Source organism: Actinomadura madurae (genome assembly GCF_900115095.1).
Taxonomy (GTDB): Bacteria; Actinomycetota; Actinomycetes; order Streptosporangiales; family Streptosporangiaceae; genus Spirillospora; species Spirillospora madurae.
This window is the reverse complement of record NZ_FOVH01000003.1, coordinates 1-55492: the sequence shown is the minus strand read 5'-3', so window position 1 is coordinate 55492 and position 55492 is coordinate 1. Positions and strand designations below refer to the sequence as shown.

The 55492-nt window shown below is 71.5% G+C and carries 58 protein-coding genes (1 of these 58 cut by a window edge); 23 read left to right on the top strand and 35 right to left on the bottom strand.

The genetic code is table 11. From position 1 onward, the window contains the following. From BM339_RS09875 to BM339_RS09860, 4 genes are all read right to left on the bottom strand, one after another. Positions 1-508, bottom strand: partial view of a PH domain-containing protein gene (locus BM339_RS09875; protein WP_075020668.1) — the 5' portion only. The gene continues 149 nt to the left of window position 1, outside the view; only the first 508 of its 657 coding nucleotides appear in the window; it begins with the start codon at positions 506-508; its stop codon lies beyond the left edge, outside the window. 7 nt (positions 509-515) lie between these two features. Continuing rightward, the gene (locus BM339_RS09870; protein WP_075020667.1) at positions 516-1607 is read right to left on the bottom strand and encodes an adenosine deaminase; all 1092 of its coding nucleotides are present in this window, start codon (positions 1605-1607) and stop codon (positions 516-518) included. A gap of 130 nt (positions 1608-1737) precedes the next feature. Next, positions 1738-2100 (bottom strand): cupin domain-containing protein, encoded by a 363-nt coding sequence (locus tag BM339_RS09865; protein ID WP_021597744.1) that lies wholly within the window; start codon positions 2098-2100, stop codon positions 1738-1740. Between the two features lie 55 nt (positions 2101-2155). Next, positions 2156-3397 (bottom strand): MFS transporter, encoded by a 1242-nt coding sequence (locus BM339_RS09860; protein ID WP_075020666.1) that lies wholly within the window; start codon positions 3395-3397, stop codon positions 2156-2158. Between the two features lie 123 nt (positions 3398-3520). Here BM339_RS09860 and BM339_RS09855 point away from each other — a divergent pair, with 123 nt between their 5' ends. Further along, positions 3521-4450 carry a LysR family transcriptional regulator gene (locus tag BM339_RS09855; protein ID WP_075020665.1) on the top strand — a complete coding sequence of 310 codons (930 nt, stop codon included), beginning with the start codon at positions 3521-3523 and terminating at the stop codon, positions 4448-4450. Here the strand turns inward: BM339_RS09855 and BM339_RS09850 are convergent. Together BM339_RS09850 and BM339_RS09845 are read right to left on the bottom strand one after the other, a co-directional pair. After that, positions 4440-5270 carry an ABC transporter permease gene (locus BM339_RS09850; RefSeq protein ID WP_075020664.1) on the bottom strand — a complete coding sequence of 277 codons (831 nt, stop codon included), beginning with the start codon at positions 5268-5270 and terminating at the stop codon, positions 4440-4442. The genes BM339_RS09855 and BM339_RS09850 overlap by 11 nt on opposite strands. Next, entirely contained in the window at positions 5267-6235 is a 969-nt protein-coding gene (locus tag BM339_RS09845) for a daunorubicin resistance protein DrrA family ABC transporter ATP-binding protein (RefSeq protein WP_021595234.1), read from the bottom strand. The genes BM339_RS09850 and BM339_RS09845 overlap by 4 nt, the downstream gene beginning before the upstream one ends. 98 nt (positions 6236-6333) lie before the next feature. Here BM339_RS09845 and BM339_RS09840 point away from each other — a divergent pair, with 98 nt between their 5' ends. The 4 genes from BM339_RS09840 to BM339_RS09825 all read left to right on the top strand — a co-directional run bounded on the left by BM339_RS09840 (position 6334) and on the right by BM339_RS09825 (position 8392). After that, positions 6334-7098 carry a TetR/AcrR family transcriptional regulator gene (locus BM339_RS09840; RefSeq protein WP_024936139.1) on the top strand — a complete coding sequence of 255 codons (765 nt, stop codon included), beginning with the start codon at positions 6334-6336 and terminating at the stop codon, positions 7096-7098. A 63-nt stretch (positions 7099-7161) separates the two neighbouring features. Next, positions 7162-7530 carry a DUF1801 domain-containing protein gene (locus BM339_RS09835; RefSeq protein WP_075020663.1) on the top strand — a complete coding sequence of 123 codons (369 nt, stop codon included), beginning with the start codon at positions 7162-7164 and terminating at the stop codon, positions 7528-7530. Positions 7531-7578: 48 nt separating this feature from the next. After that, a complete protein-coding gene (locus BM339_RS09830; RefSeq protein ID WP_021595231.1) occupies positions 7579-7881 on the top strand; it encodes an ArsR/SmtB family transcription factor in 303 nt (100 codons plus the stop codon). After that, complete coding sequence (locus BM339_RS09825) at positions 7871-8392, top strand: YbaK/EbsC family protein (protein WP_218163618.1); 522 nt, start codon at positions 7871-7873, stop codon at positions 8390-8392. The genes BM339_RS09830 and BM339_RS09825 overlap by 11 nt, the downstream gene beginning before the upstream one ends. Positions 8393-8453: 61 nt before the next feature. Here BM339_RS09825 and BM339_RS09820 read toward each other — a convergent pair whose 3' ends face one another. Then, positions 8454-9077 carry a class F sortase gene (locus BM339_RS09820; RefSeq protein ID WP_024936140.1) on the bottom strand — a complete coding sequence of 208 codons (624 nt, stop codon included), beginning with the start codon at positions 9075-9077 and terminating at the stop codon, positions 8454-8456. A 53-nt stretch (positions 9078-9130) separates the two neighbouring features. Continuing rightward, positions 9131-9643 carry a hypothetical protein gene (locus BM339_RS09815; RefSeq protein ID WP_075020662.1) on the bottom strand — a complete coding sequence of 171 codons (513 nt, stop codon included), beginning with the start codon at positions 9641-9643 and terminating at the stop codon, positions 9131-9133. Positions 9644-9920: 277 nt separating this feature from the next. Between BM339_RS09815 and BM339_RS09810 the strand changes: the two genes are divergently transcribed. Then, complete coding sequence (locus BM339_RS09810; RefSeq protein ID WP_075020661.1) at positions 9921-10283, top strand: MmcQ/YjbR family DNA-binding protein; 363 nt, start codon at positions 9921-9923, stop codon at positions 10281-10283. Positions 10284-10300: 17 nt separating this feature from the next. On the opposite strand, the gene BM339_RS09805 is transcribed toward BM339_RS09810, so the two are convergent. Beyond that, positions 10301-10846, bottom strand: a complete 546-nt coding sequence (locus BM339_RS09805; RefSeq protein ID WP_075020660.1) for a hypothetical protein — start codon at positions 10844-10846, stop codon at positions 10301-10303. A gap of 67 nt (positions 10847-10913) precedes the next feature. Between BM339_RS09805 and BM339_RS09800 the strand changes: the two genes are divergently transcribed. Next, complete coding sequence (locus BM339_RS09800) at positions 10914-11750, top strand: hypothetical protein (RefSeq protein ID WP_075020659.1); 837 nt, start codon at positions 10914-10916, stop codon at positions 11748-11750. 15 nt (positions 11751-11765) lie between these two features. Here BM339_RS09800 and BM339_RS09795 read toward each other — a convergent pair whose 3' ends face one another. Continuing rightward, positions 11766-12149 carry a nuclear transport factor 2 family protein gene (locus BM339_RS09795; RefSeq protein ID WP_021595223.1) on the bottom strand — a complete coding sequence of 128 codons (384 nt, stop codon included), beginning with the start codon at positions 12147-12149 and terminating at the stop codon, positions 11766-11768. A gap of 87 nt (positions 12150-12236) precedes the next feature. Between BM339_RS09795 and BM339_RS09790 the strand changes: the two genes are divergently transcribed. Continuing rightward, on the top strand, positions 12237-13022 hold the full coding sequence (locus BM339_RS09790) for a helix-turn-helix domain-containing protein (protein WP_075020658.1): 786 nt from the start codon (positions 12237-12239) through the stop codon (positions 13020-13022). 60 nt (positions 13023-13082) lie between these two features. After that, positions 13083-13268 carry a hypothetical protein gene (locus tag BM339_RS09785; RefSeq protein WP_021595221.1) on the top strand — a complete coding sequence of 62 codons (186 nt, stop codon included), beginning with the start codon at positions 13083-13085 and terminating at the stop codon, positions 13266-13268. A 13-nt stretch (positions 13269-13281) separates the two neighbouring features. On the opposite strand, the gene BM339_RS09780 is transcribed toward BM339_RS09785, so the two are convergent. After that, positions 13282-13701 (bottom strand): TIGR03618 family F420-dependent PPOX class oxidoreductase, encoded by a 420-nt coding sequence (locus BM339_RS09780; protein WP_256255319.1) that lies wholly within the window; start codon positions 13699-13701, stop codon positions 13282-13284. A 111-nt stretch (positions 13702-13812) separates the two neighbouring features. Further along, complete coding sequence (locus BM339_RS09775; RefSeq protein ID WP_075020656.1) at positions 13813-14706, bottom strand: LysR family transcriptional regulator; 894 nt, start codon at positions 14704-14706, stop codon at positions 13813-13815. A 134-nt stretch (positions 14707-14840) separates the two neighbouring features. Between BM339_RS09775 and BM339_RS09770 the strand changes: the two genes are divergently transcribed. Then, positions 14841-16148: an FAD-binding oxidoreductase gene (locus BM339_RS09770; RefSeq protein WP_337959905.1), complete on the top strand. Its 1308-nt coding sequence runs from the start codon at positions 14841-14843 to the stop codon at positions 16146-16148. Positions 16149-16250: 102 nt separating this feature from the next. On the opposite strand, the gene BM339_RS09765 is transcribed toward BM339_RS09770, so the two are convergent. Next, entirely contained in the window at positions 16251-16661 is a 411-nt protein-coding gene (locus tag BM339_RS09765; protein ID WP_143118342.1) for a hypothetical protein, read from the bottom strand. A gap of 255 nt (positions 16662-16916) precedes the next feature. Between BM339_RS09765 and BM339_RS09760 the strand changes: the two genes are divergently transcribed. Beyond that, a complete protein-coding gene (locus BM339_RS09760) occupies positions 16917-19637 on the top strand; it encodes a hypothetical protein (protein WP_075020655.1) in 2721 nt (906 codons plus the stop codon). Between the two features lies 1 nt (position 19638). Here BM339_RS09760 and BM339_RS09755 read toward each other — a convergent pair whose 3' ends face one another. Then, a complete protein-coding gene (locus tag BM339_RS09755) occupies positions 19639-20604 on the bottom strand; it encodes a LysR family transcriptional regulator (protein ID WP_075020654.1) in 966 nt (321 codons plus the stop codon). A gap of 154 nt (positions 20605-20758) precedes the next feature. Between BM339_RS09755 and BM339_RS09750 the strand changes: the two genes are divergently transcribed. After that, positions 20759-21556: an SDR family oxidoreductase gene (locus BM339_RS09750; RefSeq protein ID WP_075020653.1), complete on the top strand. Its 798-nt coding sequence runs from the start codon at positions 20759-20761 to the stop codon at positions 21554-21556. Between the two features lie 54 nt (positions 21557-21610). Here the strand turns inward: BM339_RS09750 and BM339_RS09745 are convergent, their stop codons facing one another. The 4 genes from BM339_RS09745 to BM339_RS09730 are packed head-to-tail and all read right to left on the bottom strand — an operon-like array spanning position 21611 to position 23083. Further along, positions 21611-21835, bottom strand: a complete 225-nt coding sequence (locus tag BM339_RS09745; protein ID WP_075020652.1) for a DUF397 domain-containing protein — start codon at positions 21833-21835, stop codon at positions 21611-21613. After that, a complete protein-coding gene (locus BM339_RS09740; RefSeq protein ID WP_075020651.1) occupies positions 21832-22041 on the bottom strand; it encodes a DUF397 domain-containing protein in 210 nt (69 codons plus the stop codon). Before BM339_RS09740 ends, BM339_RS09745 begins: the two co-directional genes overlap by 4 nt. 2 nt (positions 22042-22043) lie before the next feature. Continuing rightward, on the bottom strand, positions 22044-22256 hold the full coding sequence (locus BM339_RS09735; RefSeq protein WP_218163617.1) for a DUF397 domain-containing protein: 213 nt from the start codon (positions 22254-22256) through the stop codon (positions 22044-22046). Further along, positions 22253-23083, bottom strand: coding sequence for a helix-turn-helix domain-containing protein (locus BM339_RS09730; protein WP_075020650.1), 831 nt, complete (start codon positions 23081-23083; stop codon positions 22253-22255). The genes BM339_RS09735 and BM339_RS09730 overlap by 4 nt, the downstream gene beginning before the upstream one ends. Before the next feature lie 127 nt (positions 23084-23210). Here BM339_RS09730 and BM339_RS09725 point away from each other — a divergent pair, with 127 nt between their 5' ends. The 3 genes from BM339_RS09725 (at position 23211) to BM339_RS09715 (ending at position 24940) form a co-directional block, all read left to right on the top strand. Continuing rightward, on the top strand, positions 23211-23438 hold the full coding sequence (locus BM339_RS09725) for a hypothetical protein (protein WP_075020649.1): 228 nt from the start codon (positions 23211-23213) through the stop codon (positions 23436-23438). 65 nt (positions 23439-23503) lie between these two features. Next, a complete protein-coding gene (locus BM339_RS09720; protein ID WP_021595211.1) occupies positions 23504-23806 on the top strand; it encodes a hypothetical protein in 303 nt (100 codons plus the stop codon). Between the two features lie 387 nt (positions 23807-24193). After that, the gene (locus tag BM339_RS09715) at positions 24194-24940 is read left to right on the top strand and encodes a hypothetical protein (RefSeq protein WP_177287659.1); all 747 of its coding nucleotides are present in this window, start codon (positions 24194-24196) and stop codon (positions 24938-24940) included. Between the two features lie 4 nt (positions 24941-24944). Here BM339_RS09715 and BM339_RS09710 read toward each other — a convergent pair whose 3' ends face one another. From BM339_RS09710 to BM339_RS09700, 3 genes are read right to left on the bottom strand one after another with little or no spacing between them, the layout of a single operon-like run. Next, entirely contained in the window at positions 24945-26219 is a 1275-nt protein-coding gene (locus tag BM339_RS09710; RefSeq protein WP_021595208.1) for a thymidine phosphorylase, read from the bottom strand. A 10-nt stretch (positions 26220-26229) separates the two neighbouring features. Then, entirely contained in the window at positions 26230-26634 is a 405-nt protein-coding gene (locus tag BM339_RS09705; protein WP_021595207.1) for a cytidine deaminase, read from the bottom strand. A gap of 52 nt (positions 26635-26686) precedes the next feature. Beyond that, the gene (locus BM339_RS09700; protein ID WP_075020647.1) at positions 26687-28045 is read right to left on the bottom strand and encodes an ABC transporter permease; all 1359 of its coding nucleotides are present in this window, start codon (positions 28043-28045) and stop codon (positions 26687-26689) included. A 149-nt stretch (positions 28046-28194) separates the two neighbouring features. Between BM339_RS09700 and BM339_RS09695 the strand changes: the two genes are divergently transcribed. After that, on the top strand, positions 28195-29403 hold the full coding sequence (locus BM339_RS09695; protein ID WP_075020646.1) for an RNA-guided endonuclease InsQ/TnpB family protein: 1209 nt from the start codon (positions 28195-28197) through the stop codon (positions 29401-29403). 13 nt (positions 29404-29416) lie between these two features. Here the strand turns inward: BM339_RS09695 and BM339_RS09690 are convergent, their stop codons facing one another. The 5 genes from BM339_RS09690 to BM339_RS09670 form a co-directional block, all read right to left on the bottom strand. Further along, positions 29417-30739 (bottom strand): ABC transporter permease, encoded by a 1323-nt coding sequence (locus tag BM339_RS09690; protein WP_256255283.1) that lies wholly within the window; start codon positions 30737-30739, stop codon positions 29417-29419. Next, complete coding sequence (locus tag BM339_RS09685) at positions 30736-32343, bottom strand: ABC transporter ATP-binding protein (RefSeq protein ID WP_021598476.1); 1608 nt, start codon at positions 32341-32343, stop codon at positions 30736-30738. The genes BM339_RS09690 and BM339_RS09685 overlap by 4 nt, the downstream gene beginning before the upstream one ends. 209 nt (positions 32344-32552) lie before the next feature. Further along, positions 32553-33611: a BMP family lipoprotein gene (locus BM339_RS09680; RefSeq protein ID WP_075020645.1), complete on the bottom strand. Its 1059-nt coding sequence runs from the start codon at positions 33609-33611 to the stop codon at positions 32553-32555. 301 nt (positions 33612-33912) lie between these two features. Beyond that, entirely contained in the window at positions 33913-35154 is a 1242-nt protein-coding gene (locus BM339_RS09675; protein WP_024936145.1) for an amidohydrolase, read from the bottom strand. Positions 35155-35578: 424 nt separating this feature from the next. After that, positions 35579-36745: a glutamate--cysteine ligase gene (locus tag BM339_RS09670; RefSeq protein WP_021598473.1), complete on the bottom strand. Its 1167-nt coding sequence runs from the start codon at positions 36743-36745 to the stop codon at positions 35579-35581. Between the two features lie 484 nt (positions 36746-37229). Here BM339_RS09670 and BM339_RS09665 point away from each other — a divergent pair, with 484 nt between their 5' ends. Beyond that, the gene (locus BM339_RS09665; protein WP_235206527.1) at positions 37230-38459 is read left to right on the top strand and encodes a D-alanyl-D-alanine carboxypeptidase family protein; all 1230 of its coding nucleotides are present in this window, start codon (positions 37230-37232) and stop codon (positions 38457-38459) included. Between the two features lie 126 nt (positions 38460-38585). Next, positions 38586-39014 carry a nuclear transport factor 2 family protein gene (locus tag BM339_RS09660; RefSeq protein ID WP_021598684.1) on the top strand — a complete coding sequence of 143 codons (429 nt, stop codon included), beginning with the start codon at positions 38586-38588 and terminating at the stop codon, positions 39012-39014. Here BM339_RS09660 and BM339_RS09655 read toward each other — a convergent pair. The 4 genes from BM339_RS09655 to BM339_RS09640 all read right to left on the bottom strand — a co-directional run bounded on the left by BM339_RS09655 (position 38984) and on the right by BM339_RS09640 (position 42791). Then, positions 38984-40009 carry a YihY/virulence factor BrkB family protein gene (locus BM339_RS09655; protein ID WP_021598683.1) on the bottom strand — a complete coding sequence of 342 codons (1026 nt, stop codon included), beginning with the start codon at positions 40007-40009 and terminating at the stop codon, positions 38984-38986. The genes BM339_RS09660 and BM339_RS09655 overlap by 31 nt on opposite strands. Positions 40010-40126: 117 nt before the next feature. Beyond that, positions 40127-40759: a 2'-5' RNA ligase family protein gene (locus BM339_RS09650; protein ID WP_083597515.1), complete on the bottom strand. Its 633-nt coding sequence runs from the start codon at positions 40757-40759 to the stop codon at positions 40127-40129. Next, positions 40749-41822: a tryptophan--tRNA ligase gene (gene trpS / locus BM339_RS09645; protein WP_021598681.1), complete on the bottom strand. Its 1074-nt coding sequence runs from the start codon at positions 41820-41822 to the stop codon at positions 40749-40751. Before trpS ends, BM339_RS09650 begins: the two co-directional genes overlap by 11 nt. Positions 41823-41840: 18 nt before the next feature. Then, the gene (locus BM339_RS09640) at positions 41841-42791 is read right to left on the bottom strand and encodes a hemolysin family protein (protein ID WP_021598680.1); all 951 of its coding nucleotides are present in this window, start codon (positions 42789-42791) and stop codon (positions 41841-41843) included. Between the two features lie 80 nt (positions 42792-42871). On the opposite strand from BM339_RS09640, the gene galE reads away from it, so the two are divergent. Both galE and galK read left to right on the top strand, forming a co-directional pair. Beyond that, positions 42872-43825: a UDP-glucose 4-epimerase GalE gene (gene galE, locus BM339_RS09635; RefSeq protein ID WP_021598679.1), complete on the top strand. Its 954-nt coding sequence runs from the start codon at positions 42872-42874 to the stop codon at positions 43823-43825. Continuing rightward, complete coding sequence (gene galK, locus BM339_RS09630; protein WP_075020929.1) at positions 43822-44958, top strand: galactokinase; 1137 nt, start codon at positions 43822-43824, stop codon at positions 44956-44958. Before galE ends, galK begins: the two co-directional genes overlap by 4 nt. Before the next feature lie 13 nt (positions 44959-44971). Here galK and BM339_RS09625 read toward each other — a convergent pair whose 3' ends face one another. Both BM339_RS09625 and BM339_RS09620 read right to left on the bottom strand, forming a co-directional pair. Next, positions 44972-47728: a hypothetical protein gene (locus tag BM339_RS09625; RefSeq protein WP_075020644.1), complete on the bottom strand. Its 2757-nt coding sequence runs from the start codon at positions 47726-47728 to the stop codon at positions 44972-44974. Next, positions 47725-49515: an HSP90 family protein gene (locus tag BM339_RS09620; RefSeq protein ID WP_075020643.1), complete on the bottom strand. Its 1791-nt coding sequence runs from the start codon at positions 49513-49515 to the stop codon at positions 47725-47727. The genes BM339_RS09625 and BM339_RS09620 overlap by 4 nt, the downstream gene beginning before the upstream one ends. A 235-nt stretch (positions 49516-49750) precedes the next feature. Here BM339_RS09620 and BM339_RS09615 point away from each other — a divergent pair, with 235 nt between their 5' ends. Further along, a complete protein-coding gene (locus BM339_RS09615; RefSeq protein WP_021596508.1) occupies positions 49751-50815 on the top strand; it encodes a class I SAM-dependent methyltransferase in 1065 nt (354 codons plus the stop codon). Between the two features lie 30 nt (positions 50816-50845). Here the strand turns inward: BM339_RS09615 and BM339_RS09610 are convergent, their stop codons facing one another. Continuing rightward, positions 50846-51445 carry a TetR/AcrR family transcriptional regulator gene (locus BM339_RS09610; protein WP_021596507.1) on the bottom strand — a complete coding sequence of 200 codons (600 nt, stop codon included), beginning with the start codon at positions 51443-51445 and terminating at the stop codon, positions 50846-50848. A 153-nt stretch (positions 51446-51598) separates the two neighbouring features. On the opposite strand from BM339_RS09610, the gene BM339_RS09605 reads away from it, so the two are divergent. Then, positions 51599-52435, top strand: a complete 837-nt coding sequence (locus tag BM339_RS09605; RefSeq protein WP_075020642.1) for an NAD(P)H-binding protein — start codon at positions 51599-51601, stop codon at positions 52433-52435. 60 nt (positions 52436-52495) lie between these two features. On the opposite strand, the gene BM339_RS09600 is transcribed toward BM339_RS09605, so the two are convergent. Both BM339_RS09600 and BM339_RS09595 read right to left on the bottom strand, forming a co-directional pair. Further along, the gene (locus BM339_RS09600) at positions 52496-53485 is read right to left on the bottom strand and encodes a malate dehydrogenase (protein ID WP_021596505.1); all 990 of its coding nucleotides are present in this window, start codon (positions 53483-53485) and stop codon (positions 52496-52498) included. Positions 53486-53800: 315 nt separating this feature from the next. Next, a complete protein-coding gene (locus tag BM339_RS09595; RefSeq protein ID WP_075020641.1) occupies positions 53801-55018 on the bottom strand; it encodes an NADP-dependent isocitrate dehydrogenase in 1218 nt (405 codons plus the stop codon). 251 nt (positions 55019-55269) lie between these two features. On the opposite strand from BM339_RS09595, the gene BM339_RS09590 reads away from it, so the two are divergent. Beyond that, positions 55270-55492, top strand: a 223-nt coding sequence (locus BM339_RS09590) for a helix-turn-helix domain-containing protein (protein WP_143118341.1), incomplete at its 3' end; no start/stop codon positions are given.

Below are 55492 nucleotides of genomic sequence, written 5' to 3'. Positions count from 1 at the left end.
CGCCGGACCGGGCCTTCGGTCGCCGCCGGTCCTTCAGCTCGTTCAGCTGCTGCGCCGCGTAGGTCGTCGGCGTCCGTCCCCGCAGGTCGAGGTTCCGGCCCTGGTTCTTCCGGGCCTCCTTCTCCGCCCGCGCCTCGGCCTTGGCCTGGGCGCGCGGCGACGTCTGGAGCACCCAGGCGCGCGCCTCCAGCTCCACGCCGTCCGGGCCGGCGAACGTCACGGTCACCGCGTTGCGGCCCTCGATCCTGCGCACCGCGCCCCACGGCACCCGGACGTCGCGCAGCGGGTTGCGGACCGTGACCCCGTCGTCGTCCCCGGCGATCAGCGGGCGCAGCCCGACGGTGTAGGCGATGCCGCAGCCGAACAGCAGCAGGAAGGCGATCACGGCCGTCGTCAGCGAGTAGTCGGGGTCACCGGTGAAGCCGACGAAGATGTCCGCGAAGTTCAGCACGGCGAACACGAACCACGCGTAGGCGGCGACGCGTCCTCCGGTGGAGCGAATGGTCATGGCCCGATCATGCCAGGGGCCGGGCGCCGCTCCATTTGAGCTGCGCGAAACCGGGCTTGATCACCCCGTTGATCAGTTCGAGCCGCTCGTTGAACGGCGCGAACGCCGACTTCATCGCGTTCACCGTGAACCACTGCAGGTCGTCCCATCCGTAGCCGAACGCGTCGGCGAGCTTCGCGAACTCCTCCGACAGCGTCGTGCCGCTCATCAGCCGGTTGTCGGTGTTGACCGTGACGCGGAAGCTCAGCCGCCGCAGCAGCCCGATCGGGTGCTCCGCGATCGACTTCGCCGCGCCCGTCTGGATGTTGGACGTCGGGCACATCTCCAGCGGGATCCGCTTGTCGCGCACGTAGTCGGCGAGCCGGCCGAGCCGCGGCTCGTCCCCGTCCACCTCGATGTCGTCGATGATGCGGACGCCGTGCCCGAGCCGGTCGGCGCCGCACCACTGGATCGCCTGCCAGATCGACGGCAGCCCGAACCCCTCGCCCGCGTGGATGGTGAAGTGCGCGTTCTCCCGCTGCAGGTACTCGAACGCGTCCAGGTGGCGGGTGGGCGGGTACCCGGCCTCGGCGCCCGCGATGTCGAACCCGACGACGCCCGCGTCCCGGTACCGGACGGCCAGCTCCGCGATCTCCATGCTGCGCGCTTGGTGGCGCATCGCCGTGACGAGCGTCCCGACGCGGATGCCGAAGTCCTCGCGGCCCCGCGCGAACCCGTCCAGGACGGCCTCGACGACCTGTTCCAGCGACAGCCCGGCCCGCAGGTGCTGCTCGGGCGCGTACCGGACCTCCGCGTAGACGATGCCGTCCTTCGCGAGGTCCTCGGCGCACTCGTACGCCACCCGCGTGAGCGCCCCGACGGTCTGCATCACGCCGACGGTGTGGGAGAACGTCTCCAGGTACCGCTCCAGCGACCCCGAGTTGGACGCCTCCTCGAACCACGTCCGCAGCTCACCGGCGTCGGTCGCGGGCAGGTCCGCGTACCCGGACTCCCCCGCCAGGTCGATGACGGTGGCGGGCCGCACCCCGCCGTCGAGGTGGTCGTGCAGCAGCACCTTCGGCGCGCGCCGGATGTCCTCAAGAGTCGGCCGACTGTTCATTGTTGAAACCTACCCGCCCGCCTCCCGCCCGGCCTCGTCAACTCTCGCCAGACCGGAGCGCCGGGAGCGAGCGCCGCGGGGGCCGGGGGCACCCCTGTGTCCCCGGCCCCCGCGGTGCGGCCGGTGTCTCTCAGGAGCCGGGCGCCTTCGCGTACTCGCCGATGCCGCCGGCGAAGTCGAGCGCGACGCACGGCTCGTCGCCGACGACCCAGGCGTCGTGGCCGGGCGCTACGACGAACACGTCACCGGGGCCGACCTCGCCCTCGGCGCCGTCGCGGGTGAGGATGCGCATCCGGCCCGAGATGATGTAGCCGTTGTGGTGCACCTCGCAGAGGTCGGTCCCCGCGATGTCCTTGACCGATTCCGTCCAGCGCCATCCGGGCTCGAAGGTGGCCTTCCCGAAGACCAGGCCCGTGAGGTTGACGACCTCCAGGTGCCCCCGCGGGAAGTCGCGCCGCTCGTCCGGCTTCTCGATGCTCTTGATTTCCGGCATGATGGGTCCCCCTTTCACCATCGCTTCTCACGCTCGCACTGGGCTCTGACCTGCGTCAAGGCGTCGGGTCGAGGGCCGGCTCGCGCTCCGGCCGCGCCCGCGCGGCGCGGGGGAGCAGCAGCGGGGTCGCGAGGACGAGGACGCCCGCCCCCGCGATCGCGAGGCGGGGGCCGGTGAGGCCGGCCAGCACGCCCCACAGCGCGGTCAGGCCCGCCATCGTGAGCTTGCCGGTGACCGACCACGCGGACAGCACGCGCGCGACCCGGTCCGGCGGCGTCCGCTCCAGGCGGTGGGTGGCGAGCAGCGGGGTGAACACGCCGATGCAGGTGATCAGGCCGAACTCGACGGCGATGACCAGGGCGATCCCGGCGGCGCCGGGCTGGACGAAGGCGAGCCCGAGCAGCCAGCACGCGCGCAGGGACCCGGCGGCGAGCATGACCCGGCGCCGCCCGAACCGCGCGACGAGCGGGCCCGCCAGGCGCGACCCGATGAGGCCGCCGGCGCACGGGACCGCGAACGCCAGGGCGTACTGCCAGGGCGCGAAGCCGAGGCGGCCGAGCATCAGGACGGCCAGCACCGGCGCGGTCGCCATGATCAGCCCATTGACGAGGATCACGTTGAGGAAGAGCGGGCGCAGCACCGGATCGGTGAGGATGTGCCGCCACCCTTCGAGCAGGTCCCCGGCCCGCAGGTGGGTCCCGCGGGGCCGCGGACGCGGCTCCGTCCCGCCGATCGCGCGGATGCCCGCCGCCGACAGCAGGAAGCTGACCGCGTTGGCCGCCACGGTCGCCACCGGTCCGAACGCCCCGATCGCGGCTCCGCCGAGCGGCGGCCCGAGCATCGTCGCGGTCCACAGCGTCGACTCGAACCGCCCGTTGGCGGCGAGCAGGTCGTCCGGCCGGACGAGCGCCTTCAGGCAGGCGCCGCTCGCCGCCGTGAAGGCGATGTCGGCCGCGCCGACGAGGATCGACACAACCACGAGTTGGCCGAAGGTGAGCGCGCCGAACGCGTACGCGGCCGGGACGGTCAGCAGCGCGGCGCACCGGACGAGGTCCATGGCGATCATCACCGGCCGCTTGCGGCGCACCTCGATCCAGGGTCCGAGCGGCACCGCCAGGGCCGCCCCCACCAGCAGCCCCGCGGCGGCCAGCAGCGACACCCGGGCCGGTCCCGCGTCCAGCACCACGATGGCGATCAGGGGGAATGCGTCGAACGCGAGATACGTCCCGAACGTGCTCGTCGCGTAGGCCGCCCAGAGCCACCCGAACGGCCGTCCCAGCGACCGGCTTGTCCCCATAGGCCCGCGCACCCCTCCCCGCACCGACGTCGGCCCCAGGGATCCAACCGGGCGGCGGGCAGATGATCAAACAACCGCCGGTCGGCCGCCACAACCACGGGTTGTCGCCGCTAGCGTGGCGGGGTGGATCTCAACGCCGTGCGCACCTTCGTCGCCGTCGCGGACGCGGGACGGTTCCAGAGCGCCGCCGACGACCTGTCGATCACCCAGCAGGCCGTGTCCAAGCGCGTCGCCGCGCTGGAGTCGGACCTCGGGGTGCGGCTGTTCACCCGGACGCCGCGCGGCGCGCGGCTCACCATCGACGGGCAGGCGTTCCTGCCGCACGCCCGCGACCTGCTGCGGGCCGAGGAGCGGGCCGCCGCGTCCGTGCGCCCCGGCCGCCGGGCGCTGCGCGTGGACGTGATCGGGCGGCGGCTGGAGCCGGCCGGGCTGCTGCGCGGCTTCCACCGCGCCCACCCCGCGATCGAGCTGGACGTGGTGACGCTGTTCGACCTGGACGCGGCGATCGCCGCCGTCGAGGACGGGACGATCGACGCGTCGTTCCGCGCCGTCGTCCCGTCCGCCCTCCCGGGAGGGATCGAGGCCGCGCGGGTCCGCGACGAGCCGGTCCAGCTCCTCACCGGGCCGGGCCACCGGCTCGCCGCCGCCCGGTCGGTCGGCCCGGACCGGCTCGCGGGGCACCGGATCTGGATGCCCGCGCTCGTCCCCGGCACCGAATGGGCCGCCTTCTACGACGACCTGGCCGCCGCGTTCGGCATCGCCATCGACACGGTCGGGCCGCACTTCGGCACCGAGCCGCTCCTCGACACGATCGCCGACTCCCCGTCGCTGGCGACCTTCGTCGGCGAGGGGACCCGCCTCGTCTGGCCCGTGGACGACGACCTGCGGCGCATCGCCGTCCACGGCCCGACCCCCGTCTACCCGCACTCTCTCGTCTGGCACACCGGCAACCCGCACCCGGCCCTCGTCCGGCTCCGCGACCACCTCACCGGCTCGTACACCCCCTGCCCCGACGGCTGGACGCCGGCCTGGGCCGGCGGCCTCAGCGGCTGAGGCGCTGGTAGCGGCGGACCGCCAGCGGCAGGAAGACCGCCGTGATCACGACCGGCCAGACGATCGCCATCGGCAGGGCGTGCTGCTCGACCCAGGTGCCGCCGACGGCGGCCGGGTTGCCGAACAGCTCGCGGGACGCGGTCACCGTCGCCGACACCGGGTTCCACCGTGCGACCGCGCCGAGCCAGTCCGGCATGAGGGACGGCGCCACGAACGCGCTGGAGATCATCGCGAAGGGGAACGCCACCGCGAACAGGCTCCCGGCGGCCTCCTCGTTCGGCACCAGCAGCCCGAGCAGCACGCCGATCCAGATCAGCGCGAAGCGCAGCAGCAGGAACAGGCCGAACGCGGCGAGGGTGTCCAGCACACCGCCGCCGGAGCGCCAGCCGATCGCCAGCGCGGTCAGGGCCAGCACGAGCAGGTCGAGCGTCGCGCCGATCAGGTCGCCGACGCCGCGTCCCGTCACGACCGCCGAGGGCGCCATCGGCATGGAGCGGAACCGGTCGGTGACGCCGCGCGAGCTGTCGTACACGACGACGTACGCGGTGTTCATGAACCCCATCGCCATCGTCATCCCGAACATGCCCGGCATCAGGAACTCGCGGTAGTCGCCGCCCCCGGGAACCGACATCGCGCTGCCGAAGACGTAGCCGAACAGCAGCACCGAGACGATGGGGAAGCCGAGCTGCCAGGCGATGTTGCTCGGCTGCCGGACGTAGTGGGTCAGGCCCCGCAGGACGATCGTCCAGCAGTCCGCGGCGGCCCAGTAGAGCCGCGCGCCGGCGCCTTCGCCGGCGGCGGTCCCGCCGTGAACGCTCATGCCTCCACCTTCACCTTCGTGTCCTCGGCGGGGTGCCCGGTGAGGCGCAGGAACACCTCGTCCAGGGTCGGGCGCCGGAGCCCGATGTCCTCCACCGCGATGCCGTCGTCCTGGAGCGTGCGGGCCACCTCGGTCAGCGCCGCCACCCGGTCGGTGACGGGCGCGTGCACCCGCGCCGCGCCCTCGTCGACCAGCGGCTCCGCGGACGCGACCCGGGCGACGACGGCCGCGGTCGCGGCCAGGGTGGCGGGATCGCGCACCACGACCTCGATCCGGTCGCCGCCGATCAGCCGCTTCAGCGAGTCGGGCGGGCCGTCGGCGATGACCCGGCCCCGGTCGATGACGGCGATGCGCCCGGCGAGCTGGTCGGCCTCGTCCAGGTACTGCGTCGTCAGCAGCACGGTCGTGCCCTGCTCGACCAGCGACCGGACCGATCCCCACACCTCGTTCCTGCCGCGCGGGTCGAGGCCGGTGGTCGGCTCGTCGAGGAACAGCACGTCCGGTGTCAGGATCATGCTCGCCGCGAGGTCGAGCCGGCGGCGCATCCCGCCGCTGTACTCCTTCACCCCCTTGTCGGCGGCGTCCAGCAGGTCGAACCGCTCCAGCAGCTCCTCCGCGCGCTCGCCCGCGCGCTTCTTGCCGAGGTGGTACAGGCGGCCGAACATGCGCAGGTTCTGCCGGCCGGTGAGGACCTCGTCCAGGGCGGCGTGCTGCCCGGCCAGCCCGATCCGCCGGCGCACCCGCCGGGCCTGCGCGGCGACGTCCAGGCCGGTGACCCGCGCCCGGCCGCCGTCCGGGCGGACGAGCGTGGCCAGGATGCGGACGGCGGTGGTCTTCCCGGCGCCGTTCGGCCCGAGCAGGCCGTAGACCATGCCCCTCGGCACCGCGAGGTCGAAGCCGTCGAGCGCCCGTTTCTCCCCGTACACCTTGCGGACCCCCTCGGCGAGGATCACGTCCTCCGGCATGCCGCCTCCCTAGTTTGCGTATGCCATACGCGAATTAGAGTACACCATACCCAAAGTCCGGGCCGCCGGTCCGGCGGCGTGGTTGTAGCGTCATGTCCATGACGACGGAGCACGACGACGCCCGCGACCTCGGAAGGAGCCTTGAGCTGCTGTGGGGCGACCGGACCCGCCCCCCGCGGGGCCGCCCGGCCACGCTCAGCCTGGACCGGATCGTCGCGGCCGCCGTCGAGGTCGCCGACGAGCTCTCCCGGACCGAGGGGCTCGACGCGCTGTCGATGCGCTCGATCGCGACCCGCCTCGGCGTGGGGACGATGTCGCTCTACCGCTACGTCCCCGGCAAGAGCGAGCTGCTGGACCTCATGCTCGACCACGTCGTCGACTTCCCCGAGGAGGCCGCGCAGCCGGACGGCCGGACCTGGCGCGAGATCCTCACGGCCGACGCCCGGTACCACTGGCGGCTGTGCCTGGACCACCCCTGGTACCCGTTCGTGGACCAGAGCCGGCCGCTCCTCGGCCCGAACGGCCTGCGCGGCCTCGACCGGTTCCTGCGCCTGCTGCGCCCGTTCGGGCTCCCCGACCGGACGCTGATGATGATGATCAGCACCCAGGTCGACTACGTCGAGGGCGTCGCGCGCCGCTACATCAACGAGCGCCGCGCCGAGGCGCGGACCGGCGTCAGCAACGAGCAGTTCTGGCGGGCCCAGGAACCGACCCTGACGGCCGCGCTCACCAGCGGCGACTACCCCACCATGGCCGACCTCTCCGAGGACACCTTCGACTTCTCGTTCGAGGAGCTCTTCGAGTTCGGCCTGACCCGCCTCCACGACGGCTTCGCCCGGCTCCTCGACGAGCACGTCAGGTGACGAAGCCTGCTTCGAACGGCCGGAGCCGTCCGAACTGTCGGCGCCGGGCGCGAGCATGGGCCCATGGGTGACGGAACGGCAGTCCACGAATGGCTGGGCGGCCTGGACGCGCAGGGCCGCGGCCGGGCCGAGGAGCTGTCCGCGCTGGTCCTCTCCGCCGATCCACGGCTGGAGCAGGCGATCAAGTGGGGACGGCTGACCTTCACGACGGCGGACGACTGGCATCACTGGTTGTGCGGCATCGCGGTGACCAAGAAGGGGGTCAAGCTGGTCTTCCACAAGGGGGCGTTGCTGGAGGATCCGCAGCGCGTCCTCATCGGCTCCGGGCGCTACGTCCGGGAGGTATCGGCGGAAGCGGCACTGCGGCAGGCCGAGGACACGGTCGCCTTGGTGCGCAGCGCCATCGCACACCAGACCGACATGCTGGAATGACGCACCGGCGAGTAGAAAGCAAATAAGCTAACTGCCATAATCATCGCCATGCTGGACGTGGAGCTGGTGAAGGCGCTGGCCAACGACAAGCGGCTGCTGATCCTGGAGTGGCTGCGCGACCCGGAGCGGCACTTCCCGCCGCAGCGGGACGGCGACCTCGTCCGGGACGGGGTCTGCTCGCTGTTCATCGCCCAGAAGCTGGGCGTGAGCCAGCCGACCTGCGGCGAGCACCTGCGCGTGCTGTCGCGGGCGGGGCTCGTCCACGGCACGAAGATCAAGCAGTGGGTGTTCTACCGGCGGGACGAGGACCGGATCGCCGAGGCGAAGGAGGCACTGAGCAGTGAGTGGTGAGGGCGGAGCGGGCGTCACCGCCGCCGAGCGCGCGGACCTGTACGAGCGGCTGATCGCGGACCTGGACGCGGCGGGCGCGCGCTACCGGCTGATCGACCACCCGCCCGAGGGGCGGACCGAGGTGGTCAGCGAGATGCGCGGCCACGACGTCGCGCACGCCGCCAAATGCCTGGTCGTCATGGTCAAGATCGGCAAGAAGCAGAGCCGGTACGTGCTGGCCGTGGTGCCCGGTGACGCGCGCCTCGACCTGCAGGCCGTCAAGGCCCTGCTGGACGGCACCTATGTCGCCTTCGCCGGTCGCGACAGGGCCGAGGAACTGGCCGGCAGTGTCAGCGGCACCGTACTGCCGTTCTCCTACAACCCCCGGCTGGAGGTCGTCGCCGATCCGGCGCTGCTCCAGGCGCCCGAGCTGTTCTTCAACGCCGCGCGGCTGGACCGCTCGATCGCCCTGGTCACCGACGACTACCTGCGTCTGGCCTCGCCGCGCATCGCCCCCATCACCGCCCCCTGATGACCGCCGCGCCCGGATTCCTCCCCGGTTTCCGCGTCGCCGGCGCGATCTACGTCGTGGTTCACGGACCGCGGCGGACGGCCGTCTGGGACGCGTAGACGATGATGTTGTCGCGGTAGCTGCCCTTCCCGCGGTCGAACGGGCCGCCGCAGGTGACGAGGCGGAGGCCGGCGTGGTCGAGCGGGCCGTAGACGCGCCGGGTGGGGAACCGGTCCTTGGCGACCCGCTCCACGGACTCGACGGTGAACACGGCCACCTGACCGTCCGCCCGCTTCACCTCGACGCGGTGCCCCGGCCTGACGCGGCCCAGGTCGTAGAAGACCGCGCCCCAGTTCTTGGAGTCGACATGGCCCAGGATCACGGCGGCGCCGCGCTCTCCGGGGGCCGGCCCGCCGGTGTACCAGCCGGCCTCGTCCGGCCGGTCGGCCGACGGGACCTGCACCGAGCCGTCCGGTGCCAGGCCGAGCCTGGTCAGCGGCGCCCGGACGCCGATCGACGGGACGGTCACCTCGACGGGCAGCGAGCGGGGCAGCACCGGCCCGTGGTGATCGACCGGACGAGGCGTCGCCGCCCACGCGGGCGGCTGCGGCGGACCCCCCGGACCGCGCAGCCCCAGCCCCACCACGAGAAGGCCACCGGTCAGCAGAACCAGCGCCACCACCCGCAACCCGACCTTTCCCCGCATACCTCTCTCACCCGCTCGACGAGATTTCCCTTTGGACGGCCACCGGACGCCGGTCAGGACGCGGCCGCACCGCCCCGCCGCCGGACGGCCATCGCCCCGAGCCCGGCCCCCGCCAGCAGCAGGACGCCCCCGCCCGCCAGGAGGGCGGTGTCCGGGCCGCCGGCGCCGCCGCCGAAGCCCGTCCCGACCCCGCCGGTCGGGGTGGCCTTCGTCTTCGGGTGCGCCTTGCCGTCCACGATCTCGATCTGGCCGGTCGACCGGTGGGCGCCGCACCTGACCAGCACCGTGTAGGTGCCGGGGACGGTGTCGTCCTTGACGGTGGCCAGGCCCGCCCGGCCGTCGACCTCCTCGGCCCCGTTCAGCGGCACCGCCCCGCCGACGAACGCCAGCGAGCCCGCCGTGCCGTCGGTCGCGCACTTCTTGCCGACGACGGTGACCTTGCCGCCGGGGTGGGCCTGCCCCGGCTGGACGAGGACGTCCCCCGGGTCGGCCATCGCGGGCGCGGCAAGACCGATCGTCATCGTTCCGAAGACGAGACCGAAGACGGCCGCCTTTCCGAGTCGCATGTTCTCTCCATTACGACACGGCGGCTTACCCGACTTTCAGCCCTGGAACCGTGCCCCCCTATACCTCAATACGATGAAGCCGGCCCCAGTTTGGTTCGAACCCTTTTCCCACACGGAGATCAAAACGCATGATCAGAAATGCACACCAAAAGTTGGCGTGATAGCCATCACATTCCCCCTTCCCCGCACCGACCCGACCTGGAGCGGCGCCGGTGTCGCAGGCGGCTGGTGTACTGGGAGTGGTAGCGGCGGCGCAGGACGGGCAGGTGAGCCGGTGATGGCGGACGACGCGCGGCGCGACCGGGTGATCGCGGAGTGCCTGGCGAAGCCGGGGGCCGCGGAGGACTACCCGTTCGGTGACGAGGTGGCCGTGTTCAAGGTGGCCGGCCGCATGTTCGCGCTGGTGCCGCTGAGCGCGGAGCCGGGGAGCGTCAGCCTCAAGTGCGACCCCGACCTGGCAGCCGACCTGCGCCGGCGCTACAGCGCGGTCGCACCCGGCTACCACCTCAACAAGCGGCACTGGAACACGGTGACCCTCGACGGCTCGGTGCCCGGCGAGGAAGTGCTGGAGATGATCGACCACTCCTACGACCTGGTGGTGGCGCGCCTCACCAAGGCGCAGCGCGAAGCGCTCACCTGAGTCGGGCGGACGCTGCTTCAGCGGTGCCGTTCGGCTACTTCCATGGTCCAGTCGTAGAACGTCACGGGGTCGCCGAGCGCGTCTTGCAGGCCCGGTTCGACGATCGGGGCGTTGGCGGCGGTGAGCAGGTCGAACAGGCCGAGGAAGGTCCATTCCCAGACCATGGCGTCGAAGTTGTAGGCGAGCATGAGGGGAGCGAGCCGCCGCCGTATGCGCGTGACCTCGTCCGGAGGGAACCCGGCTTCGCGTAGCCGTTCGAGGGTGGCGCGCTCGTGTTCGGGGTCGAACGAGGTGTCGAGGAACGGTTCGAGCAGATCATCCCAGGTGTCGGGACGGGATCTCCGGGCGATGCCGTGCCGATGGCAGAACGCCTCCAGATCGGCCGCCTGGTCATGGGGAACGAACAGGGTCTCGCCCTGGGTCGTGCGGATTTCGGGCCGGACGGCCTTCCAGTCGGCGTCACGGATCCGCGCGGGCGTGACCATTCCGCTGGGGTGGACGGTGGCGCCGCGGAAGTCGTAGCGCCGAAAGCAGATGTGGTCCTCTTCGAAGCTGACCTCCACCCGTCCCAAGCTACCAATTGGGCCTTTCCCCGCCTTCACCTCGTCACATAGGGTCACCTTGATCAACATGCGGGAGGCCGACCGAATGGACGAGGCGCAGGCGATCGCCCTGGTGGTGAAGAGGATCAGGTCGCGCAACCTGGATTACCCCACCGACGGACTGGTGGCGGATCGCTACGAGGGCGGCTGGTGCGTGTACGCGTCGGTGGACGTCGACGAGAGCGACCCCGTGGCGTTCCTGGAGATGCCGGTGGGGCGGTTGGTGTTCCTCGTGGGGGAGACCGGCCTCGTCGAAGAGGTGTCGTCCTCGGATCCCCCGCCGAATGCCCAGGAACGCGTTCCCCGTCCTCCCCGGGCCGGGCTGAACGCCGACGAGTACATGGAGGAGTTCGCGCAGTGGTTGGCGGAGGACGGGCCGGACGATCGGCGGGCCGTCGACGACTTCGCCATCGTCGGCCGAGGCGACAGGGATCACGAGAACGAGGTCGGTGTCGAGGCCGCGCAGCGGATCGAGCCGATCGTGCAGCAGTTGGCCCTGCTCGGGCCGCACGGGTGGCGGTGGCTATGGGCGGATTTCGCGTTCACCGTCTCCGCCGAGATCTCCCACCTGCGGTTCTCGTCCCATCAGGGTTCGGTGGTCGTCCCGGTGCCGGAATCGGTCGCCGAACTCGTCCGCGACCAGCGGGACGCCGCGGCGCACATGCCGGCCGGGCCGTGGTGGCGGCTGATGCTGACCGTCACCGACCACGGTGAGACGACCGTGAACTACGACTACGGCGACGGCCCTTTCCCGCACGACCGCCTGCTCGCGCCCGAGCACTACGGCAACGACCTGGACACCTATCCGCGCCCGTACGTGGCGGCGTGGCTGGCCCGCTACATCGAAGGCCCCGACGCGTACTGACGCCGAACCCCCCGGTCAGCGGCCGGCGGTCTCCCACCACTCCAGATGGGCCGCCGCCTGCGCAACCGGCTCGATGATCTCCCAGACCTCGGCGACCAGCCCGTCCTGAACCCGCAGGACGTCGACGACCACGATCTCCGGACCGCCGGGCAACCCGCGCCGTGAGTGCATCACCACGCGGTCGCCGTCGGCCAGCACATGCAGGATCTCGACCCGCATCCCGGCGAGCGGCCCGAGCGCGTAACGCAGGGCCGCGAGCCATTCGACCCTGTTCCTGGTCGAGTCCGGCCGACGGTGGACGAAGTCATCGCTCAGGTACTTCCCGAACGCGTCGACATCGCCCGTCTGGATCAGTTCCGCCAGCGCCCGCTGGACGAAGTTCTTGATTTCTGCGCTCATGGACGCAGTGTTTCCGGAGGCCTCGCGGATTGTCGATGAAATGCCATTTCATGGCGTCCCGAGCCACGATGAGTACCCTCGGTATCCGTGCACACCATCGGGGACCTCCTGCGGCAGTGGCGGCATCGCCGGGGGCTCAGCCAGCTCGATCTCGCGATCGCCGCCGACGTGTCGGCCCGGCACGTCAGCCTGGTCGAGACCGGAAAGACCAACCCGAGCGCCGCCATGGTGTCGCGGCTCGCGGACCAGCTCGACGTGCCGCTGCGCGAGCGCAACCGGCTGCTGCTCGCCGCCGGCTTCGCGCCCCGCTACACCGAGCGTCCGCTTGACGGCGGCGCGCTCTCGGCGGCCGGCGACGCGGTCGGAAGGGTGCTCCGCGCGCACGAGCCGTACCCGGCGCTGGTCTTCGACCGCCACTGGAACATCCTGATGACCAACCGCGCCGTGGACGCGTTCCTCGCCGAGGTCGACCCTGAGCTGCTCGGCCCGCCGATGAACCTGGTCCGCCTGGGGCTGGACCCGCGCGGCTTCGCCCGTCTGGTCGTCAACCTGGCCGACGTCCGCGCGATGTTCCGCCGCCGCATCAGGCGCCAGCTCGCCGCCGCCCCCGACCCCGGCCTCACCGCGCTCTACGAGGAACTCCTCGCCCCCGGACCCGAGGAGCCGGGCCCCGCGGTCGACTCCGACGTGGCCATCCCGATGATCATCCGTCTGGACGGCCGGGAACTGCGGCTGTTCTCGACCATCACCACGTTCGGCACCCCGATGGACATCACGCTGGACGAGGTCGCGATCGAGTCGTATTACCCGGCGGACCCCGAAACCGCCGCCTACTTCACCGACCCGGCGACGACCCCGGTCCGTGAAGCGTAGGCCGGGAGGCGGAACGCGCGCACCGCCGATCGCGTCCTAGTGCCAGGGAGGTTTCGGGCGATGTCGCACACCATCTTCGTGACGAAATGCTTGGTTTTCGGCGGGCTACTCACCCTGGTCGGCGTGTTCTACCTCGGGGTCATGATCTTCACGTGGGATTGGGCGGCCTGGCCGGTCCTCCTCCTGTTCTTCATTCCGGCCCTTCTCTTCTTCGGCATGGCCTATCTCAAGGAGTACTGGTTCTGACGGACGCGCGCCGTCAGGCCGGCGGGTTGGTGTAGACGCGGCGCGGGGTGATGAGCACGGCGGCGCGCCGCTCCTCCGCCATCACCCGGTCGTAGGTGTCCCAGTCGTCGTGAGTGCCGCCGGCGGCGACGAAGACGTCCCGCAGCAACAGACGGAGCGCTTCGCCGTCGATCTCGGGACGCGGGTCGTCGGGGCCGATGAGTTCGGCCTCTCCCTCGACGGCCGCCCAGCGCCAGCCCGCCCGGGCGACGATCGTGATCCGGGGGTCGGCGCGCAGGTGGGCCAGCTTGCGGGAGCCGCCGGTGGCGACGAACCCGACGACCTGATCCTTCCGCACCGGATGGTCCAGCACCCCGGCGTTGACCACCGACGACTGCACGCCGCCATCGCCCCGCAACGTGCTGACCACGCACAAACCGTGATCGAGCGGCACCAGTTCGGCGAATACGGATAGGTCTGTCACGCTGGGCCGCCTCTCTCCAGGCCGTCAACTGGCGACTCCATTGTCCCAGCACGCAAGACCCCTCCCGCGCGCGGGCACCGTTCAGGAGGAAGCGGCCACGTCGTGGGCGGCCTGGGCGAAGGCGCGGACCCGTGCGGTGGCGGCGTCGGCCCGCCACAGCAGGCCCCATCGCAGCGGCGGGGCGTCGCTGATGGGGATGTAGGCGACGTCGGGACGACCGTAGTAGCGCGTGGCCTGGGCGCCGACCGGGAAGGCACCGTGGCCGGCGCCGATGAGGGTGAGCATCTCGTTGAACGTCGAGGCAGAAGGGCCTGGTTCGATCGGCCGTCCCGCGGGGGTGACGCGCGGAGTGCGGTCCTCTCGCAGCGAGACGGGCAGGGTGTCCGGTAGCTGGAGCAGCTTCACCCTCGCCAGATCCTCCAGCGTGATCGAGCTGCGGCGGGCGAACGGATGCTTCGACGACACGGCGAGCGAGCGCGCTTCGGACACCAGCACGGGACCGGTGACGATGTCCGGCTCGTCGATGGGGAACGTGCCCAGCGCGAGATCGACCTGGCCATCGCGCAGCCAGGGCATCAGATCGACCATCTGCGCCTCGCGGAGCCGGACGTCGCAGTCCGGGAGGCGGCGGCGGAACAACTCGGCGGCTCCGGCGAGCAGCTGCCCGCCCGCCGCACCGACGAAGGCCGCCCGCAGGGCGCCGGTCAGGCCGCGGCCGGCGTCGATCGCCCTCGCGAACGCCTCGGCGATCTCGTCCCAGGCGGGCCGGACCTCCTCGTACAGCCGCCGGCCCACCGCGGTCAGCTCGACCCGGCGGCTGGTACGGACGAACAAAGGCACCCCCGTCCGGCGCTCCAGCTTGGCGATCGTCTGGCTGATCCGGGCGGTGGACACGTGCAGGCGCTCGGCGGTGCGGCCGAAGTGGAGCTCCTCGGCCAGGGTCAGGAACGCCTCCAGCTCGTGACGTTCCAGCATGACACCTCCATATCGTTAACTTCAGCTTCACGATTCTTGCACAGGGCCGCATTGATCGGCCCCTCCCGCCGGACGAGGGTGGAACGTGCCAACCAGCGCTGTGACCTGCGCTCTCCACCCGAGATCGGACCACAATGATCAGTAAGCTCCACGACCTGCGCACCGTCGTCCGCGGACGGGTCCTGCTTCCCGGCGACGACGGTTTCGACCAGGCGCGGCGACCCTGGAACCTCGCCGTCGACCAGGCCGTTCCCGCCGTGGTCGAAGCGGCCGACGCCGCCGACGTCGCGGCCGTCGTCCGCTTCGCCCGCGACCGCGGAACGGCCGTCTCGGTCCAGCCCAACGGCCACGGCGCCACCACGAACCTGGACGGCGCCGTCCTCCTGCGCACCCACCGCCTGGACTCCCTCCAGATCGATCCGGTCGCCCGGCGCGCCCGTGTCGGCGCGGGCGTGTCCTCGGGCGGCCTCCAGGCCGCCGTGGCGCCGCACGGCCTGACCGGCCTGCCCGGCAGCTCCCCGGTCGTCAGCGTCACCGGTGTCGCCCTCGGCGGCGGGCTCAGCTGGTTCGGCCGCACCCACGGCTGGGTCGCCGACAGCGTCACGGCCTTCGACATCGTGGACGCCGAAGGGCGGCAGCGGCGCATCACCGCCGACACCGACCCGGACCTCTTCTGGGCCATGCGCGGGGGCGGCGGCTCCTTCGCGATCGTCACCGCCCTGGAACTCACCCTCCACCGTGCGCCGCACCTGTACGGCGGACGGATGCTGTGGCCCATCGACCACGCCCCCGACGTCATGGACGCCTACCGCCGGCTCACCGCCACCGCCCCCGACGACCTGACGCTCTGGCTGGACCTGCTGCACTTCCCCGGCTCCGACCCCATGATCGCCGTCGATGCCGCCTTCCTCGGCCAGGCCGCCGCGGCATGCGACCTGCTCAGCCCGCTGGACCGCCTGCCCCGTCCCGTCGCCGACAGCAGACGGCCCATGACGGTCGCCGAACTCGGCACCATCACCGCCGAGCCCACGGACCCCGGTGCGGGCTCCTCACGCGCCGAACTGCTCACCGGACTGGACGACACAGCGGCCGAAATCCTGCTGGCCGACCCGATCGCCCCGCTGCTGAATGTGCAGATACGCCACCTGGGCGGCGCGTTCACCCACCCGTCCGACAGCCCTCACGGCCCATTGACCGAGCCTTATGCGCTCTACATGTTCGGCGTGCCGGCCGACTCGCCGACAGCCGAGGCCATCACCGCGAAGCAGCGCTCACTCGCCGATGCCCTCCAGCTGAGCGGACGCAAACCCTTCACCTTTCTCAGCCCCGGCGAGACCCCGGCCGACGCCTTCACGCCCGCCGCGCTCCTTCGCCTCCGCGACCTCGAACGCCGTCACAACCCGCACAACACCTTCCGCGCCAACTTCCCCATCTCCGGCTGAACGCACCCCGCGCCGGCGCGTGCGGGCGCGAACGAACGCGCGCCCGGAACGCGATTCCCGCCTTCTCGGGCGCCGTTCAGCGGAGCATCGCCTCCCCGGCGGCTACTTCCACTCGTAGATCTTGGACTCGGTCTTGCCGCTCGCGTCCGCGTCGTACTCGAACATGGCCGCCATGCCGTTGAGGCGCGCGAACCTCTCGGACGTCGTCCGGTAGAAGATCGCGCCGCGGAACGAGGTCGCCCCGTCCTTCAGCAGCCTGCCGGTTCCCGCGCCCTCCCACAGGAGGGTGTCGCCGTCGGCGGACATCGTGCAGCCCTGTCCCTTGCCGCGCAGGACGCCGTCGGCGCCGAGGACCGACACGTACGTCCCCATGTCCACGGTGTCCTCGTCGAGGAGCCGGCCGCGGGACTCGAACGAGACCTCGACCCGGGCCTCGCCCTGCTCGGTCGGCGGCAGCACGCGCGTCCCGGTGACCTGCCCCGAGTCGTGACCGATCTGGTCTCCCATTGCCATCGTCTTCCCCCCTCGAATGGCGAGCACTGGTTCCAGTCGAACACCGCCGCGCCTGGCGGAAGCCCCGTATACGTCCTGTCCTTCGGCAAGGAGAATCTCCGTCCGCGGCGCCGCGGAGATAGCGGGCAAATCAAGCGACCACGGAATGGCAGGAGTGGGCTGGGACGAGTGGCCGCGGTCATGAACGTCCCGGCGGACAGCACCGAAAGGCATATCCGGACGGCCCCGCGTCATGAGCCGTAAGATCCACTTGTTGTGAGCACCTCCCCCCACGCCCCGGAACTTGCGGCCCTGGCGGCGGCCGCCGGAACCGACCATCCGCGCAAGCTCAAGTCGGCCTTGACCAAGCTGGCCCGGCCGCTGTCCGCGGCCGACCGGATCTCCTTCTTCGAGGACGCGTGCCGCGCGTTCGCGGCCGCGGGCGTGTCGGAGACGGCGGCGGAACTCGCGACGTGGTCGTTCACCCAGGCCCGCAAGGCCGAGAAGGACGGCGCGAACCCGCCCGACGTGGAGCGGCTGCACGCGACGCTCCTGGAGTTCGTCCCGTTGGGAGCGGTCGCTCCGACCATCCTGCGCGATCACGCCAAGGCGCTCGGCGGGCACTTTCCGCCGGAGGAGGCGCACGCCCGGTTCCGCGAGGTGATCTGCGCGGGCTTCGACGCCGGGCTCATCCCGTACGCGAGGGTCTTCCCCGACCTGCGGAAGCTGGCCGTCGCGGCGGGGATCGCCAAGGACGACGAGGACGGGTTCCTCGCCGCGCGGCTGCTGCGCGACGGGCTGCTGCCCGGCGCGTCCCAGACGATCTGGGCCGCCGCGCAGAAGGCCCTGGTGACGGCCGCCGGACGCGACGACGACCTGATGGACCTGCTGATCGTGGCCGAGCCCGACCGGGCGCGGCACGAGAAGGAGGGCGGCGCCGAGCACGCCGAGAGGATGCGGCAGACCTGGCTGGCGACGCTGGCCGGCGCGGGAGCGGGTGCCCGGCTGACGGCGGTCTGGTTCGCCACCGCGGGCCGCCGCTGCGCCGCCGACACGCTGCTGACCCTCGTCGAGCAGGCCGGCAGGCGGCTCTTCCCGAGCGGCACCGGGCCGGGCGGCGACCCCGCCACCGATCCGGCGGCCATCCCGCCCAAGCGCGCGCCCTGGGGCGACATGTCCGACGCCGAGATGAGGGCCCAGCTCAAAGCCGATGTCGCGTCGGGCCACCTGTCCCGCGTCCATCGGGCGCTGTCGTGGCTGAGGTCCAAGGGGCACGGATTCATCCGACGCAATCCCGGATTCGCGCGCGAGCTGGAGTTCCACGATCCCCTGGACGCGCTGCTGTCGGAACTGCGCGCCGGCATCCCGGAGGAGTTCGGGATCCCCATCCCTTACCCGGGCCGTGCCGCACGGTCCGTCGTCCAGCATCGCGAGTACCTGTCCGTGCGGACCGGCCAGGAGGTCGAGGTCGACGACGGCGGCGGGTCTCCGTGGACGGTCCGTCTCGGCATCTTCCCGGAGAAGCTGATGCCCTGGTACGACGGCGAGGCCGTGCGCGTGTCCCGGGTGCGGCCGGACGGCCGCTGGCAGACGTTCCGGGCGGAGGGCCTGACGGAGGACGACAAGCTCGCGCTGACGTTCGAGCCGGAGACCTGCACGGCGCGTCCGGAGGCGCCCGGGGACGGCGAGGTCACCTTTCCGGGGGCCGCCGCGCCGAGCCGGGTCCGGCTCCACCAGGGCCGGATCACCGTCACCGCGCCCGACGGCTCGCAGAGCGTCCGGCTGGACTACACCCCGAGGGACCCGTCCGTGCCGCCGCCCGCCGTGTGGAGCAGGCGGAGCCCCGTGGACGCCGCCGGTTCGGCCGCGCTGCGCACCCTGGACAAGGACACGGTCGAGCGCCTGGTGTCAGCCGCGCTGCTCGCCCGCGGCACGGGCCCCGCACGGGAGGAACTCGCTCGCCTGGTGCCCGAGCTCACCGAACCTTCGCTGATCGACACGGTGGCCCAACGCGTGCGTGACGCGGCGAGCTGCCTTCTGACCGAGCACTGGTTCCGGGTGAAGGACGGCGTGGCGCCCCGCCCGCCGTACTCCCCGCTGCTGGAGCACCACCCCGAGCTGCCGGTGATGGGCCTGCGGCGGCTGGTGTCGCTGCGGGCCTTCGAAAAGCACGCTCTGGCGGCAGCGGAGGAGCCGGAGTCGGCGGAGCCCCGGCTGCTGTACATCCGCGACCAGCCGGAGGTGGTCGACGAGCTGATCGAGGACTTCGGCGGGCTGGCGCGCCACGTGATCCCCGTCCTGTGGCCGTGGCAGCGGCCCCGTGCCGCCTGGAGCCTGGACAAGCAGCGCGCCTGGGCCAACACCGGGTGGGGCGACGGAAACGGACGCTACCGGCTGCTCTGGTTCAAGCAACCGCCCAAGCCGTCGGAGCGGGGGACCCAGGTATGGCGCACGCGGAACGGATCGCTGCTGTCGTTCCGCGGGTGGCACCGGCGGGGGTTCGCGGCGGTCGAGTACTCGCCGGACGGGCGATTCGTCCCGATCCGGCTCCCGGAGCGCGACCTCATCGCCGACCCCGTGCCGCAGGGATGGCTCTCCCAGGAGAGACTGCTGCGGCTGGAGCGCCTGCTGGCAGAGAAGGGACCGCCCCCGGTCCGCGCGGAGACCGCGCGGGAACTGACCGTACGGACCGGCCTCACCACGGCGACAGCGGTCAACCTCCTGTACGGGTCCGAGGAGGAAAGCCTCCGCTCGCCATTCATGCCACGGACTGAGGACCTAGACCTTCCCCCCGAGATCGTCGACCTGCTCGAAGCCACGAAGCACGAGAGGTCGGAGTGGAACCACCGCTTCGCGTTCGGCCGTGACACGGGCCGCCTGGGGCTCATCCGGGAAAGGCTGCTGCCCGACGACCCCGCCGACCTGTGGACCACCGGCTTCGACATCACCCGCGCCGCCGACTGGTGGCAGGAGGAGTGCGACCGCATGGGCTGGTGAGTTACGCGTCCGGCCGTTCTTCGAAGGGCACTCCGTCGATGTTGGAACTCAGCGGCTCGTCGTCGGCGACAAGACTTTCGAGGGCTGCCGCGACGTGGCTTCGGAGCCACTGTGACGGGTAGCTACCGTCCAGGCGTGCGTGCCACCGTTGGTCGACCCCTAGGCTCGGCAACGCGAGCGGAAGCTCATGCCATCGCACCGGGACGTGGCGCTCGACCAAGTGCCGCGCGAGGATATGGGGGACAACGACGATGATGTCGTCTTCCAGGGCGAGCAGGGACGAAACCGCGTAGGTCGGCAGGGCGGCAACGACTCGACGCGAGCGTCCGATCCGCTCCAACGCGGTGTCGAGCAGGCTCATGGGCTGCCCTTGGGAAGAGACGTGTGGGTAGTGGCACAGCTGGTCGACCGTGAGCCGGTCGACTCGCCCCAGCACCGACCGTGAGGACACCACGACGACGAACCGGTCCACGTAGAGCCGTCGCACGCGCACATCGGGAGCGAACGTGCGCGTCAGACCGATGTCGAGATCGACCGAGCCGTTGCGCAGGGCGTCCGGATGATCGGAGTCGTCGGTCACGAACCGGAGAGTCACGTCCGGTGCCTCACCGGCGATCCGGCTGATCAATCGCGGAGCCAGCACAGGGGATAGACCGTCGTTAAGGCGTACTGCGAAGGACCGTCGCCATTTCCGTGGCTCGTCGTCGGCCCTGTCGGTGAATAGTTCGGCCGCGTCTTCGAGCAGTTTTCTGACCCGCCCGGCGCTCCCCAGCGCGAAGGGCGTCGGTACGAGCCCCCGGCCGGCCCGCACCAGGAGCGGATCGTCCAGGGCCCGCCGCAGACGCCCCAGAGCGCGGCTGGTCGCCGGCACCGACATGTGCAGGCGCTCCGCCGCTGCGGACACGCTGCCGGTGTCCATGAGCGCGTCGAAGACGCGCAGCAGATTGAGGTCGAGGTCGTCGGTCACCGCGCTCCGCTCCCGTCGTTTTCACCTGGCGAGAATAATGCTTGCGATCTTTGCAGTAGACGTAAAGACGGGCGCGAGCTTAGCTGGTCATCAGGGCCTGACAGCAGTGCATGACAACACCTCGGTGAACAGGCTGGGAGACAGGGAGACCGTGATGGACCTGCAACTGAAAGACCGCTCGGCGGTCGTCACCGGCGCGAGCAAGGGGATCGGTCTGGCGACAGCGCGCCTGCTCGCCGACGAAGGCGTACGGGTTCTCGGCGTGGCGCGCTTCCCCACCCCCGAGATGAAGGAGGTCGTATCCCTCGCGGTCAGCGCGGACCTCACGACGCCCTCCGGGGTGACCGCTGTCGCCTCTGCGGCCGAGTCCTGGGCGCCGGAGGGTCTGGACCTGCTCGTGAACAACGCCGGGGGCCTCGCGCCCGGGGACGACGATCCGAGCCACCTCGGCGGATTCGCCACGATCGACGACGCCGCCTGGGTCCGTACCCTTGAGCTCAACCTGCTCAGCGCCGTCCGTGTCACCCGGTCCCTCGTGCCGTCCTTGCTGCTCCGCGGCGGGGTGATCGTCAACGTCTCCTCGATCGGGGCCCGCATCGCCCACCCGCCGATCGACTACGGCGTCGCCAAAGCCGCGCTGACCAATCTCACCAAGGCGCTCTCCGAGGAGTACGCCCCACGCGGGATGCGCGCGGTGACCATCAGCCCCGGACCGACGCGCACCAGGAACTGGACGGACCCGGACAGTCTCGCCGGTGCCCTTTCGCGGTCGCGCGGGATCGGACAGGACGAATTGCTCGCCGATCTCCCGGAGGACGCGGGCATCAGCATCGGTCGGATCATCGAGCCGGAGGAGGTGGCGTCGGCGATCGCGTTCCTCGCCTCTCCGCAGGCGGGTGCCATCACCGGAAGCGACGTCCTCGTCGACGGTGGGGTCATCAAAACGGTCTGACGGCCGGGAGTCGCAACGCCGGGACCGGTTGCGGATGCAAGAGGGCGACGGCGCTCATCCGTAACGCGGTGGCGCCAAGTCGAACGCGCTTGCCTTCACCCGGCGCGCGAACACGCGCCACTCAGCTACTCCGAACGTGAGTTTGGGGCCTTCCTGGTCCCTGGAATCCCGCACGCCAACGCCGGAGTCGAGAGCGGCAACCTCCACGCAGTTGCCGCCTTGACCACCGCTGTGACTGCTCTTGCGCCACCGGACGCACGAGGAGTCTCGGCCGTTCATCCGTGCATGTCCAGGTCGTAATCGCTGCACTTCACACGATCAGCGAAGACGCGCCACGCCGCACCGCCAATTACCAACCTCGGCCCATCCGGATCCTTCGAATCACGCACGGCGACCCCCGAGGCGAGCTCCGCGACCTCTACACACTCGCCGCCGTGGGGGCCACTGCGGCCGCTCTTACGCCACCGGATACCGGACGCGGTCATGGCTACCCCTTCAAGTCGAACTCGCTCGCCTTCACCCGCTCAGCGAACACCCGCCACTCCGCCACACCGAACGTGAGTCTGGGGCCTTCCTGCTCCCTGGAATCCCGCACGCCGATGCCGGTTTCGAAGGCGGCAACCTCGACACAGTCACCGCCTTGGCCTCCGCTGTGACTGCTCTTGCGCCACTGCATGTGCAACGCTTCCGGAAGGCTCATTCGTAGTCCTCCAGGGCCTGGGTCACCCGCTTCAGCGACGCCGCCGCGGGCAACGCCTCGCCCATGACGAGATTGAAACGTGTCGAAGTCGCCTCGACTCTATCTGGATCGTGGATCAATTGTCCCGAACCAGCGGACTCCTGGTAAGCGACCTTGCGACCGTCCGGCATCTCAAGAATCTTGAAGGAACCGTCGAGAGCCGCCCAAGTCACCGAGTCAAAGGGCAGTATCCGGACCTGCACGTTGGATGCATTGGACATCACCTGAGCCAGGTAGGACAGTTGCTCGCGAAACACCTCCAGGCCTCCGGCGGGACGATGCAGGGCCGACTCGTCGACGACGAACCACATGCGGGGAGGCTTGGGCTTCACAAGGATTGCTTGCCTGGCCATCCGAGCCGCGACGAGCGCGTCCAGTTCGTCCGGCACTTGCCCGGCGTCCATGATCGCTCGGGCGTACGCCTCTCGCTGGAGGAGGCCCGGGATCACCTGGGCCTCGAAGCCGTAGATCGAGGTCGCCTTCGCCTCGTGTGCCACGAATTCGGGGAAGCCCGGCGGGAAGGCCAGGCATTTTCCCATCCGTTCGATCTGTCTCGCCATGTCCTCGAAGGGCTTGGTCGGGATCTTGAAGTACGTGTCCAGATCGATCGCGGAGGCGATGGACGGCTTGGTGCCGGTCTCCATCTTCTCGATCCATGCGTATGTGCAGCCGAGTGCGTCAGCCAGTTGGGGTCGCGACAACCCCGCCGCTTCGCGATAGCCACGCAGGACCAGGCCGAAGGTGCGGATCAGGGGGTCACGAGTGTGAGTGCCCGGCTCGACGGTCATGGGCCCTTCCTCGTTTCGGGGGCGATCATGGTTGGTGCGTTGTTGTGTTCGATCCGTAGCTCAGAGTAATGCGATTCCGTGAGGCTGGTCACACGAAATCGGTCGGGTGAGTGATCAGAGGTTCCTCATGGATGCGCGCGAGCGGAACGAGCGGGAGCTGGGGCGGCTGCGGGACGACTTCGGCGGGTGGCGGATCTGGCGGGCCGTGAAGCGGGACGGCCGGCTGGGCGAATGGGTCGCCAGCCTGCACGACCCCCGGGCCGGCGTCGAGCCGACGCTGATGTTCCCCAGTGCGCCCCTGCTGCGGAAGGCGCTGCTGCGGCAGGCCGAGGAAGCGCAGGTCCGGAAGCTCTGACGCCGCCTTCGAGCGCGGCGCGGCTGTCCCCCCAGGCCGCGCCGTCATATTCAGAGGAGGAACACATGTCTTCGGGAGACCACACCGGCGTCCTGCCTGCGACGCGCAACGACCGGCGAACCCACCTCGACGCGCTGCGGGCCGCCGTGGAGTTGCGGCCGGAGCTGGCGGGCGGGGTCGTGGAGCGGCGGGGCGTCGCGTGGGTGAGCGTCGTCCGGGTAGGCGGGCCTCGGCGGACGGTCGAGATCGGGTGCGACTACGTCCGGTCCGGGTGGTGGTTCACCTGGTCGGACGGGCGCCCGATCGCGCCGGTGGGGAACGTCCAGAGCGTCGTCGGTCGGCTTGTCCGTGAGCTGGGGGTCGCGTGAGCACCGCCTGGGTCGGCTCGGTGACGCTGCAACTCTTTGTGTTCGGCGGCTCCTGCATGGTGGCCGGATGGTTCTTCGGCTACCTCAGCGGGAGCCGGTGAGGGTGGCGGCCCCGCCGCCGGGGCGGCGGGGCCGGTCGCTCAGCGGGTTTGACCATAGGCGACCGTCGAAGCGGAAAGTTGTCGTTTCGGGCACCGGGGAAACACTGCAAACGCCGTCCAGAGACGGTCAGTGAAACGGCGCGCACCCCGTGGAGTACACACAGTCAGCTGTGCGAATATTGCATTTCTGGGGACAGTCGTTTGTTTACCGGCGTCTGTTCTCAGGGACGGGGCGTAGACGGCGGCACGGGGGATTCGCATGGGTGGGGATCGGATTTTCGGACGGATGTCGACCTGGCGCGGAGGATTGGTGGCCCTCTGCTCGGCGGCACCGCTCCTACTCACCGGATGCGGGTCGGGTGCGGACGAGCCGGACGCTGCCGCCTCGACGGCCTCCGCCGCGGCGGAGGCCGTCGCGAGCGAGACGCCGACACCGACGCCCACGCCGTCGCCGGCTTTCGGGCCGGTCATGAAGACCACCGTCTTCGACATCACCACCGATGACGGCTACAAGGCCACGATGACCGTCCGTTGGCACAAGCAGCAGATCGTGGAACGCAGCGCCATTCTTGAGCCGTGCGACGCGATCATCAGGTCCAACGAGACCCTCTCTAATGGCGGGGCGACCACGTCCGACCGAAAGGTGTACTACGTCGCTACGGCGGACGTCAGCATGGAATTTCCGGAGACCGGCGGATTCTCCTGGCCGCAGGAACAGAAGATGCCGGTCTCCTTCAGCGATGGCAATGAGAACCAATACTGGGACCGCGCGGTCACCTGCTACGACGGGCAGGACATGAACGACGCGAAGACCTCGCTCAGCAACTTCGCCATGTCGCCTGAATGGTCGTCGACGACGGTCATGTGGGTGCGGACGGCCGAGCGGACGCCGAAGAACCCGGACGGCAAGCTCGATGCCGACCCGGACGGCTACGAGGTCTCTCCCACCGTCGGGATAGGCGGAAAGTGCGACGAGCGGGGCACCAAGGACGACGACCCGTCGCTGAGGTGCTTCGCAAGGTACGGGAGCTGATCCGTCAGGAGACCCGGTCGATGACCAGGGGGTGCAGGGACGGCTCCCCCACCTCGGCGATCTCGTAGGCGCCCTCCAGGGATTCCAGGGCGCGGCTGATTCTGGTCTCGTCGTCGGTGTGCAGGGTCAGCAGCGGCCGCCCCTCCTTGACCGCGTCGCCCGGCTTGGCGTGGCAGACGACGCCCGCGCCGAACGACACCGGGTCCTCCTTGCGGGCCCGGCCGGCGCCGAGGCGCCACGCCGCGACCCCGACCCCGTAGGCGTCCAGCCGCGTGAGCACCCCGGAGGACGGGGCGTTGACCACGTGGGTCTCGCGGGCGGACGGCAGCGGCGCGTCCGGGTCCCCGCCCTGCGCGGTGATCATGCGCCGCCAGACGTCCATGGCCGAGCCGTCCCGCAGCGCGTCGGCCGGGTCCTTGCCCGAGAGCCCGGCGGCCTCCAGCATCTCCCGCGCCAGTGTCAGGGTCAGCTCGACCACGTCGGACGGCCCTCCCCCGGCGAGCACCTCGACGGACTCGGCGACCTCGACCGCGTTGCCGACGGCGTTGCCAAGCGGACGGTCCATCGCGGTGAGCAGCGCCACCGTGCGCAGGCCGTGGTCGGTGCCGATCGCGACCATCGTCTCGGCCAGCTCGCGGGCGTCCGCGGCCGTCTTCATGAACGCGCCCGAGCCGACCTTCACGTCCAGCACCAGCGCGCCCGTGCCCTCGGCGATCTTCTTGGACATGATCGAGGACGCGATCAGCGGGATCGACTCGACCGTCCCGGTCACGTCCCGGAGCGCGTAGAGCTTGCGGTCGGCGGGCGCGAGCCCGCTCCCCGCCGCGCAGACCACCGCGCCCGCCGAGCGCAGCACGTCCAGCATCTCGGCGTTCGACAGCGACGCCCGCCACCCCGGGATCGACTCCAGCTTGTCGAGCGTCCCTCCGGTGTGGCCGAGGCCGCGCCCCGACAGCTGCGGGACGGCCGCCCCGCACGCCGCCACCACCGGCGCCAGCGGCAGGGTGATCTTGTCGCCGACGCCGCCGGTGGAGTGCTTGTCGGTGGTCGGCCGGTCCAGCGCGGACCAGTCCATCCGCTCCCCGGACCGGATCATCGCCTCGGTCCAGCGGGCCACCTCGGGCCGGGACATCCCGTTCAGCAGGATCGCCATCGCCAGCGCCGACATCTGCTCCTCGGCGATCGCGCCCCGCGTGTAGGCGTCGACCGCCCAGTCGATCTGCTCGGGGGTCAGCGTCCCGCCGTCCCGCTTGGCGCGGATGACATCGATGGCGTCCACGGCCGTCCTCTCAGGCTCGCTCAACAAGGTCGTCGGGGCCGAACGCGTCCGGCAGGACGTCCGACATGGGCAGGATGCCGCGGGTCGTCTCCAGCAGCATCGCGGCGCCGCCGTGCTCCCACAGCAGCTGACGGCAGCGCCCGCACGGCATCAGCGGGTCGCCGTGCCGGTCGACGACCGCCACGGCGACCAACCGGGGCCGGTCCGCCTTCCCCGGGCCGTGCAGCGCCGACACGAGCGAGCACTCCGCGCACAGGCCGACCCCGTACGAGGCGTTCTCGATGTTGCAGCCGGTGATGACCCGGCCGTCGTCCACCAGGGCGGCGGCGCCGACCGGGAAACCGGAGTACGGGCAGTACGCACGCGTCATCGCCTCCCGCGCGGCATCGCGCAGGACGGGCCAGTCGACACTCATACGGGTTATCGTGCCTCACCTTTCTGGGGGGACGACCCCCCAGACCCCCCGGTCAACGTGCCTCACCGCGGCGGTACCGGAACCCGTTGGCGGCGGGCATGCGGAGCCGCTGGCTGGCCAGGGCCAGGACGAGCAGCGTCGTCAGGTGCGGCGTGAACGAGACCAGCTCGCCCGGGACGATGTCGCTCAGCAGGAACCAGGCGAGCAGCGCGACCGCGGCGACCAGCGACAGCGCGGAGCCGATGTAGGCGTTGCGCATGTCGCGGCGCTGCGCCACGTCCGTCGCCGCCTGCGGGCGCAGCCGGCCCGCCCGGAGCGCCTGCCATACCGCGACGCCGATCAGCAGGATCGCCACGAACAGCAGCAGCGCGTGGACGGCCTGCCCGCCGCCGCGCACGTTCATCGCGTCGGTGTAGCCGAACAGCAGCGAGCCCGCGGTGAGCCCGCCGGGGCGCCAGTTGCCGAAGATCATGGCGGCGAGGCCGATGAACCCGCGCCCGTTGGTCTGGCCGTCCTGGTAGAACGGGGCCGCCACGGTGACCAGGAACGCGCCGCCCAGGCCGGCGAACCCGCCCGAGATCATCACGGCCGCGTACTTCATCCGGTACACCTGCACGCCGAGCGACTCGGCGGCGTACGGGTCCTCGCCGCACGACCGGACCCGGAGCCCGAACGGCGTCCGCCACAGCACCAGGAACGTCAGCGGGACGAGCAGCAGCGACACCAGCGTCAGCAGCGACATGTCGCTGGTCAGGCCGCGCAGGATGCCCGCGAGGTCCGACAGCAGGAACCAGTGCCGGTCCTCCAGCGAGCCGAGCCAGTCGGGGCTCTGCCAGCCGCCGATCCTGCCGCCGGACAGCACCGGCAGCGTCAGCGTCTGGATCGAGTCGACCGGCGGCGACTGCCGGGGCCCGCCGCCGAGCGCCTTCGCCTCCCCCTTGTCGAAGATCAGCCCGGCGAGGAACTGGGTGAGGCCGAGCCCGAGGATGTTGATCGCGACGCCGGACACGATGTGGTCGACGCCGAACGACACGGTCGCGATCGCGTGCAGCAGGCCGCCGAGCGCGCCGCCGATGATCCCGGCGAGGACGCCGATCCACGGCCCCCATTGGTAGCCGGCCCACGCGCCCGTCCACGTCCCGAGGATCATCATGCCCTCAAGGCCGATGTTGATCACGCCAGACCGCTCCGACCACAGCCCGCCGAGCCCGGCGAGGAAGATCGGCACGGCGAGGCGGAGCGCGGCGCTGACCGTCCCGCTGGACGTCACCGGGTCGGCGTCGTCGATCACCCGGACCAGCGACAGCAGCACCAGCAGCCCGGAGGAGATCAGCAGGTAGTGCGGCCAGCGCAGCCGGCGCTTGCCGTTCGCGGCCTTCTTGACCTGCACGGTCTCGGTCGCGGCGCTCATCACATACCTCCGAGGAGACCCCCGCCTTTAGGCGGGAGAGGAATGGAACCCCTGCGGAGCACGACAGGGGCAGGCGCTTCGCTGCACGGCGAACCGCCGTCCACGACAAAGGAGCGATACTTAATTGATCTTGCAATAAAATGTGAGCCATGGCGAGGCAGGTGAAGCGGGCGTTCAAGTACCGTTTCCAACCCACCGATGAGCAGGCAGCGGAGCTGTCGCGCACGTTCGGCTGTGTCCGCCTCGTCTACAACCGGGCGCTGGCGCAACGCACCCATGCCTGGTACACCGAGCGGCGCCGCGCCTCCTACGTTGACACCTCGGCGTGGCTGACGGAATGGAAGAAGACCCAGGAGCTGGGGTTCCTGGGTGAGGTGTCGTCGGTGCCGCTGCAGCAGGCACTGCGGCACTTGCAGGCCGCGTTCGCCGCGTTCTTCGATAAGCGCGCGAAGTATCCGCGTTTCAAGTCGCGCAAGAAGTCCCGGCACAGCGCGGAGTACACCCAGTCGGCGTTCCGCTGGCGGGACGGTGAGCTGACGCTGGCGAAGATGCCCGGACCGCTGGACATCGTGTGGTCGCGTCCCCTTCCGGAGGGGGCGGAGCCATCCACGGTGACAGTGTCCAGGGACGCGGCCGGGCGATGGTTCGTGTCGATCCTCTGCAACGACACCATCCGGCGACTTGACCCCGTGGACCAGGCAGTGGGGGTCGACGCGGGGGTCACTTCGCTGGTGACTCTGTCCAGTGGCGAGAAGGTGACCAACCCCCGGCATGAACGCCGCGACCGGGAACACCTCGCCAAAGCCCATAGGGAGCTGGCACGCAAGGCGAAGGGGTCGGCGAACCGGGACAAGGCCAAGCGGAAGGTCGCCCGGATCCACGCGCGGATCACCGACCGCAGGAGGGACTTCCTGCACAAACTGTCGACTCGACTCGTCCGCGAGAACCAAACGGTCGTGATCGAGGACCTGAACGTCCGCAACATGGCACAAAACCACTCGCTGGCCCGCGCGATCTCGGATGCGGCGTGGCGCCAGTTGCGGACGATGCTGGAGTACAAGGCCGACTGGTACGGCCGTGAACTCGTCGTGATCGACCGGTGGTTCCCCTCCTCCAAGACGTGCTCGCTGTGCGGTGCCACCACCGAGAAGCTGCCCCTCAACACCAGGGAGTGGAAATGCAGCTGCGGCGCCCGGCATGACCGGGACGTCAACGCCGCGCGCAACATTCTGGCCGCCGGGCTGGCGGTGTCGGCCTGTGGAGCCGTTGTAAGACCTCAACGGGAGCCCTCCCGGACGGGGCAGTCGGCGACGAAGCAGGAAACCCACGGGGCGACCCGTGGGCTCCCCCGCCTATAGGCAGGAGAGGAGGTCAAGAGGCACTCCCAGCGGCCTCGCGGGCCAGGTCGTGGCCGGTCGCCAGCTCGGCGGCGACGGCCCGCTGCTGCAGCCGGATCTCCCAGCGCCGGACCAGCTCGTACACGATGACGACGGTCAGCACGACCACGCCCTGCATCACGCCGACGATCTCCTTCGGCACGTCCACCTCCTGGAGCACGTCGGAGGTCTGGTCGAGGAACGCGAACAGCAGCGCCGCGAGCGCGATGCCGGCCGGATGGTTGCGGCCGAGCAGCGCGACCGTGATGCCGGTGAAGCCGAGCCCGGCCGGGAAGTTCAGCGAGTACTCGTAGGACGCGCCGAGCAACTCCGGCATGCCGATCAGCCCGGCCACCACGCCGGACGCCACCATCGTGTAGACGATCATGCGGCGGGCGTTGACGCCGCTGGCCTGCGCGGCCGAGGCCGACAGCCCCGACACCTTCAGGTCGAACCCGAACCGGGTGTGGTTGATGACGACCCAGAACACGATGCCGACGAGGATCGCGAGCGGCAGCAGGCCGTACACGTCCCCGGGCAGGTCGATCCCGATCGAGGCCAGGAAGCCGTTGAGGCCCCCGACGCGTCCCGACTCGGGGATCTGCGGCGTCGCGACGTTGTTGCTCCCCGGGCGGACGTCCGCGAGCCGCTTGTCGTTCAGCAGGTAGGCGATCAGCCCGGTCGCGATCGCGTTCAGCATGATCGTGGACAGCACCTCGCTGACCCCGCGGGTGACCTTCAGCACGCCCGCGATCGCGGCCCACAGCCCGCCGACCACCATCGCCGCGACGATCACCAGCAGCTGGCCGAACGGGGCAGGCAGCGCCAGCGCCCCGCCGAGCGCGGCGGCGAGGAACGCGGCGAGCCGGTACTGGCCGTCCACGCCGATGTTCAGCAGCGCCATCCGGAAGCCGATCGCCACCGCGACCGCCGACAGGTAGTAGCGGGTGGCGCGGTTGAGGATGTCGACGATCGAGTTCTCGGTGGTGCCGTACTCGACCATGCTCTGGATCGAGCTGACCGGGTCCGCGCCGGTGATCCGCAGCAGGATCATCGTGATGCCGAGGGAGATGAGCAGCGCCAGCACCGGCGCGCCGACCTTCAGGCCGAGCCCCTGCGGGCCGAGCCCGCGCAGCATCGCCTTCCAGGACGGCACGGGCTCCGGGGCGCCCGCCGACGGCCCCGCCTTCGCCATGTCGACCCCGCCGCCGTCGCCGCCGGACGACCCGGCGGCGGGCTCGTCCGTCGGCTTGTCGGCGGGCTTGTCCGTGGGCTCGTCGTCGCCGGGCGGCGGCGTGTCCTTCGGGTCGTCGCTCATGAGGGTGCTCCGGCGCCGGTCATGGCGGAGCCGAGCTCCTCGGGGGTGACGGTCCGCGGATCGACCTCCGCGACCAGCCGCCCCCGCAGGATCACGTGCAGGGTGTCGGACATACCGATGAGTTCCTCAAGATCGGCGCTGATCAGCAGCACGGCCAGCCCGTCCGCGCGGGCCTGCCGCAGGTACTCCCAGATGGCGGCCTGGGCACCGACGTCGATGCCGCGCGTCGGGTGCGCGGCGATGAGCAGGTGCGGGTCGCCGGACATCTCCCGCCCGACGATCAGCTTCTGCTGGTTGCCGCCCGACAGCGCGGCGGCGGGCACGTCGATCCCGGGCGTCCGCACGTCGTAGGCCTGGACGATCCGGGTGGTGTCGCGGCGGGCGCCGCGCCGGTCGACCCACGGGCCGCGGACGTTGGGCCGCTGGGTCTGGTGGCCCAGCATGCGGTTCTCCCAGAGCGTCCCCTCCAGGACGAGCCCGTGCCGGTGCCGGTCCTCCGGGATGTAGGCGATGCCGCCCTCCCGGCGCCGCCGCGTCGGCCACGACGTGATGTCGTCGCTTCCGTACCGGATCGTCCCGGCGTCCGCGTGGCGGATGCCCATGATCGCCTCGATGAGCTCGGTCTGCCCGTTGCCCTCGACCCCGGCCAGCCCGACGATCTCGCCGCGGCGGATGCGCAGCGACACGTCGTCCACCACGGGACGGCCCTCGGGGGTGAGCACGGTCAGCCCGGCGACGTCCAGCTGGACGTCCTCGGTGACGGTCGACTCGCGCAGCTCGGGGGTGGGCAGCTCCGACCCGACCATCAGCTCGGCCAGCCGCCGGGACGTGACCTCCCGCGGGTCGAGCCGCGTCGCGACCGTCGTGCCGCGCCGGATCACCGAGATGGTGTCGGCGACGGTCAGCACCTCGTCCAGCTTGTGCGAGATGAACAGGACGGTGAGGCCCTCGGCGCGCAGCTCCCGCAGGTTGCCGAACAGCTCGTCGACCTCCTGCGGGACGAGGACCGCGGTCGGCTCGTCCAGGATCAGCACGCGGGCGCCCCGGTACAGCACCTTGAGGATCTCCACGCGCTGCCGGTCGCCGACGCCGAGCGTCTCGACCAGCACGTCGGGGTCGACGCGCAGCCCGTAGGCCTCCGACATCCGGGTGATCTCGGCGCGGGCGGCGGCGAAGTCGATGGGGCCGACGCGGGGCGCCTCGCCGCGCAGCGGCAGGATCCGCCAGATGATCTGGATCGTCCAGTTCAGGAGGTCCAGGACGCGGCCGCGGACGCGGGGCTCGGCGCCGAGGACCACGTTCTCCAGCACGGTCAGGTTGTCGGCCAGCTTGAAGTGCTGGTGCACCATGCCGATGCCGCGGCCGATCGCGTCCGCCGGGGTCCGGAAGTGGACCTGCTCGCCGCCGACCTCGATGGTGCCCTCGTCCGGCTTCTGCATCCCGTAGAGGATCTTCATCAGCGTGGACTTGCCGGCGCCGTTCTCCCCGCAGAGCGCGTGCACCTCGCCGCGCTCGATGGTGAGGTTGATGTCGCGGTTGGCCACCACTCCGGGGAACCGCTTGGTGATCGATGTCAGCCGCACGGCCGGCACCTGGTCAGGCACGAGTGCCCCTCCTCCTGCCTCGAACGTGCTGTCTGCGGACGCGTCCGCCGTCCGGACGTGCCGTGGAACGGGCCTGCTGTGAAACGGCCGGGACGTACCGTCGCACCGGGCGCCACCCGCGAGGGTGACGCCCGGTGCGCGATTACGGCCGGGCGAAACCGGCCCGTCACGTCACCGCGCGGGAGGACTCCCGCGCCCCGGCCGCGGCGTCAGGCCTTGGTCGGGACCGTGATCTTGCCGCTGACGATGTCGGCCTTCAACTCGTCCAGCTTGGCCTTGATGTCGTCCACGTGGCCGCCGGACGTGGCGTAGCCGATGCCGTCGTTGCTCAGGTTGTACTGCTTGGTGCCGCCCTTGAAGGAACCGTTGGCGACGCTCTCGACGAAGTCGTACACCGCGACGTCCACGTGCTTCTCCATGGAGGTCAGGATGTAGTCCTTCACGCCGGCGACCGCGGGCTGGTTGTACTGGTCGGAGTCGACCCCGATCGCCCACTTCTTGGCCGCGCCGACGGTCTTGATGACGCCGATGCCCGCGCCGCCCGCCGCGTGGTAGATCACGTCGGCGTTCTGGTCGAGCTGGCCCTTCGCGGCCTCGTTGCCGAGGCCGGCGTCCTTGAAGCCGTTGAAGTTCGGCGGCTGCGTCAGGTACTTGGCCGGCAGCACCTTGATCCCCGGCTTGGCCTTCTTCGCGCCGGCCTGGTACCCGGCGAAGAACTTGTTGATCAGCGGCACGTTGACGCCGCCGATGAACCCGATCGTGCCGGTCTTGGACTTCAGCGCCGCGGCGGCGCCGACAAGGTAGGACCCCTGCTCCTCGGAGAAGCAGGCGCCGCTGACGTTCGCGCCCTCGACCTTGCACTGGTCGGCGTCCACGACCAGGAACTTGGTGTCCGGGAAGTCCTTGGCGACCTTGTTGATCGAGGCGGTGTAGGCGAAGCCGACGCCGATCACCACGTTGTAGCCCTTGTTCGCCAGCAGCCGCAGGCGGGACTCCTTGTCGGAGTCCGGCTCGTCGGGCTTGGCCGAGATCTCCTCGGTCTGGACGTTCAGGTCCTTCTTGGCCTTGTCGAGGCCCGCGGCGGCCGAGTCGTTGAAGGACTGGTCACCGCGGCCGCCGATGTCGAAGGCCAGGCCGATCTTGAGGGTCTTCTTGTCGCCCTCGCCGCCACCACCGGTGTCCGCCTTCTTGCCTCCGCACGCGGATGCGCTGAACGTCAGCGCCGCACCCGTCACGGTGACGAGCGTTATCTTCAGTCCACGGCGCAAGGTAGCGCTCCTTCCGTTCCCCACCCACGGTCCGGCGACCGGTCCGGTCACCGAAATCGATCGGACGCTACCTCGCGAATGCGGGCAAACTTCCCGCCTGCACGGATTCGCAACAGGTCCGTTACCAATGCGTACGCATATCGCCACAGGTCAGCGCGCCGGTCGGGCGCGCGGTCCGGGGTGCCGGACCGCCAGACCAGAGGGTAACCGAGGGGGCGGGGAGCCGCACCGGGCCGCTACTCCCGGTGATCGATGGGGTGTGATCAAGCCGGGACCAGGCAGGAGGCGCGGGGACGGGGGGTCAGGCGAGCGCGGCGCCCTCGATCGGCTCGGCGTCGCCGGGACGGCCGCCCTCCCACAGCGCGGTCAGCGCGGTGGCGCTCAGCACCCGGACGCCCACGGCGACGCATCGCTCGTCCACGTCGAAGTCGCCGCGGTGCAGGTCGTACTCGCCGGGGGAACCGGGGGTGCGGACGCCGAGCCGGGCCAGCGCCCCGGGGATCGACTCCAGGTACCAGCCGAAGTCCTCGCCGCCGAGGCTCTGCGGGGTCGGGACGACGCCGTCCTCGTCCATCACCTGCGCGGCGGCGTCCCGGAACATCTGCACGCTGGCCGCCTCGTTCACGGTCGGCGGGACGCCCCGGACGTACTCCAGCGACGCCTCGACGTCGTAGGCGGCGGCGACCGACTGCAGCAGCGCCTTCATCATCTCCGGCGCCCGGTGCCACGCCTCGTCGTCCAGGCAGCGCACGGTGCCCTCGGCGATCCCGTCGTCCGGGATGGCGTTGGCGACGGACCCGGCCGAGACCCGCCCCCACACCAGCGACAGGCTGGAGCGGGGGTCGACGCGCCGGGACAGCGCGGACGGCAGCTCGGTGACGATCTTGGCGAGGGCGTAGACGAGGTCGGCGGTCAGGTGCGGCCGGGCGGTGTGCCCGCCGGGGCCGGTGACCTTCACGTACACCTTGTCGCAGGCCGCGGTGATCGGGCCGGTGCGCAGCCCGAGCTGGCCGACCTCGATGCGGGGGTCGCAGTGCAGCGCGAACGCGCGGTCGACGCCCGCGATGCCGCCGGCGGCCATCACGTCCAGCGCGCCGCCCGGGGTCTCCTCGGCGGGCTGGAACAGCAGCCGGACCCGGCCCGGCAGCAGCCCGGCCTCGGCCTGCTGCGCCAGGAACAGGCCCGCGCCCAGCACCATCGCGGTGTGGACGTCGTGGCCGCACGCGTGCGCGACGCCCGGGACCGTGGACCGGTACTCCACGCCCTCCTTCTCGTCCTGCAGCGGGAGCGCGTCGATGTCGGCCCGCAGCGCCACGGTCGTGCCCTCGGCGGGGCCGATGTCGCAGAACAGGCCGGTGCCCTTCGGCAGGATCACCGGCTCCAGGCCGGCCGCGCGGAGGCGGTCGGCGAGCTTCTTGGTCGTGCGGTGCTCGGCGTAGCCCAGCTCGGGGTGCATGTGCAGGTCGCGGCGGAACGCGATCAGCTCGTCCTCGTGCTCGGCGAGGAACGCGTCGAGCTGCGGCTGCAGCACGGCGCCGCCCAGCACGGAGGGGATGCGCGGAACGCCCGCGGCGGCGGGCCGGCCCTGCTCCTCCTCGGCGCCCTCCGACACCGCGCCCTGCGGCGCCGTGCTCTGCGGGAGGGCGTTCTGCGGGAGAGCGTCCCGGGGCGGGGCGCCCGGTGTCACTGCGGCCCGCGATCCGGCCTCGCCGGGCAGGTCGCGGCCCTCGGGGCCCGCGGGCCCCGGGGCGGTGGGTGGTTCAAGGCCGGGCATCACCCCGGGTCCCGGTTGGGTCATGTGCGCCCCCTGCGCGACGGCGGAGCCGAACGGCGTCCGCCCGGTGATCCGCGTGTTCTCGGAAACCTTCTCGTTGTCCGCCGGACCGCGGCCGGCGGGACCGGCGTTGCCGGGGCCCGCGTCCGCGGGACCGGCGTTCGCGGGGTCGGCCGTGCGTTCCGGCTCCTCATCAGGCTCCGGCATGTACGACCTCCCCCAGTGTGACGAACCTGTCCTCCGCGAGCTCGGTGATCGCCGCGTCGACGATGTTCTCCAGCGTCCCGCCCTCGGCGCGGATCGCGCGCTGCCGCTCGTACGGGGCGCCGTGCTCCAGTACCTCCCCGGCGACCTTCAGCTCCTCGGCGCAGCCGAGCCGGTCGGCCACCGGTTCGAGCTCCCTGATCAGCTCGTACAGGTCGTCGCGGAGCGGCGCGGTGTTCCCGGCGTCATCGGTGATCACGATGGCGTCGAGCCCGTACCTGGTGGCGCGCCACTTGTTGTCGCGCACCACCCAGGCCGCCGGCCGCGGGAGGGTGTAGCCGCGGTCGAGCTGCTGCTCGAAGAGCGTGACGAGACTCTGGCACAGCGCGGCCGCCATGCCCACCTCTCGCAGGGTGGGAATCCCGTCGAACATCCTGATCTCGACCGTGCCGAAGTCGGGATGCGGGCGGATGTCCCACCAGACCTCTTTGATGCTCCGTATGGTTCCCGAACGCATCAGCGTGTCCATGTAATCCTCGAAGGCCGCCCAGTCGTCTAGCAGGTGGGGCGGCCCGGCCGTCGGGAGCTGGCCGAAGACCACCGCCCGGCAGGACGCGAGGCCGGTGTCGCTGCCGGTCCAGAACGGGCTGGACGCGGTGAGCGCGAGGAAGTGCGGAAGGTAGGACGAGAGCGCGTTGACGATCGGGATCGCCTTGGCGCCGTCGGAGACGCCGACGTGGACGTGAACGCCGAACGTCTGGATGCGCCGCGCCAGCCACTGCATCTCCTCGATCAGCTGGGCGTAGCGCCGCATCGGCGCCATCACCGCGTCCCGCCAGTCGCTGATCGGGTGGGTGCCGGTGCAGGCGAGCGCGAGACCGCGCTCGGCGGCGGCGCCGCGGAGGGTGGACAGCGTCCCGGAGAGGTCGGCCTTGGCCGCGCCCACGGTGTCGCAAATGCCGGTCACGACCTCGACCGTCGACTCCATCAGCTCGTGGCGGACGCGCGGGTTGTCGCCGTCCTCGCTGAGCGCGGGCAGGGCGGCGAGCACCTCGCGTGCGTCCTGCCGCAGGTGCCTGGTCTCCGCATCGACGAGCTGGATCTCCCACTCGACGCCGAGCGTCGCGCCGTTCGATGCGGTGAAGTCAATGGCCACGGCCAACCTCCGTCCACAATCCTTGCAGGTCGTTGCGTGGCACGTGGCGCTATTCAGCCAGCGGGTCCCTAAGCCTGGACAAACGCCGGTCCAGGTCACGTGTTCACTCCATGATGGCGTCCGTGCCCGCCACCCTGCCGGGTGTCCATGCCCTTTGCGGATCAATTGACTCATGCGGACGGTCGGCGGGCGGGTGGGGGTCCTACTTTTCGGTCATCGATCTTGCCGATGGCACCACTAGATCGAACTAGTCAGCCCGTCCCAAAATACCTTCCATGACTCGCCGTGACCAAGAGCGGGCGCCCCTTACGTACCGTGAGATCACCTGTGCACCCTGGGTCGCGTTCTGTCCCGTGCTTGCCGTCTTCGCGTCCGGGTACCCCTTCGCCGGATACGTCGCCTAGTCTTCGGGGGAGTCATGGGCGTTGGGCGCATGCGCGCCGGGAGCGATGGAGCTTCCGTGGGAGTGAGGAGCGTCGGGAGCTTGCGACCACAGCGACGAGGGCCGGCCGGCGTCCGCCGCGCCCTGACGGTGTTCACGGTACCGATCGCCGCCGCCTCGCTCGCGGCCGCACCGGCCTTCGCCGCCGCGCCCGCCGCGGCGGCACCGCACGCGCGGGCCACCGCGCCCGAGCCGGTCGGCGGGCCGCAGCTCGCCACCCGCGGCATCGTCGCCGGGAAGGCCCCGGGCGTGCCCGCGCCGCCGCGGATCAAGGCGGCCTCGTACCTGATCGCGGACGCCGACACCGGCCAGGTCCTGGCCGCCAAGGACCCGCACGGGCAGTACCTGCCGGCGAGCACGCTGAAGACGCTCACCGCGCTCGCGCTCGTCCCCAAGCTGGACCCGAACCGGCTCGTCCGGCCGTCGCAGAAGGCGTGCGACGTCGAGGGCACCAAGGTCGGGCTCACGCCCAAGATGCGCTACAAGGTCTCCGACCTGTTCCACGCGCTGCTGATGATGTCGGCCAACGACGCGGCGGTGTCGCTGGCCGAGGCGGCCGGCGGGATGAAGCAGACCCTCGCCGCCATGAACGCCGAGGCCAAGCGGATCAACGCCCACGACACCCTCGCCGGGTCGCCGAACGGGCTGGACAAGGACCTCGGGCTCAGCGTCCGGACGCAGCACACCTCCGCCTACGACCTCGCGCTCATCCTGCGCGAGGGGATGAAGAACCCGCAGTACCGCGCCTACATGCAGGCCATCGACCACAAGTTCCCCGCGCCGCCGACCAAGAAGGAGCGCAAGAAGGGCAAGAAGGTCGGCGGGTACCCGATCCACACGCACAACCGCATGCTGCCGGGCGAGCGGAACGCCTACCAGGGAATGCTCGGCGGCAAGAACGGCTACACGATCGCCGCGCAGCAGACCTTCGTCGCGGAGGCGCGGCGCGGCGGCCACACGATCGTGATCTCGCTGATGCGGGCGGACCGGCCGCCGTCGGCGTACGCCGCCAAGCTCCTCGACTGGGGCTTCGCCGCCCGCGGCAAGGTCCAGCCGGTGGGCACGCTGGTGCCGCCGGAGCAGGCCGAGAAGACCGGCGAGCGGGACTCCGGCGTCCTGCCGGACGCCCCGCTCGCCTCGGACGACTCGTCCCGCCGGTGGCTGCTCGTCGGCGGCGGCGCGGTCGGCGCCCTGCTCGCGATCACCGCGCTGTTCGTGGTGCTGCGGCGGCGGCGCCGGCTGGAGGCGGCCCGCCAGGGAACCGGCCGGTAAAGCTTCCCTCACCGCCCGCCCCGGGTATGGCCGGGGCGGGCCCGGCGGGCTTACGCTCGCGGTGGCGCCGGTGACCTCGCCGCTGCCGCGAGACGGCGGACCGGTGCCGCGGGAGGAAACGGCGCCATGTCCGACTTGTACGTCACCGCGCCCGGCGTGTCCGCCCTTGAGCATCCGAACGTGACGCTGCTGAAGGACGGCTACACGGCCTTCGCCAAGGGCGACATGGAGCTCATCCGCGGGCTGCTCGCCGACGACGTCGTCCACCGCGTCCCGGGGCGCGGGCCGATCTGCGGGGAGTACCGGACGCCCGAGGAGGTCCTCGGCTTCTACGTCCGGCTGTTCGAGCTGTCCGGCGGGACGTTCCGTGCCGAGCCCTACTCGGTGATGGCCGATGACGAGTACGGCGCGGCCCTCGTGCAGACCTACGCCGAACGGCCGGGACGGGTCCTGGACGGCCGCGCGGTCGACCTGTTCCGCATCCGGGACGGGAAGATCACCGAGATCCGGACGCTGGCGGAGGATCAGTACGCCGACGACGCCTTCTGGTCCTGAGAGGCCTTCTGCTCCTGAGACGCCTTCTGCTCCTGAAGCGCCTCGGCCTCGGCACGGTCGGTCCGGTTCTCCGGGTCGGCGGCGTCGGCGGTGAGGACGACGCGGCGGGTCGCCGTCCAGGCGGCGACGAACAGCGCGAACCGGGACGCCACGTTGATCCACACCATCAGCCCGACCAGCACGGCGAACGTGCCGTAGACGGGGTTCCCGGTCGTCCGGCCGAGCAGCAGCGCCGCGATCTGCTTGAGGACCTCGAAGCCGACCGCGCCGAACACCGCGCCGCGGATGATCCGCCGCCACGGCGCCCGCGTCCCCGAGAGCCGGGTGAACAGCACCAGGAAGACCACGGTGTCGAAGAAGATCGCGCAGGTCAGCGACAGCAGCCTCAGCCCGGTGCCGGCGCCGGGGACGTCCTGCAGCCCCCACCAGTCGAGGACGGTGTGGGTGGCGGACGTCGTGACGGTCGTGACCGCCATGCCGCAGACGAGGATCAGGCCGAGGAAGCCCAGCACGCCGAGGTCCCACAGCCGTTTGAGGAAGAAGTTGCCGCCGCCGCCCGGCTCGTTGCCCCAGATGTCGCGCAGGGACTCGCGCAGCACCTGCACCCACCCCTGCCCGGTGATCAGCAGCGCTATCAGGCCGACGACCCCGACGGTGGTCTTGGACCGGGCGATCTGCTCGACGTCCAGCTGGTCGGCGAGCCCCGGCAGCTGCGAGCTGATCGCTTGGACGAAGTAGTCGCGGGCCTCGTCGCTGACCCCGACGAGGTAGCCGAGCAGCGCGTAGGCCAGCGCCAGCAGCGGGAAGAACGACAGGAACGCGTAGCACGTGAGGGCGGCGGCGAGCCGGTCGCCGCGGCGGTCCTGGTACCGCTCCAGCGCGCGGACCTGGTGGTCGAACCACGGGCGGCGCTCCCGCGTCTTGCGCAGCAGGTCCTTTCCCTTGCCGAACAGAGACTCGCTCTGCCGCTGGACCTTGCCGATCACCTGCCGCATGCACGCAACGTACCCGGGGGAGCCCCGTCGATGCGGCAGACCGTAATCATCCGTTGAACACAGCGTTTTTCGGCGTGCCGGCCGCGCGCCGTCCGCGCGGCGCTGGGGAGGCGTCCGTCAGCGCCTGGGCGACCGGATGACGCCGTTCCCGAAGATGAAGTCGCACTCCGGACGCCACACGCCGTCCGGCCCGTGCTCGTAGAGGGAGAACCCCCACGCCTCGAAGTCGGCGCTGTACCCGGCGAGCTGCTTGAACGCCCGGTCCATGACGTCGTCGGGCAGGTGGTGGGCGATGGTGACGTGCGGGTGGTACGGGAACGGCAGCGGCCGGGCGAGCGGGCCCGACAGAACCTTCGCCTGGACGCGCTCGCAGCCGCCGATCCCCTCGGCGAGCGCCACGAACACCACCGGCGACACCGGCCGGAACGTTCCGCTGCCGCGCAACCTGATCGGGAACGGGGTCTCGGTGCGCGCGACGCCGCGCAGATGCTCCTCGATGGCGTCCAGGTCGGCCTCGCGCACGACGGTCGGCGGCAGCAGCGTGATGTGCGTCGGGATCGCGTGGGCGAGCGGATCGCCGAACGAGGCGCGCCTGGCCTGCAGGAACGAGCCGTGCGGGTCGGGGATGGGGATGGCGACGCCGATCGTGCGCGTCCCCTCGCCGGCGGCCGCGACCGCGCCGCCCGTCGCGGAGGGCGCCCCGGCGGGGCCCTCCGCGGCGGCGTCGCGCGGGGGACGGTCAGCGACCACGTCCCACGAATCCCACCCGTTCGCGCACGGTCTCCATCGTCCCGGCGGCGACGTCGGAGGCGCGCCGGGCGCCCTGGGCGAGGAGCCGGTCCAGCTGCTCCTCGTCGTCCAGCAGTTTCAGCGTGCGCTCCCTGATCGGCGTGAACGTGTCGAGGACGACCTGTGCGAGGTCCTTCTTGAACCGCCCGTACCCGGAGCCCTCGTACCGGCGCTCCAGGTCGGGGATGGGCGTACCCTCCAGCGCGGAGAAGATCCGCAGCAGGTTGGTGACGCCGGCCTTCTTCTCCTCGTCGTAGACGATCTCGGTGCCGGTGTCGGTGACCGCGCGCATGATCTTCTTGCGCATCGGGCCGGGCTCCTCCAGCACGTCGATGATCCCCTGCGGGGAGGACGCGGACTTGCTCATCTTCGCGTCCGGCTCCTGCAGGTCGGTGATCTTCGCGGCGCCCTCGGGGATGTGCGCCTCCGGCGGCACGAAGGTGTCGCCGAACCGGTGGTTGAACCGCTGCGCGAGCGTGCGGGTCAGCTCCAGGTGCTGCCGCTGGTCCTCGCCGACCGGGACGCGCAGCGCCCGCTTCCCCCGGGTGGGGTCGGGCGAGTACAGCAGGATGTCGGCGGCCTGCAGGATCGGGTAGGTGAACAGGCCGACGCTCGTCCCGCCGGTGCCCTGCCTGGACGACTTGTCCTTGAACTGCGTCATCCGGCCCGCCTCGCCGAACCCGGTGAGGCAGCTGAGCACCCACGCCAGCTCCGCGTGCTCGGGGACGTGGCTCTGCACGAACACGGTGGCGCGCTCGGGGTCGAGGCCCATCGCGAGGAGCTGCGCGACGGCGACCTTCGTCCGGCGGCGCAGCAGCGCGGGGTCGTGCTCGACGGTGATGGCGTGCAGGTCGACCACGCAGTAGAACGCGTCGTGCGTGTCCTGCATCGAGACCCACTGCCGCAGCGCGCCCAGATAGTTGCCGAGGTGGAACGAGTCGGCGGTGGGCTGGATGCCGGACAGCACGCGCGGCTTGGCCGCGGCCGTTCCGGCGGACGCTTCGGGGCGGGACGCTTCGGGCATGTGCACGGACCGATTCTCTCAGGTGTCGCTTGCGGTTCCGCCGCCGGTGGCCCCTCCGGTGACCGCGGCCTGCGGCGCCACGCGCGGCATGACGCGCACGCGGGCCACCCGCCGGCCGTCCATCCGGGCCACCGCGAGACGGCGGCCCCCGGCCTCCACCGAGTCGCCCTCGGCGGGCACCCGGCGCAGCACCGCCATGATGTGCCCGGCGACCGTCTCGTACGGCCCGGCCGGCAGCCGGATGCCGGTCTCGGCGGCGAAGTCGTCCAGGTTGAGCAGGCCGTCGACCTCGACCACCCCGCCGTGCAGGCGGCGCGCCTGCGCGTCCTGCACATCATATTCGTCGCGGATGTCGCCGATCAGCTCCTCCAGCAGGTCCTCCAGCGTGACGATCCCGGCGACGCCGCCGTACTCGTCCATGACGATCGCCAGGTGGCAGCCCTCGCGGCGCATCTCGGTCAGGGCCGGCAGCACCCGCTTGGAGGACGGCAGGAACTTCACCGGCCGCACCAGGTCGCCCACCGGCGCGTCCCCGTCCGGCGGGTCCCCGTCCGGCGCGTCGGGGGCCAGCAGGTCGCGGATGTGCACGAAGCCGATCACCTCGTCGTGGGAGTCGCGGCAGACGGGGAACCGGGAGTGCGGGCTGCCCGACGCGGCGCGCGCGGCGGCCGTCAGCGGCAGCGCCGCGTCCAGGAACACCACCTCGGTGCGCGGCACGAGGACCTCCCGCAGCGGCCGCTCCCCCGCCGCGAACACCTCCCCGATCAGCGCCCGCTCGTCCGCGGTGAGCTGGGTGTTCTCCGCCACAAGGGCGCGCATCCGCTCCGCCGTGAGCTCCTCCCGCAGCGCGTGCGGGTCACCGCCCGACAGCCGCACGACGAGATCGGTCGAACTCGACAGCAGCCACACCAGGGGCCGCGCCAGGGTGCGCGCGGGCCTCGCGGGCGGCCGGGGCGGCGTCCGGTCCATGGGTTCAACCTTCCCCGTTCGGCGTTCCGGATAGCCTGGACGCACCCCGCCGTCCGAGAGTCTCCTCAGGAGGTCCGTCAGTGAAGCTGCTCGTCACCGGAGGCGCCGGCTACGTCGGCAGCGTCGTCTCCGCCCTGCTCCTGGAGGCGGGACACGAGGTCGTCGTGCTGGACGACCTGTCCACCGGCCACGAGGACGCGGTGCCGGACGGCGCCCGGCTCGTCCGCGGCACGCTGCGCGACACCGCGGCGGACGTCCTCGGCGGCGCCGGGTTCGAGGCGGTGCTGCACTTCGCCGCCAAGTCGCTCGTCGGCGAGTCCGTCGAGAAGCCCGGCCTGTACTGGGACAAGAACCTCGGCGAGTCGCTGGCCCTGCTGGAGGCGATGCGCGCCGCGGGCGTCCCCCGGATCGTGTTCTCCTCGACGGCCGCGACCTACGGCGAGCCGGAGTCGACGCCGATCCTGGAGACGGACCCGACCCGCCCCACCAACCCCTACGGCGCGTCCAAGCTGGCGATCGACACGGCGCTGGCCGAGTACGCGCGGCTGCACGGCATCGGCGGGGTGTCGCTGCGGTACTTCAACGTCGCGGGCGCCCACGGGCGGCACGGCGAGCGGCACACGGTCGAGACCCACCTGATCCCGAACGTGCTGAAGATCGCGCAGGGCGAGGGCGACACGGTGCGGATGTTCGGCGACGACTACCCGACGCCGGACGGCACCTGCATCCGCGACTACATCCACGTCACCGACCTCGGCCGCGCGCACCTGCTCGCGCTGGACGCGTGCGCGCCGGGCACGCACCAGGTCTTCAACCTGGGCAGCGGCACCGGCAACTCCGTCCGGGAGGTCGTCGAGGCCTGCCGCGAGGTCACCGGCCGCGAGATCCCGGCCGAGGTGGCGCCGCGCCGCGCCGGGGACCCGGCCGTGCTGGTCGCCTCGTCGGAGAAGATCCAGGCCGAGCTCGGCTGGAAGCCCGAACGCGACCTGCGCACCATGATCGATGACGCGTGGACCTTCCTGCGCTCGCGATGATCGAGTCGTTCCGCGAGGCGTTCGGGCGCGCTCCCGAGGGCGTCTGGCACGCGCCCGGCCGGGTCAACCTGATCGGTGAGCACACCGACTACAACGACGGTTTCGTGCTGCCTTTCGCCATGTCCCTGGGCGTCTCGGTGGCCGCGGCGCGGCGCGACGACGGCATGGTCGAGGTCCGGTCGCGGCAGGCCGCCACCGCCGTCACCGCTCCGGTGGCGGGCGGGCCGGTCGTCTCCGAGAACTGGCCGCCCGAGCGGGCCTGGGCGGCCTACCCGGTCGGCGTCGCCCGCGTGCTGCGCGAGCACGGCACCGGCGGCGCGTCCCTGCTGATCGACTCCGACCTGCCGCAGGGCGCGGGGCTGTCCTCGTCCGCCGCCCTGGAGTGCGCGACGGCGCTCGCGCTGTGCGACCTGCACGGCGTGCGGATCGACCGCCCGGTCCTGGCCCGGCTCGCGCAGCGCGCCGAGAACGAGCAGGTCGGCGTGCCGTGCGGGCTGATGGACCAGTCGGCGTCCCTGCTGTGCACCGCCGGCCACGCGCTGATGCTGGACTGCCGCAGCGAGCTGTCGTCGCAGGTCCCGTTCGACCCGGCCGCGTCGGACATGACCCTGCTGGTGGTCGACACGCGCGCCTCGCACGCCCTCTCCGAAGGAGACTACGGCCGCCGCCGCACCGAATGCGAGGAGGCCGCGTCGCTTCTCGGCGTGGACGCCCTCCGTGACGTCAAGGACCTGGCCACCGCCCTCGGGACGCTGCCCGACCCCGTCCTGCGGCGCCGCGTCCAGCACGTCGTCACCGAGAACCACCGCGTCGAGGCCACCGTCGGCCTGCTGCACGCGGGCGCCCTCCCCGAGCTCGGGGCGATGCTGAACGCCTCGCACCTCTCGCTGCGCGACCAGTTCGAGATCTCCTGGCCCGAGGCCGACACGGCCGTCGACGCCGCGCTGCGCGCCGGCGCCCGCGGCGGCCGCATGGTGGGCGGCGGCTTCGGCGGCTCGATCATCGTGCTGGCCCCCGCGTCCCGCGCCGCCGCGGTGCGGGACGCGATCACCGCGGCCTACGAGAAGCGTTCCTGGACGCTCCCCGCGTTCCTGGAGGCCACCCCCTCGGCGGGCGCCCGCCGCCTCCACTGACCGCTCCGGCCGGTCAGGTGTTCAGGGCCGAGGTGATGTCGTCGTGGAGGCGGGTCGCCTCCTCGGCGGGGCCGGTCTCGCCGAGGGCGGTGAAGCCGTCCACGGCCGCGGAGGCGTGGGACGCGGCCTCCGCGAGGGCGCCCGTCCGGGCCAGGACACGGGCCTGGTCGTAGGAGACCAGGGCGGTCTCCCAGATCCGGGCCGGCTCGTTGTCCGGGGGCAGGCCCGCCAGGGCCGCGCGGGCCGTCTCCATGGTGGTGACGGCCTTCTCGCCTTCGCCGCTCCACAGCCGGCACATCGCCGCGCGGCGGCGGGCGCGGACCACGCCGTACGGGTCGCCGGCCTTCTCGAACGCCTCGGCGGCCTCGGCGAACCGCTCGGCGGCCAGGGCGTCCTTGTCGAGGTCGCTCAGGACGTCGGCGGCCTCGTCGAGGAAGTGCGCGACGGCGTCGTGGCGGCCCTCCTGCGCGGCGTCCTCGGCGAGGGACCGGAACGTCGCGGCGGCGTCCTCCTCGCCGAGGCGCTTCTGGGCGTGCGCGAGGATCAGGCGGCAGCGCCGTGCGACGTCACCGTCGAGGCCGGGCAGCGCCTCCTCGGCGGCCTCGGCGGCCTCCAGGTGGCGGTCCGCGGCCAGGTAGGCGGCGGCGAGGTCCACGCGGAGATGGACGGCCTGCTCGTGCGAACCCCCGGCCGTCCAGGCGGCGATGGCCTCCACGAGGTCGGGGACGGCGTCGGCCGCGCGGTCGGCGGCCAGCAGCGCCAGGCCGCGGTCGCAGTGCGCCGCCGCGCGCATCGGCGCGGAGCCCCGCAGCGCGGCGATCGCCTCGTCCAGCAGGGCGAAGGTCTCCTCGTCCGGGCCGCTCTCCCGCGCGGCCAGGATCCGGGCGAGCAGCAGCGCGGGCGCGGCCACCTCCTCGGGGTCCGCGGAGGTCCGCGCGGCGCCGGCGGAGCGGCGCAGCGCTTCGGTGGCACCATCGGCGTCGCCGAGCTTGAGCAGCGCCTGCCCGCGGACGAACCACGCCTCGCCGGCCCGGTTCCCGGAGCGGAGCTCCAGCGGAGCGGAGGGAGCCGGGCCGGCCGGCTCTTCCGGGGGGCGTGGGGGGTCGTCCCCCCACAGGAGACCGGCCCGGTCCGGCGCGTCGTCCCCGGCGATCCGGTCGAGGGCGGCGACGGCGTCCTCCGGGTTCCCGAGGTCGACGTGCGCGGTGGCCAGCCGGATGAGCGAGCCCGTGGCCGCGCCGTCGTCGTCCGGGTGGTGCGCGAAGTACTCGGCGGCCGCGGCCACGTCCTGGAGGCCGTCCTTGTCGCCGGTCTGCACGCGCATCCCGCCGAGGCGGCTGAGCACGCGGTGCCGGCGGGTCTCGTCGCCCAGCTCGGCGAACCGGCGGGCGGCCTCGTGCCAGCACGCGACGGCCTCCTCGTGGTCGCCCTCGACGGCGTGCTCGACGCCTTGCGCGTCCAGGCGGCGGGCCTTCTGGAGCGGCGTCGGCTCCGTCGTCTCCGCGAGGGCGTCGAAACGCCGCCACGCGGCCAGGGTGCGTGCGATGTCCTGGCGTGTGCGGCGCTCGTCCGCGATGTCGAGGAGGGCGTCCAGGTCGTCCACGGCCGTGAAGTCCTCCTGCGGGACGGGCCGGGGCGCCGGGGCCGGGGCGGGCGCGGGGCGCCGGTGGTGCGCGGCCAGCGGGACGAAGTCGGCGAACGGCTCGGCCGCCAGCGTCGCGCGTACCAGGTCGCCCTGGCGGGACGTCCCGTTGCGGGCGTCGAACCGGTCCGCGAGATCCGTGGCGCGGGTCCGCAGCTCCTCGCGGAGGTCCGGGAGCGGCACGTCGGCGGCCGGGCGGCCGTCGGCGGCGGGGCGGCGGACGGTCGCCGCGCCGTGTCCGGCGGCGGCGACCCGGTCCAGGACCAGCGCCGCCGCGGCGGCGAACCGCATCTCCGCGTGCGCGCTCGGCGCCCGGTCCAGCCACCCGAGATGCCGCTGGACGATCTCCAGCCCGCGCGCCTCGTTGCCCGTCACCGCGCAGAACTCCAGGTGGTCGGCGATGTCGGACAGGTCGGCGAGCCGCGACCGGTGCACCCGGTAGGCGCGGCGGTGCGCGTCGGCGGCCTGCTCGGGACGGCCCGTCCGCAGGAACACCGGCATCATCGCGGTCCGGATCGACTGCGGCTGCTCGTTGCAGGTCAGCCGGGCGGCCAGCACGGGCGCGGCGATCTCGGCCGCCTCCTCGTGGCGGCCGGTCTCGACGAGGTGGTTGACCATGCCGGTCGGGTCGCAGCCCTCGCAGTCCGACAGCTCGTCCCGCCGGGCCGCGCGCCACTTCGCGTACCAGTCGTCGGCCGTCCCGTCGCCGATGTGGCGGGCCACGAGGTGGCGGCGCCGGTAGACCGCCTGCGGGCTGTGGCCGCCGGCGAGGTAGCGGCGCTCCATGTCGTCCAGCACCGCGTACGTCCGGTCGAGCGGGATCTCCGGGAACAGCGTGAGGGCGCCCACCATGCCCTTCATCTGCCACAGCAGGAAGTGCTCCTCGTCGAACCGGCCGGGGTCGCGGTCGTGCTCGGCCAGCGACCGGCTGAACGTCGCGAACGCCTTCGCCGGCTCGCCGCCGAACTGGTAGGCGTCGGTCAGCCGGACCCGCACCCGGTACGCCAGCACCTCGTCGCCGGCCGCCTCGGCGCGGCGCAGCGCGTCCTCCACCAGGACGGTCCTGGCCTCCCCGTAGGGCAGCTCCTGCGATCGCGTCATCAGCGCGTAGACGTCCTCAGCGGTCATTCGGGAGCCTCCGGGGAGTGGACGGCCCACTCCAGCAGGCCGATGAAGGAACGGTTCAGCACCGCCGTGTCGGCGGGCCGCAGCGGATGGTGGCCGAGCAGCAGCGCCTGCCCGTACAGGGCCTGGACGGCCGGCTCGACCGGCCCGCCATCCCCCAGCGCCGTGATGCGACGGGCCAGCGGGTTGCGGTGGTTCAGCACCAGCTGCGGGCGGTCGGCGCCGGCCGTGGCGCCGACGGCGCCGAGCACGTCCGCCCACAGCTCGCCGGCCTCCTCCTGCGCCCGCGTCAGCTCCTCGCGGAACTGCGCGTCGCGGCTCGTGAGGTACAGCGCGGGCAACGACGCGGGATCGAAGTCGCGGACGACCACCTCGCACCCGAGCCGCTCCACGGCCCGCTGCGCCGCCGCCAGGAACGGGCGCAGCGCCAGCTCGGCCGCCGGGTCGAGGACGCCGAACGTGGTGGTCAGCTCCGCCGCGTCCAGCCGGGCGAGCCGGATGTCGGGGTCCACCTCGGGCAGCCGCTCGATGATCTCGGTGTCGTGCACGTAGCCGCCGTTGACGAGGCCGACGCCCTGCGCGCCCGCCACCGCCGACAGCCGCCGGAACTCGTCCACGCTCGCGGTGAACCGGCCGTCCGGGTGCCGGCGGCGGAACTCGTGCAGCGTCATCGGCCCGGCGGACGTCTCGTACTCCAGCCAGCGGTCCACGATGCGCAGCATGTCGTCGTCGTGCAGGGCCATCGCCTTCACCCCGAGCTGGTGGAGCCGCAGGAAGGCGCGCAGCCTCGCCGGATCGGTCTCGGCCAGCGCCACCAGCCACTGCCGCAGGACGTCGCCGAGCCCGTGCCTGGTCGCGTCGAGCAGCTCGTCCTCGTACAGCGCCTCGCGGCTGGCGGTCGGGCGCAGCTCGCCCGCGTCCACGACGCACCGAGCGAAGAACGCCCACTCGGGCAGCAGCCCCTCGACGCCCTCGGCCAGCAGCATCCGCTTCAGGTAGACGCGGTGCGCGGACCGGGCGGTCGGCGAGACCGGCTCCGGCAGCACGAACGCGACCCCGGTGAGGCCCGCCTCCGGCACGTCGAGGTCGACGACGTCGAACGGGACGAACCCGTAAAGCTCCTCGCAGTAACGTTCCAGCGCCCGGCGGCGCGCGGCCGGGTCGGGGTACTGCGCCCGCCACGGCGGCCCGTCCCCGGTGACCGTCGCCCCGTCGACGGTCAGCTCCACCGGCAGCAGCGATCCGTACGTGCGGGCCAGCTCGGCGACGACCGGCGGGCTCAGCAGCTCCGCCGCCCCCGGCCGGGCCCGGAGCGTGACCGTCGTGCCGGGCTCGTCCCGCTCGCCGGGCTCGACCCGGTAGCTGCCCTCGGACCGTCCCGTCCAGCGGACGGCGCCGCCGCCCTTCGCGGACCTGGTCACGACCTCGATCTCGTCCGCGACGAGGAAGGCGGACAGCAGCCCGATCCCGAACTGCCCGAGGAAGTCGTGCCGCGCGAACCCCAGCTCGTCCCGCTTGGACGACCGGCCGATCGTCGCGAGCAGCGTGTGCACCTCGTCCTCGGTGAGGCCGACCCCGTCGTCGTGGACCCGCAGCGTCCCGCCGCCGGTCTCGATCTCGACCCGGCCGCCCTCGCCGCGCGCCGTGATCGCGTCCACCGCGTTCTGCAGCAGCTCCCGCAGGTACACCCGCGGGGTCGCGTACAGATGGCGGCTCAGCAGATCCACCACACCGCGCAGGTCGACCTGAAACGCCTGTTCCGCCACCGGCACGCCTCCCCCGATCACCATCCGAGCGATCACACACCCTAGCGACCGATACCGACGCCTTCAGATCTTTTGTCACCCCCGCCGCTCGCCCGGGCGCCGCCCGTGAGCGGATCAGGTGCCGCGGACCTCGACGGGCGGAGAGTGATGGCTTCGCCCAGATCCGGCAAATACTTCGGCGCCCGGCTCCCCTCCGCCGTCCCGGCCGCGATAGGGACGAAGAGGAGAAACGATGCCGTTCTGATCCCGAGGAGGGGCCATGTCACCGGACGCCACGCGACAGGAGGAGTTCAGCGGCCTCATGGTCGACGTCCTCAACAAGGGAGCGCTGGCCCTCCTCGTGAGCGTCGGCCACCAGGCCGGCCTGTTCGACACCATGAGCACGCTGCCCCCGTCCACGAGCTCCGACATCGCCAAGGCGGCACGGCTCGACGAGCGGTACGTGCGCGAATGGCTGGGCGGCATGGTCGTCGGCGGCATCCTGGAGTACGAGCCGGACGGCGCGACGTACACGCTGCCTCCCGAACACGCCGCCTCGCTCACCACCGCCGCCGGCCCCGACAACCTCGCCGGGCTGATGCCGTACATCGCGCTGATGGGCGAGGTCGAGCAGCGGGTCGTCGCGTCGTTCCGCGAAGGCGGCGGCGTCCCCTACTCCGCCTACCCCCGCTTCCAGGCCCTCCAGGCGAAGGAGACGGCCCGCGTGTACGACGCGGCCCTCGTCGACACGATCGTCCCGATGGTCCCGGGCCTGACCGAGCGGCTGAGCGAGGGCATCGACGTCCTGGACGTGGGCACCGGCCAGGGGCACGCGCCCATCGTCCTGGCCCGCGCCTTCCCGAACAGCCGCTTCCAGGGCCTCGACCAGTCGGAGGAGGGCATCGCCGCCGCGCGCAGGGAGGCCGACCGGCTGTCCCTGGACAACGTCGGCTACACGATCGGCGACGCGACGCGGATCACCGGACGGTACGACCTGGTCACCGCCTTCGACGTCATCCACGACCTGGCCCGGCCGCAGGAGACCCTCGACGCCATCGCCGCGTCCCTCCGCGACGGCGGCGTCTTCCTGATGGGCGACATCGCCGCGTCCAGCAACCTGGAGGAGAACCTGGACCATCCTTTCGGGCCCGCGATCTACAGCTTCTCGGTCTTCTACTGCATGACCACCTCGCTGAGCACCGGCGGCGCCGGCCTCGGCACGGTCTGGGGAGAGCAGACCGCCCGGCGGATGCTCGGGGAGGCGGGCTTCACCGACGTCCAGGTCCACTCGATCGAGGGGGACCCGCTGAACATCTACTACGTGGCGAGGACCACCCCCGCCTGACCGACGGCCGGCCGTAGATCCCGGCGCATCTCATACACCTTCAGGCAGAGGGCGTGAGTCGATGACTCTGGCGACGAAGCCCGCCAGTTGCGCCCGCATCTCCTCGCGCGGCACGCCCTCTAGTCCGGCCAGGCGTTCGACGAGGTCGGCCCGGGTGGCGGCGAGCAGCACATGGGCGGTGAAGTCGATGCCGGTCAGGCCGGGGATCTGCTCCAGCATGGACTGGAGCAGGCTGTGCCACCGCTCGTAATGCTCTGCCTGGTAAGGGCTGTTGCTTCCGCTCTCCTCCAAGGCCAGCGCGAGAGGGCGGTTGTCGAGCTTGAAGCACAGGACGGCGTCGAGCAGAGCGGCCACGCGCTGATCCGGAGGGGTGGTGGGCCCCAGAGGTGGCGGGCCGGCTTCGACGGCCTTCCTGATCGGTTCGAGCCGTGCCTCGTACAGTGCGCGGAGCAGGCCGGCGCGGTCGCCGAAGGCACGGAAGGCCGTTCCCTTACCCACACCGGCCGCCGTCGCGATGTCGGCCATGGTGACGTCCTCGGGGCTCTCGCAGTGGGCGAACAGGTGGTCGGCGGCCTCAAGGACGGCCTTTCTGTTCCGGGCGGCGTCCTTGCGGGGCTTGCGCTCGGGCACGCGGCTCCTCCATTTGCAAATCGGACCCCGAGTCCATATCGTAAAAAGTGGACCTGGGGTCCAGATTCTACGATATGGAGGATGCCCATGTCCGGACTGCCGGAACCCGCTCGTCGTGCAAGAACCCGGCACCGACTTCGCCGGGAGCAGCCGATGACCACCGCCGGCACCACGTTGATCATCGGCGCCACCGGGACCACCGGCAGCCGCACCGCCGCGCGGCTGACGGCCGCCGGTCACCACGTCAAGGCCGCCGGCCGTCACGCCACCGCCGTCCCCGGCGCGGAGCCGGTCCCCTTCGACTGGTACGGCCCCGCCACCCACGCCGCCGCCCTCGACGGGGTCGACGGCCTCTACCTCGTGCCGCCCCCGGGCGACGTCGATCCGGCGGCGATCATGCTGCCCTTCCTCGAACAGGCTCGCGCCGCCGGCGTCCACCGCGCGGTGCTCCTCAGCTCCTCGGCCATTCCCGAGGGCGGCCCGGCGGTGGGAATGGTGCATCGGGCCCTGCCCGGCCTGTTCGAGCAGTGGGCGGTGCTGCGTCCCTCCTGGTTCATGCAGAACTTCACCGGCACGCACGTCCACGCCCTCAGCATCCGCGAAGACGGCACCATCTGGACCGCCGCCGGAAGCGGCCGGGTCGGCTTCATCGACGCCGGAGACATCGCAGCCGTCGCAGTCCACGCCCTGACCGACGAACAGGCCCCGAACACCGATCTCGTTCTCACCGGACCGGAGGCGCTGAGCTACGACGACATCGCTACATGCATCACCGAGGTCTCCGGCCGGTCGGTGACCCACCGCCCCCTGTCCTACGAGGAGATGCGCGACCGCCTCACCGGCCAGATGTCGCCGGAATTCGCCGCGATGCTCGCCGGCATGGACCAGGCCATCGCCGAGGGAGCCGAGGACCGCGTCACCGACACCGTCCAGCACGTCACCGGCCGGCCCCCGCGCGCCTTCCGCGCCCTCCTCGAAGAGGAGATGTGACGAAGCGGATATGGGCGAGCCCCGGACCCGAGGCGGGTCCGGGGCTCGTCCGCACAAGGGTCAGATGAGGCCGAGCTTGCGGACCGCGTCGCGCTCCTCCGACAGCTCGTTCACCGAGGCGTCGATGCGGGCGCGGGAGAAGTCGTTGATCTCCAGGCCCTGGACGATCTCCCAGTCGCCGTCCTTGGTGGTGACCGGGAAGGACGAGATCAGGCCCTCCGGGACGCCGTAGGAGCCGTCCGACACGACCGCCATGGACGTCCAGTCGTTGTCGGCGGTGCCGTTCACCCAGGTGTGCACGTGGTCGATCGCGGCGGACGCGGCCGACGCCGCCGACGACGCGCCGCGCGCCTCGATGATCGCGGCGCCGCGCTTGGCGACGGTCGGGATGAAGTCGTTCTCCAGCCAGGCCTGGTCGTTCACCGTCTCGGCGGCGTTCTTGCCGGCGATCTCGGCGTGGAAGATGTCCGGGTACTGGGTGGCGGAGTGGTTGCCCCAGATCGTCAGCCTCCGGAGGTCGGCGACCGAGACGCCCGCCTTCTTCGAGAGCTGCGCGAGCGCGCGGTTGTGGTCGAGGCGCGTCATCGCGGTGAACCGGTCGGCCGGGACGTCCGGCGCGTGCGACTTCGCGATCAGGGCATTGGTGTTCGCCGGGTTGCCGACGACGAGGACCTTGATGTCGTCGGCGGCGCCGGCGTTGATCGCCTCGCCCTGCGGCTTGAAGATGCCGCCGTTGGCCTCCAGCAGGTCACCGCGCTCCATGCCCTTGGTGCGCGGGCGGGCGCCGACGAGCAGCGCCACGTTCGCGCCCTCGAACGCCTTCGTCGCGTCGTCGAAGATGTCGACGCCGGACAGCAGCGGGAACGCGCAGTCGTCCAGTTCCATCGCGGTGCCCTCGGCGGCCTTCACCGCCTGCGGGATCTCCAGCAGCCGCAGGCGGACGGGTACGTCCGCGCCGAGGAGCTGCCCGGACGCGATGCGGAACAGCAGCGCGTAGCCGATCTGGCCCGCGGCGCCGGTAACGGTGACGGTGACTGGGGTGCGCGTCATTGCCTTCTTCTCCTGCTGTGACCTGACGGGGCTCAGGCGGCCATCCTTCGAACCCGACCGCCGGAGAGTCCGCCCGCGCGGGTTCTCTCGCCGTCGAGATAGTTCCGGGGATCAGGCTATCGCGCGCCCCCTACCCGCCACCGGCCAGGTTCACCACCCGGCATGCCCCCGGTCCCCGGACACGCGGAAGGCCGCCCCGGAACGAATCCGGGACGGCCTTCAACCCCGCGTGCGCGGGGACCACGGTGTGTCACGCCCGACCAGCAGGGCGAAGTCGGGACCATCCCGCATGTGCGGGGAGCAATCCCTTGAATACTATCCGTTGATCTTCTTCTGGAGGTTGGTGTCGAGAGCCTCCAGGAATTCCTGCGTCGTCAGGAAAGGCGTGTCCTTGCCGACAAGGAGAGCCAGGTCCTTGGTCATCTGGCCGCCTTCGACGGTCTTGACGCAGACCTCTTCGAGGTCGCGGGCGAAGCCGATCAGCTCCGGGTTGTTGTCGAGCTTGCCGCGGTGCTCGAGGCCGCGGGTCCAGGCGAAGATCGACGCGATCGGGTTGGTCGACGTCGGCTTGCCCTGCTGGTGCTGCCGGTAGTGCCGGGTCACCGTGCCGTGCGCGGCCTCGGCCTCGACGGTCTTGCCGTCCGGGGTCATGAGGACCGACGTCATGAGGCCGAGCGAGCCGAAGCCCTGCGCGAGGGTGTCGGACTGGACGTCGCCGTCGTAGTTCTTGGCCGCCCAGACGAACCCGCCCTCCCACTTGAGCGCCGCGGCGACCATGTCGTCGATGAGGCGGTGCTCGTAGGTGAGGCCCTTGGCCTCGAACTCGGCCTTGAACTCGGTCTCGTAGATCTCCTGGAAGAGGTCCTTGAACCGGCCGTCGTAGGCCTTGAGGATCGTGTTCTTCGTGGACATGTACAGCGGCATCTCGCGGTTGAGCGCGTACCGCATGCTCGTCCGGGCGAAGTCGCGGATCGAGTCGTCGAAGTTGTACATGCCCATCGCGACCCCGCCGCCGGGGAAGTCGGCGATCTCCAGCTCCATCGGCTCGGAGCCGTCCTGCGGGGTGTAGGTGATCGTCACCTTGCCCGGGCCGGGGACGACGAAGTCGGTGGCCTTGTACTGGTCGCCGTGGGCGTGGCGGCCGATGATGATCGGCTTCGTCCAGCCGGGCACCAGGCGGGGGATGTTGGACGCAACGATCGGCTCACGGAAGATCACGCCGCCCAGGATGTTGCGGATCGTCCCGTTCGGGGACCGCCACATCTTCTTCAGGCCGAACTCCTCGACGCGCGCCTCGTCGGGGGTGATGGTCGCGCACTTGACGCCCACGCCGTGCTGCTTGATGGCGTTGGCGGCGTCGACGGTGACCTGGTCGTCCGTGGCGTCACGGTGCTCGATTCCCAGGTCGTAGTACTTCAGGTCCACATCGAGGTAAGGCAGGATCAGCTGGTCCTTGATGAATTTCCAGATGATCCGCGTCATTTCGTCGCCGTCGAGTTCGACGACCGGGCCCGCTACTTTGATCTTGGGCATGCTGTTGCTGTCCCTTTCCTACACCTGGCCAGCAGTCCTTGTAAGGCTCAACTGGCTAGGCTAGCCGAGCCGGTCATGAGGTCTAGACCTGCCCTCGGCCCGCGGCCGGCGGGGCAGGCCCTCCCCCGGGGACGGCGCGCTAGCTGTACTTGGCCATGATCTTGGTGACACCTGACCGGTAGGTGTTTGATCAGCAAGAAGACCTCCGGGCGTAGTGGAGTTGCACGCTTCACCAGCACCCGGAGGTCTCAGTGAGCCACGCTAACGCCCGTCTGACTTTCCACGGCAGATGCCTGCTGGTTCGCCGTGTCGTGTTCGGTGGCCGCCCGGTCGCCCACGTCGCGGCCGAGCTGGGAGTGTCGCGGCAATGCGCGCACCGCTGGGTGGGCCGGTACCGGCGGCAGGGATGGGACGGGCTGGCCGATCGGCGCAGCGGCCCCCGCGCGTCCCCGTCCAAGACCCCGGCCCAGACCG

Bases quoted from the DNA above. Each gene is read 5' to 3' on its own strand.
- BM339_RS09870 (WP_075020667.1), bottom strand. From the start codon at position 1,607: ATGAACAGTCGGCCGACTCTTGAGGACATCCGGCGCGCGCCGAAGGTG.
- BM339_RS09865 (WP_021597744.1), bottom strand. From the start codon at position 2,100: ATGCCGGAAATCAAGAGCATCGAGAAGCCGGACGAGCGGCGCGACTTC.
- BM339_RS09860 (WP_075020666.1), bottom strand. From the start codon at position 3,397: ATGGGGACAAGCCGGTCGCTGGGACGGCCGTTCGGGTGGCTCTGGGCG.
- BM339_RS09850 (WP_075020664.1), bottom strand. From the start codon at position 5,270: ATGAGCGTTCACGGCGGGACCGCCGCCGGCGAAGGCGCCGGCGCGCGG.
- BM339_RS09845 (WP_021595234.1), bottom strand. From the start codon at position 6,235: ATGCCGGAGGACGTGATCCTCGCCGAGGGGGTCCGCAAGGTGTACGGG.
- BM339_RS09840 (WP_024936139.1), top strand. From the start codon at position 6,334: ATGACGACGGAGCACGACGACGCCCGCGACCTCGGAAGGAGCCTTGAG.
- BM339_RS09835 (WP_075020663.1), top strand. From the start codon at position 7,162: ATGGGTGACGGAACGGCAGTCCACGAATGGCTGGGCGGCCTGGACGCG.
- BM339_RS09830 (WP_021595231.1), top strand. From the start codon at position 7,579: ATGCTGGACGTGGAGCTGGTGAAGGCGCTGGCCAACGACAAGCGGCTG.
- BM339_RS09820 (WP_024936140.1), bottom strand. From the start codon at position 9,077: ATGCGGGGAAAGGTCGGGTTGCGGGTGGTGGCGCTGGTTCTGCTGACC.
- BM339_RS09815 (WP_075020662.1), bottom strand. From the start codon at position 9,643: ATGCGACTCGGAAAGGCGGCCGTCTTCGGTCTCGTCTTCGGAACGATG.
- BM339_RS09810 (WP_075020661.1), top strand. From the start codon at position 9,921: ATGGCGGACGACGCGCGGCGCGACCGGGTGATCGCGGAGTGCCTGGCG.
- BM339_RS09800 (WP_075020659.1), top strand. From the start codon at position 10,914: ATGCGGGAGGCCGACCGAATGGACGAGGCGCAGGCGATCGCCCTGGTG.
- BM339_RS09795 (WP_021595223.1), bottom strand. From the start codon at position 12,149: ATGAGCGCAGAAATCAAGAACTTCGTCCAGCGGGCGCTGGCGGAACTG.
- BM339_RS09785 (WP_021595221.1), top strand. From the start codon at position 13,083: ATGTCGCACACCATCTTCGTGACGAAATGCTTGGTTTTCGGCGGGCTA.
- BM339_RS09775 (WP_075020656.1), bottom strand. From the start codon at position 14,706: ATGCTGGAACGTCACGAGCTGGAGGCGTTCCTGACCCTGGCCGAGGAG.
- BM339_RS09770 (WP_337959905.1), top strand. From the start codon at position 14,841: ATGATCAGTAAGCTCCACGACCTGCGCACCGTCGTCCGCGGACGGGTC.
- BM339_RS09765 (WP_143118342.1), bottom strand. From the start codon at position 16,661: ATGGCAATGGGAGACCAGATCGGTCACGACTCGGGGCAGGTCACCGGG.
- BM339_RS09750 (WP_075020653.1), top strand. From the start codon at position 20,759: ATGGACCTGCAACTGAAAGACCGCTCGGCGGTCGTCACCGGCGCGAGC.
- BM339_RS09745 (WP_075020652.1), bottom strand. From the start codon at position 21,835: ATGAACGGCCGAGACTCCTCGTGCGTCCGGTGGCGCAAGAGCAGTCAC.
- BM339_RS09740 (WP_075020651.1), bottom strand. From the start codon at position 22,041: ATGACCGCGTCCGGTATCCGGTGGCGTAAGAGCGGCCGCAGTGGCCCC.
- BM339_RS09735 (WP_218163617.1), bottom strand. From the start codon at position 22,256: ATGAGCCTTCCGGAAGCGTTGCACATGCAGTGGCGCAAGAGCAGTCAC.
- BM339_RS09730 (WP_075020650.1), bottom strand. From the start codon at position 23,083: ATGACCGTCGAGCCGGGCACTCACACTCGTGACCCCCTGATCCGCACC.
- BM339_RS09725 (WP_075020649.1), top strand. From the start codon at position 23,211: ATGGATGCGCGCGAGCGGAACGAGCGGGAGCTGGGGCGGCTGCGGGAC.
- BM339_RS09720 (WP_021595211.1), top strand. From the start codon at position 23,504: ATGTCTTCGGGAGACCACACCGGCGTCCTGCCTGCGACGCGCAACGAC.
- BM339_RS09715 (WP_177287659.1), top strand. From the start codon at position 24,194: ATGTCGACCTGGCGCGGAGGATTGGTGGCCCTCTGCTCGGCGGCACCG.
- BM339_RS09705 (WP_021595207.1), bottom strand. From the start codon at position 26,634: ATGAGTGTCGACTGGCCCGTCCTGCGCGATGCCGCGCGGGAGGCGATG.
- BM339_RS09700 (WP_075020647.1), bottom strand. From the start codon at position 28,045: ATGAGCGCCGCGACCGAGACCGTGCAGGTCAAGAAGGCCGCGAACGGC.
- BM339_RS09695 (WP_075020646.1), top strand. From the start codon at position 28,195: ATGGCGAGGCAGGTGAAGCGGGCGTTCAAGTACCGTTTCCAACCCACC.
- BM339_RS09690 (WP_256255283.1), bottom strand. From the start codon at position 30,739: ATGAGCGACGACCCGAAGGACACGCCGCCGCCCGGCGACGACGAGCCC.
- BM339_RS09660 (WP_021598684.1), top strand. From the start codon at position 38,586: ATGTCCGACTTGTACGTCACCGCGCCCGGCGTGTCCGCCCTTGAGCAT.
- BM339_RS09655 (WP_021598683.1), bottom strand. From the start codon at position 40,009: ATGCGGCAGGTGATCGGCAAGGTCCAGCGGCAGAGCGAGTCTCTGTTC.
- trpS (WP_021598681.1), bottom strand. From the start codon at position 41,822: ATGCCCGAAGCGTCCCGCCCCGAAGCGTCCGCCGGAACGGCCGCGGCC.
- BM339_RS09640 (WP_021598680.1), bottom strand. From the start codon at position 42,791: ATGGACCGGACGCCGCCCCGGCCGCCCGCGAGGCCCGCGCGCACCCTG.
- galK (WP_075020929.1), top strand. From the start codon at position 43,822: ATGATCGAGTCGTTCCGCGAGGCGTTCGGGCGCGCTCCCGAGGGCGTC.
- BM339_RS09625 (WP_075020644.1), bottom strand. From the start codon at position 47,728: ATGACCGCTGAGGACGTCTACGCGCTGATGACGCGATCGCAGGAGCTG.
- BM339_RS09620 (WP_075020643.1), bottom strand. From the start codon at position 49,515: ATGGTGATCGGGGGAGGCGTGCCGGTGGCGGAACAGGCGTTTCAGGTC.
- BM339_RS09615 (WP_021596508.1), top strand. From the start codon at position 49,751: ATGTCACCGGACGCCACGCGACAGGAGGAGTTCAGCGGCCTCATGGTC.
- BM339_RS09605 (WP_075020642.1), top strand. From the start codon at position 51,599: ATGACCACCGCCGGCACCACGTTGATCATCGGCGCCACCGGGACCACC.
- BM339_RS09600 (WP_021596505.1), bottom strand. From the start codon at position 53,485: ATGACGCGCACCCCAGTCACCGTCACCGTTACCGGCGCCGCGGGCCAG.
- BM339_RS09595 (WP_075020641.1), bottom strand. From the start codon at position 55,018: ATGCCCAAGATCAAAGTAGCGGGCCCGGTCGTCGAACTCGACGGCGAC.